Source organism: Streptomyces sp. NPDC024687 (assembly GCF_055559055.1).
In genome coordinates, this window is sequence record NZ_JBVHLJ010000016.1 from 55,203 (window position 1) to 112,602 (window position 57,400).

Annotated in this window: 47 protein-coding genes, 3 tRNA genes and 4 pseudogenes (1 of these 54 running past the window's edge); 25 read left to right on the plus strand and 29 right to left on the minus strand. The window is 67.3% G+C overall.

The window, feature by feature from the left end; all coding sequences use genetic code 11:
- Window positions 1–129 precede the first annotated feature (129 nt).
- The 3 genes from serS to ACZ39I_RS39460 form a co-directional block, all read right to left on the minus strand.
- Window positions 130–1,410, minus strand: a complete 1,281-nt coding sequence (serS, locus tag ACZ39I_RS39450) for a serine--tRNA ligase (RefSeq protein ID WP_467250374.1) — start codon at window positions 1,408–1,410, stop codon at window positions 130–132.
- Between the two features lie 111 nt (window positions 1,411–1,521).
- Window positions 1,522–1,609 (minus strand) — tRNA-Gly (locus ACZ39I_RS39455).
- Window positions 1,610–2,617: 1,008 nt separating this feature from the next.
- Window positions 2,618–2,923, minus strand: a complete 306-nt coding sequence (locus ACZ39I_RS39460) for a hypothetical protein (RefSeq protein ID WP_467250220.1) — start codon at window positions 2,921–2,923, stop codon at window positions 2,618–2,620.
- Window positions 2,924–3,436: 513 nt separating this feature from the next.
- Between ACZ39I_RS39460 and ACZ39I_RS39465 the strand changes: the two genes are divergently transcribed.
- Window positions 3,437–4,087 (plus strand): hypothetical protein, encoded by a 651-nt coding sequence (locus tag ACZ39I_RS39465; protein ID WP_467250222.1) that lies wholly within the window; start codon window positions 3,437–3,439, stop codon window positions 4,085–4,087.
- A gap of 56 nt (window positions 4,088–4,143) precedes the next feature.
- Window positions 4,144–4,413: a hypothetical protein gene (locus ACZ39I_RS39470; RefSeq protein ID WP_467250224.1), complete on the plus strand. Its 270-nt coding sequence runs from the start codon at window positions 4,144–4,146 to the stop codon at window positions 4,411–4,413.
- Window positions 4,414–4,449: 36 nt separating this feature from the next.
- Here the strand turns inward: ACZ39I_RS39470 and ACZ39I_RS39475 are convergent, their stop codons facing one another.
- Genes ACZ39I_RS39475 through ACZ39I_RS39485 form a run of 3 tightly spaced genes read right to left on the minus strand, consistent with a single transcriptional unit; the run spans window position 4,450 to window position 8,037 of the window.
- Window positions 4,450–5,685, minus strand: a complete 1,236-nt coding sequence (locus ACZ39I_RS39475) for a sulfate adenylyltransferase subunit 1 (protein ID WP_467250226.1) — start codon at window positions 5,683–5,685, stop codon at window positions 4,450–4,452.
- Between the two features lie 5 nt (window positions 5,686–5,690).
- Window positions 5,691–6,629, minus strand: a complete 939-nt coding sequence (gene cysD / locus ACZ39I_RS39480) for a sulfate adenylyltransferase subunit CysD (protein WP_467250228.1) — start codon at window positions 6,627–6,629, stop codon at window positions 5,691–5,693.
- Window positions 6,607–8,037, minus strand: coding sequence for a cation:proton antiporter (locus tag ACZ39I_RS39485; RefSeq protein WP_467250230.1), 1,431 nt, complete (start codon window positions 8,035–8,037; stop codon window positions 6,607–6,609). Before ACZ39I_RS39485 ends, cysD begins: the two co-directional genes overlap by 23 nt.
- A 116-nt stretch (window positions 8,038–8,153) precedes the next feature.
- Here ACZ39I_RS39485 and ACZ39I_RS39490 point away from each other — a divergent pair, with 116 nt between their 5' ends.
- Complete coding sequence (locus ACZ39I_RS39490) at window positions 8,154–8,903, plus strand: SDR family NAD(P)-dependent oxidoreductase (RefSeq protein WP_467250232.1); 750 nt, start codon at window positions 8,154–8,156, stop codon at window positions 8,901–8,903.
- A gap of 32 nt (window positions 8,904–8,935) precedes the next feature.
- Here the strand turns inward: ACZ39I_RS39490 and ACZ39I_RS39495 are convergent, their stop codons facing one another.
- The 6 genes from ACZ39I_RS39495 to ACZ39I_RS39520 are packed head-to-tail and all read right to left on the minus strand — an operon-like array spanning window position 8,936 to window position 17,136.
- Complete coding sequence (locus ACZ39I_RS39495; protein WP_467250234.1) at window positions 8,936–10,354, minus strand: class-II fumarase/aspartase family protein; 1,419 nt, start codon at window positions 10,352–10,354, stop codon at window positions 8,936–8,938.
- 41 nt (window positions 10,355–10,395) lie between these two features.
- Entirely contained in the window at window positions 10,396–11,565 is a 1,170-nt protein-coding gene (locus tag ACZ39I_RS39500; RefSeq protein ID WP_467250236.1) for a Glu/Leu/Phe/Val dehydrogenase dimerization domain-containing protein, read from the minus strand.
- A gap of 30 nt (window positions 11,566–11,595) precedes the next feature.
- The gene (locus ACZ39I_RS39505; protein ID WP_467250238.1) at window positions 11,596–12,957 is read right to left on the minus strand and encodes a cystathionine beta-synthase; all 1,362 of its coding nucleotides are present in this window, start codon (window positions 12,955–12,957) and stop codon (window positions 11,596–11,598) included.
- A 4-nt stretch (window positions 12,958–12,961) separates the two neighbouring features.
- Entirely contained in the window at window positions 12,962–14,677 is a 1,716-nt protein-coding gene (locus ACZ39I_RS39510; protein WP_467250240.1) for a thiamine pyrophosphate-dependent enzyme, read from the minus strand.
- A gap of 42 nt (window positions 14,678–14,719) precedes the next feature.
- On the minus strand, window positions 14,720–15,949 hold the full coding sequence (locus ACZ39I_RS39515; protein ID WP_467250242.1) for an ABC transporter substrate-binding protein: 1,230 nt from the start codon (window positions 15,947–15,949) through the stop codon (window positions 14,720–14,722).
- Between the two features lie 29 nt (window positions 15,950–15,978).
- Entirely contained in the window at window positions 15,979–17,136 is a 1,158-nt protein-coding gene (locus ACZ39I_RS39520; protein ID WP_467250244.1) for a sulfotransferase family protein, read from the minus strand.
- Window positions 17,137–17,461: 325 nt separating this feature from the next.
- On the opposite strand from ACZ39I_RS39520, the gene ACZ39I_RS39525 reads away from it, so the two are divergent.
- Both ACZ39I_RS39525 and ACZ39I_RS39530 read left to right on the plus strand, forming a co-directional pair.
- A complete protein-coding gene (locus ACZ39I_RS39525; RefSeq protein ID WP_467250246.1) occupies window positions 17,462–18,460 on the plus strand; it encodes a bifunctional lysylphosphatidylglycerol flippase/synthetase MprF in 999 nt (332 codons plus the stop codon).
- A 52-nt stretch (window positions 18,461–18,512) separates the two neighbouring features.
- Window positions 18,513–18,674, plus strand: coding sequence for a hypothetical protein (locus ACZ39I_RS39530; protein WP_467250248.1), 162 nt, complete (start codon window positions 18,513–18,515; stop codon window positions 18,672–18,674).
- A 46-nt stretch (window positions 18,675–18,720) separates the two neighbouring features.
- Here the strand turns inward: ACZ39I_RS39530 and ACZ39I_RS39535 are convergent, their stop codons facing one another.
- Window positions 18,721–19,911 (minus strand): methylated-DNA--[protein]-cysteine S-methyltransferase, encoded by a 1,191-nt coding sequence (locus ACZ39I_RS39535; protein ID WP_467250250.1) that lies wholly within the window; start codon window positions 19,909–19,911, stop codon window positions 18,721–18,723.
- A gap of 89 nt (window positions 19,912–20,000) precedes the next feature.
- On the opposite strand from ACZ39I_RS39535, the pseudogene ACZ39I_RS39540 reads away from it, so the two are divergent.
- Window positions 20,001–20,625: pseudogene (locus ACZ39I_RS39540) on the plus strand (transposase family protein).
- 143 nt (window positions 20,626–20,768) lie between these two features.
- On the opposite strand, the gene ACZ39I_RS39545 reads toward ACZ39I_RS39540, so the two are convergent.
- The 5 genes from ACZ39I_RS39545 to ACZ39I_RS39565 all read right to left on the minus strand — a co-directional run bounded on the left by ACZ39I_RS39545 (window position 20,769) and on the right by ACZ39I_RS39565 (window position 24,477).
- The gene (locus tag ACZ39I_RS39545) at window positions 20,769–21,104 is read right to left on the minus strand and encodes a VOC family protein (protein WP_467250252.1); all 336 of its coding nucleotides are present in this window, start codon (window positions 21,102–21,104) and stop codon (window positions 20,769–20,771) included.
- Window positions 21,105–21,207: 103 nt separating this feature from the next.
- The gene (locus ACZ39I_RS39550) at window positions 21,208–22,197 is read right to left on the minus strand and encodes a VlmB-like protein (protein WP_467250254.1); all 990 of its coding nucleotides are present in this window, start codon (window positions 22,195–22,197) and stop codon (window positions 21,208–21,210) included.
- A gap of 19 nt (window positions 22,198–22,216) precedes the next feature.
- Window positions 22,217–22,777 carry a flavin reductase family protein gene (locus tag ACZ39I_RS39555; protein WP_467250256.1) on the minus strand — a complete coding sequence of 187 codons (561 nt, stop codon included), beginning with the start codon at window positions 22,775–22,777 and terminating at the stop codon, window positions 22,217–22,219.
- Window positions 22,774–23,295 (minus strand): hypothetical protein, encoded by a 522-nt coding sequence (locus ACZ39I_RS39560; protein WP_467250258.1) that lies wholly within the window; start codon window positions 23,293–23,295, stop codon window positions 22,774–22,776. The genes ACZ39I_RS39555 and ACZ39I_RS39560 overlap by 4 nt, the downstream gene beginning before the upstream one ends.
- Window positions 23,296–23,337: 42 nt before the next feature.
- Window positions 23,338–24,477, minus strand: a complete 1,140-nt coding sequence (locus tag ACZ39I_RS39565; protein ID WP_467250260.1) for an acyl-CoA dehydrogenase — start codon at window positions 24,475–24,477, stop codon at window positions 23,338–23,340.
- Between the two features lie 168 nt (window positions 24,478–24,645).
- On the opposite strand from ACZ39I_RS39565, the gene ACZ39I_RS39570 reads away from it, so the two are divergent.
- On the plus strand, window positions 24,646–26,079 hold the full coding sequence (locus ACZ39I_RS39570) for a pyridoxal phosphate-dependent decarboxylase family protein (RefSeq protein ID WP_467250262.1): 1,434 nt from the start codon (window positions 24,646–24,648) through the stop codon (window positions 26,077–26,079).
- 54 nt (window positions 26,080–26,133) lie between these two features.
- Window positions 26,134–27,969 carry an asparagine synthetase B family protein gene (locus ACZ39I_RS39575; protein ID WP_467250264.1) on the plus strand — a complete coding sequence of 612 codons (1,836 nt, stop codon included), beginning with the start codon at window positions 26,134–26,136 and terminating at the stop codon, window positions 27,967–27,969.
- Between the two features lie 132 nt (window positions 27,970–28,101).
- Here ACZ39I_RS39575 and ACZ39I_RS39580 read toward each other — a convergent pair whose 3' ends face one another.
- Genes ACZ39I_RS39580 through ACZ39I_RS39600 form a run of 5 tightly spaced genes read right to left on the minus strand, consistent with a single transcriptional unit; the run spans window position 28,102 to window position 35,086 of the window.
- Window positions 28,102–28,557, minus strand: a complete 456-nt coding sequence (locus ACZ39I_RS39580) for a nuclear transport factor 2 family protein (protein ID WP_467250266.1) — start codon at window positions 28,555–28,557, stop codon at window positions 28,102–28,104.
- A 32-nt stretch (window positions 28,558–28,589) separates the two neighbouring features.
- Window positions 28,590–29,366, minus strand: coding sequence for a thioesterase II family protein (locus ACZ39I_RS39585; RefSeq protein WP_467250268.1), 777 nt, complete (start codon window positions 29,364–29,366; stop codon window positions 28,590–28,592).
- Complete coding sequence (locus tag ACZ39I_RS39590; protein ID WP_467250270.1) at window positions 29,363–30,934, minus strand: long-chain-fatty-acid--CoA ligase; 1,572 nt, start codon at window positions 30,932–30,934, stop codon at window positions 29,363–29,365. The genes ACZ39I_RS39585 and ACZ39I_RS39590 overlap by 4 nt, the downstream gene beginning before the upstream one ends.
- Window positions 30,931–34,764: a type I polyketide synthase gene (locus tag ACZ39I_RS39595; RefSeq protein ID WP_467250272.1), complete on the minus strand. Its 3,834-nt coding sequence runs from the start codon at window positions 34,762–34,764 to the stop codon at window positions 30,931–30,933. Before ACZ39I_RS39595 ends, ACZ39I_RS39590 begins: the two co-directional genes overlap by 4 nt.
- Window positions 34,757–35,086, minus strand: coding sequence for an acyl carrier protein (locus ACZ39I_RS39600; protein WP_467250274.1), 330 nt, complete (start codon window positions 35,084–35,086; stop codon window positions 34,757–34,759). The genes ACZ39I_RS39595 and ACZ39I_RS39600 overlap by 8 nt, the downstream gene beginning before the upstream one ends.
- Before the next feature lie 214 nt (window positions 35,087–35,300).
- Here ACZ39I_RS39600 and ACZ39I_RS39605 point away from each other — a divergent pair.
- The 7 genes from ACZ39I_RS39605 to istB all read left to right on the plus strand — a co-directional run bounded on the left by ACZ39I_RS39605 (window position 35,301) and on the right by istB (window position 41,595).
- Window positions 35,301–35,386 (plus strand) — tRNA-OTHER (locus ACZ39I_RS39605).
- Between the two features lie 75 nt (window positions 35,387–35,461).
- Complete coding sequence (locus ACZ39I_RS39610; RefSeq protein WP_467250276.1) at window positions 35,462–35,845, plus strand: cupin domain-containing protein; 384 nt, start codon at window positions 35,462–35,464, stop codon at window positions 35,843–35,845.
- 43 nt (window positions 35,846–35,888) lie between these two features.
- Entirely contained in the window at window positions 35,889–37,166 is a 1,278-nt protein-coding gene (locus tag ACZ39I_RS39615) for an LLM class flavin-dependent oxidoreductase (RefSeq protein ID WP_467250278.1), read from the plus strand.
- A complete protein-coding gene (locus ACZ39I_RS39620) occupies window positions 37,163–37,975 on the plus strand; it encodes an alpha/beta fold hydrolase (protein ID WP_467250279.1) in 813 nt (270 codons plus the stop codon). Before ACZ39I_RS39615 ends, ACZ39I_RS39620 begins: the two co-directional genes overlap by 4 nt.
- Window positions 37,972–38,805, plus strand: coding sequence for an SDR family NAD(P)-dependent oxidoreductase (locus ACZ39I_RS39625; protein ID WP_467250280.1), 834 nt, complete (start codon window positions 37,972–37,974; stop codon window positions 38,803–38,805). Before ACZ39I_RS39620 ends, ACZ39I_RS39625 begins: the two co-directional genes overlap by 4 nt.
- Before the next feature lie 679 nt (window positions 38,806–39,484).
- Window positions 39,485–40,837: an IS21 family transposase gene (istA, locus tag ACZ39I_RS39630; RefSeq protein ID WP_467250282.1), complete on the plus strand. Its 1,353-nt coding sequence runs from the start codon at window positions 39,485–39,487 to the stop codon at window positions 40,835–40,837.
- Window positions 40,834–41,595, plus strand: coding sequence for an IS21-like element helper ATPase IstB (gene istB / locus ACZ39I_RS39635; protein ID WP_467250284.1), 762 nt, complete (start codon window positions 40,834–40,836; stop codon window positions 41,593–41,595). The genes istA and istB overlap by 4 nt, the downstream gene beginning before the upstream one ends.
- 10 nt (window positions 41,596–41,605) lie before the next feature.
- Here istB and ACZ39I_RS39640 read toward each other — a convergent pair whose 3' ends face one another.
- Window positions 41,606–42,007, minus strand: a complete 402-nt coding sequence (locus ACZ39I_RS39640; protein WP_467250286.1) for a hypothetical protein — start codon at window positions 42,005–42,007, stop codon at window positions 41,606–41,608.
- A gap of 94 nt (window positions 42,008–42,101) precedes the next feature.
- On the opposite strand from ACZ39I_RS39640, the pseudogene ACZ39I_RS39645 reads away from it, so the two are divergent.
- The 3 genes and pseudogenes from ACZ39I_RS39645 to ACZ39I_RS39655 all read left to right on the plus strand — a co-directional run.
- A pseudogene (locus ACZ39I_RS39645) lies at window positions 42,102–42,468 on the plus strand (transposase family protein); the annotation flags it as partial.
- On the plus strand, window positions 42,420–43,319 hold the full coding sequence (locus ACZ39I_RS39650) for a ScbR family autoregulator-binding transcription factor (protein WP_467250288.1): 900 nt from the start codon (window positions 42,420–42,422) through the stop codon (window positions 43,317–43,319). The pseudogene ACZ39I_RS39645 and the gene ACZ39I_RS39650, both read left to right, overlap by 49 nt.
- A gap of 147 nt (window positions 43,320–43,466) precedes the next feature.
- Window positions 43,467–43,565 (plus strand): annotated as a pseudogene (locus ACZ39I_RS39655) (IS5/IS1182 family transposase); the annotation flags it as partial.
- Here ACZ39I_RS39655 and ACZ39I_RS39660 read toward each other — a convergent pair.
- Window positions 43,565–43,726: pseudogene (locus ACZ39I_RS39660) on the minus strand (helix-turn-helix domain-containing protein); the annotation flags it as partial. The pseudogenes ACZ39I_RS39655 and ACZ39I_RS39660 overlap by 1 nt on opposite strands.
- A 1,391-nt stretch (window positions 43,727–45,117) precedes the next feature.
- On the opposite strand from ACZ39I_RS39660, the gene ACZ39I_RS39665 reads away from it, so the two are divergent.
- Both ACZ39I_RS39665 and ACZ39I_RS39670 read left to right on the plus strand, forming a co-directional pair.
- Entirely contained in the window at window positions 45,118–45,915 is a 798-nt protein-coding gene (locus ACZ39I_RS39665; protein ID WP_467250290.1) for an AfsR/SARP family transcriptional regulator, read from the plus strand.
- Window positions 45,916–46,417: 502 nt separating this feature from the next.
- Window positions 46,418–46,825 (plus strand): SRPBCC family protein, encoded by a 408-nt coding sequence (locus tag ACZ39I_RS39670; RefSeq protein WP_467250291.1) that lies wholly within the window; start codon window positions 46,418–46,420, stop codon window positions 46,823–46,825.
- 116 nt (window positions 46,826–46,941) lie between these two features.
- On the opposite strand, the gene ACZ39I_RS39675 is transcribed toward ACZ39I_RS39670, so the two are convergent.
- Complete coding sequence (locus ACZ39I_RS39675) at window positions 46,942–48,441, minus strand: APC family permease (protein WP_467250293.1); 1,500 nt, start codon at window positions 48,439–48,441, stop codon at window positions 46,942–46,944.
- Between the two features lie 141 nt (window positions 48,442–48,582).
- A tRNA-Tyr gene (locus ACZ39I_RS39680) sits at window positions 48,583–48,672 on the minus strand.
- A 699-nt stretch (window positions 48,673–49,371) separates the two neighbouring features.
- On the opposite strand from ACZ39I_RS39680, the gene ACZ39I_RS39685 reads away from it, so the two are divergent.
- The 3 genes from ACZ39I_RS39685 (at window position 49,372) to ACZ39I_RS39695 (ending at window position 53,161) form a co-directional block, all read left to right on the plus strand.
- On the plus strand, window positions 49,372–50,580 hold the full coding sequence (locus ACZ39I_RS39685) for a cytochrome P450 (protein ID WP_467250295.1): 1,209 nt from the start codon (window positions 49,372–49,374) through the stop codon (window positions 50,578–50,580).
- A 45-nt stretch (window positions 50,581–50,625) separates the two neighbouring features.
- The gene (locus ACZ39I_RS39690; protein WP_467250297.1) at window positions 50,626–51,834 is read left to right on the plus strand and encodes an FAD-dependent oxidoreductase; all 1,209 of its coding nucleotides are present in this window, start codon (window positions 50,626–50,628) and stop codon (window positions 51,832–51,834) included.
- Between the two features lie 175 nt (window positions 51,835–52,009).
- Window positions 52,010–53,161 carry an epoxide hydrolase family protein gene (locus tag ACZ39I_RS39695; RefSeq protein ID WP_467250299.1) on the plus strand — a complete coding sequence of 384 codons (1,152 nt, stop codon included), beginning with the start codon at window positions 52,010–52,012 and terminating at the stop codon, window positions 53,159–53,161.
- 90 nt (window positions 53,162–53,251) lie between these two features.
- Here ACZ39I_RS39695 and ACZ39I_RS39700 read toward each other — a convergent pair whose 3' ends face one another.
- Entirely contained in the window at window positions 53,252–54,745 is a 1,494-nt protein-coding gene (locus tag ACZ39I_RS39700) for an MFS transporter (RefSeq protein WP_467250301.1), read from the minus strand.
- Window positions 54,746–54,909: 164 nt separating this feature from the next.
- On the opposite strand from ACZ39I_RS39700, the gene ACZ39I_RS39705 reads away from it, so the two are divergent.
- Together ACZ39I_RS39705 and ACZ39I_RS39710 are read left to right on the plus strand one after the other, a co-directional pair.
- The gene (locus ACZ39I_RS39705; protein WP_467250303.1) at window positions 54,910–55,878 is read left to right on the plus strand and encodes a helix-turn-helix transcriptional regulator; all 969 of its coding nucleotides are present in this window, start codon (window positions 54,910–54,912) and stop codon (window positions 55,876–55,878) included.
- 87 nt (window positions 55,879–55,965) lie between these two features.
- Window positions 55,966–57,036, plus strand: coding sequence for a winged helix DNA-binding domain-containing protein (locus ACZ39I_RS39710; protein ID WP_467250305.1), 1,071 nt, complete (start codon window positions 55,966–55,968; stop codon window positions 57,034–57,036).
- A 94-nt stretch (window positions 57,037–57,130) separates the two neighbouring features.
- Here ACZ39I_RS39710 and ACZ39I_RS39715 read toward each other — a convergent pair whose 3' ends face one another.
- Window positions 57,131–57,400: the 3' portion of a nuclear transport factor 2 family protein gene (locus ACZ39I_RS39715; RefSeq protein ID WP_467250306.1), read on the minus strand. It continues 165 nt past the right edge of the window; the window shows 270 of its 435 coding nt (coding positions 166–435); its start codon lies beyond the right edge, outside the window; its stop codon occupies window positions 57,131–57,133.

A 57,400-nucleotide genomic window follows, 5' to 3' on the forward strand; every position in this document is an offset into this window, starting at 1 on the left:
CGGCGGCCGTCGAGCCGTTGTCCGACAACCGGTCGATTGATGAGCGCCGCTGACGAGCCCCGACTCGGTCGGCGGACCGTCACGAAAGACCGAGGCTACTGACCTGCGACCACTCAGGATGAAAGAGGCTCAGTGGGTCGTTCCGTCGGGGTTGATCGTGTGGAACCCGGTATAGGGAGTGAGGGCAGGAGGGATCTCGATCGAGCCGTCGGCGCGCTGCTTCTGTTCGAGGATTGCTACCACTGTCCTACCGATGGGAAGTCCCGAGCCGTTGAGCGTGGCCGCGTACTCCTTCGTGTCACCCCGCTTGACCCGTATGCCGGCCCGGCGTCCCTGGAAGTCTCCGCAGTCGGATACGGAGGAGATCTCGCGGAAACACTGTTGGCTCGGCAGCCAGACCTCAAGGTCGTAGGTACGGCGGGCGGAGAAGCCGAGGTCGCCCGCGCGAAGGTCTATGACCCGATAGTGCAGACCGAGGCGTTGGAGGCACTCTTCAGCGTGGGACAGCAGGAGTCGGAGCTGTTCTTCCGCGTCCTGCAAGAGACACAGACGTACAAGTTCCACCTTGGCGAATTGGTGGAGGCGGATCACTCCGCGGGTGTCCCGGCCGTAGGACCCGGCCTCCGAGCGGAAGCACGCCGTGTGGGCCGTGAGGCTCAGCGGGAGGTCGTCCGCACCCAGAGTCTCTTTGCCGTAGAGGTTGACCAGGGGCACTTCTGCAGTGGGGATCAGATACAGGTCACGGTCCGCGACCTTGGTGGCGAACAGGTCGTCAGCGAACTTGGGCAGCTGGCCCGTTCCCGTCATCGTCTTCGGTGTCACGAGGTGCGGGACGCTGTGCTCGATGTATCGGTGTTCTTCGGTGTGCAGATCCAGCAGAAAGGAGGCTAGCGCGCGTTCGAGCCGCGCGCCTGCGCCGCGAAACACCGCGAAGCGGGATCCGGACAGCTTGCTGGCCCGAGGCAGGTCGAGGAGGCCTGCGGACGTGGCCAGATCGACGTGGTCGCGCGGTTCGAAATCGAAGGTCGGCTGGCGTCCCCACCGCCGGATCTCGACTGGCCGGTCATCCGGGCCGCCCTCAGGGGCCTCGCTCGAGGGAACATTGGGCACTGCCAGCAGGAAGGTAGTCAACTCACTGTCGGCGACTCGCTGTTCTTCATCGGCCAGCTGGACCTGGCGCTTCAGCTCTTTCGCGGTGTCGAGGTCGTTTTGATCCCTGGCACCGCGTTGCTCCGCCAGCTTGCGGGTGACTGAGTTGAGTCGTCCACGCAGGGAGTTTTTGTGCACGATGGCCTCTGCGCGCCGCTGAACGAGCTTTTTCAAGGTGTCCGTGTCAAGGACATAACGCCGTCTGCTCAGCCGTTGTTCGGCTTGGGTGTCCGGACGCAGCAGCTCCTGAGGGTCGTGCACGATGTCTCCTTGCGCGACGAGGGCCCTTTCGAGCAATCGGGCCAGCCGGTCGAGGCCTGTGCCGACGAGGACCGGCCGGGCCATGACATACAGGGCAGTCCCCAGAGAGTGCGGAGAGGGCAGGATTCGAACCTGCGTGGGCCGAAGCCCGACCGAGTTGGAAACCCGGACCCCGATAGGCCACTACGGGCACCTCTCCCTATAGCGTTTCCGCGATCCATTCGCCGTCGCGCTGTTGGTGAATAGTCTGCCCCCATGGCTCTGACCGCCTCCTGACTCCCCACTGACAGCACGGCCTTCAGGTCCCAGAGCCCTTCCCGAGCGGGCGCGCCAGCGGCCCCGCGGTCCGCAGGACGAAGTCGGCGAAGCGCCGGGTCGTGGCGATCACCGGGTCCCCAAGGCAAGCGTGACGTCCGCCGTCGCTCCGGGTGCTGCCGCCACCCCTGCGGTCACGGGCGATCCGCGTGTGCAGTTGATGTCGTGTCGCCTGCGGCAGCTGCGCACATAGTGATCAATAACTCGCGGGCCGTAGCGCACCAGCGCGTCCAGGCGGGCTCCGCGGCGAGCCAGGCATCGGGACCCGGACACCTCCCCGTGAGCCCAGGCCACCGAGCTGGGCCGTCTGGGAGCGCCGACCGGAAGTAGCGTCGTGCGAAGACGGCGAACAAATCTGCAGCAGCGGGGAGTTGACTCGTTCTATCCCGCTATATGGCGGAATTCTGCATTCTACCCACGGTAACCAGGGCCTTTATGTCCACTGGTCTTGGTGTAGTTGCTCGCAACGGGGGCATGCCCAGCAGGTCGACCTGGCCGGGTGAAGGGCTGGCAGGACACCTCACGGAGGCCCGCAGCGACGCTGGTGCGGCCGTGCTCACGGAGCTTGTTGATCGCGAGGTTGCGCAGGGGGGGCCATACTCTCCGCGCCGTGACCGATGCGGACTTGGGAGTGGTCCTCGTCGAAGGTGACATCGTGGACGAAGTTCTGACGAGTCGTGCGATCTGTTCACGCCTGTGGTGAGATCCGTGATCGTGTAGACGGTCTCACGGGTCCGTTTCCCGGTCTTCAGGCTGGTGCGGTGCCGGGTGATCCTCGCGATCTGAGCGGCGCGCGGGAAGTCCAGGTCCGCGATGATCAAGATCTGGACGACCGGGCTTCTTTGCGGCCGTGGCCCTCGCTGCGGTCGCAGAACTTTGCGGTGGCCTGCTCTCAGGGCAGGGTGCGCAGGCGCTCGTGCAACGTGGGCCGGTTCCTTACGGTGAACGCGTAGCGCGCCTTCTTCGCCTCGCCCAGGAACGTAGCGTGGTCACGCCGGGTGTGAAGAGCGTCGGCCGTCACCACGATCCCGGCCAGGTCGAAAAGGGCCGACAAGGCGGCGAAGCGGGTCCGCGGCCACCGGCTCCGCCTGGCTCGGGTCGGCGCCGGCCAGTCGGCGGGGCCGCCCGGGTAGGCACCGGCGATGATGCCGCGGATCGTCGCCGCGGAGGGCGCGATGCGCGCGTTCAACGAGGTCATCAGGCGTGCTACCGCACCGGGTCAGAGCCTGTTGCGGAGCGCTGCGGGCCCACTGCCCGATCGCCGCGTACGAACGCGCGCCCGCCGGCACCGCCGAGGCGGCGATCAACAGGCACTGCCCCGAACGGGTGACGCACGTCGCGACGACGGCGCGAGTCCGGCAGTTGACCGGCCGCTCGGCCAGCGACAGCCCCGAACGCCGGCTCAGCACAGGCGATTTGACGAGATGGACAGCGGCCGATGACGGTACATCACATCGAGGCTCCGGGTTCTGAACGGCAAGGTCATCCGTCCGGAACGGGAATCTCGATCTGTTCGTATCGGGCCGCAGGGACGTCATCACCACGCCGTGACCAGCACTTCACCTGCCAAAGAGACTTTGCAACAGCCCTGCCCCGGTAACGCAGCTGTGGGGGCGTCGTGTTCAGGGGCAGGGTGATGTTGTCGCAATCCTGCCGGTGCGGAGGCGGGGCAGCTGCCATAATCAAGACGTGCTCGAAGAGGTGGTCAAACGTGCAGAAGCGATTATTGCTAGGTGTCGTCGGGCGCATCGTTGACTGCCAAAAGCACCTGATTCTGCCCCTGATGGTCGATTTCGTCCCCCGTATCGACCATCAGGGGCGCACTACGTGGTGCGAGCCTCGACGCTGTGGTGGCTCCGCGATCGAGCGAAATCCGCTTGGTCAACCGATACGGAGGCTTCCCATGCCAGAATATGAAAGAGCACTTAAGGAAGACACCCGTGTGATGCTGGACGCTGTTGCCGCTTATCGCATGGCGGTGGGAAGCCACTGTGAGGAATTAGCGGACCTGCAACTCGACAAGGCCGCCGCCATGCTCAAACCTGATGGAACGGTTACCCGGCTCCTGCGGGAACTGACGAGCCATGAACTGGATTTCCTTGCGTATACCGAGGAGCCTTCTTCGCCGGGCGGTGTTCGCCAGCACGAGTTGCCCTCGCACGACACCAAGGGTGGTGCGGAGGTGTTTGCTATCTGGCAGGTGGTGTGCGAGCGATCCCGGAGTGCCGCCCGGTATCTGAGCGCCTTGTGCACCCGAGGGCTGCTGGAGGAGGCAGAACTGCGAAAGGCATTGTTGCCCCTCTTCGGTGAATATGCGCGCTGCGAAGCCAAGCTGCAAGTTCTCCGTAGTCACTGTGAGTGACTCGCCGTGGTCCTGGGGGGCGCGGGAAGAGCTGTATTTCAGTAGCGGAGGATGCGATGACTGAGCATTTGGACGACTCGGCGCGGAAAGCGGTTCAGAAGCAGGCCACGGGTATGAGTCATGGGGACGCGACGATCACGGAAGCCGGTTTACGGGATGCACGGCAGCGGTTGCCGAAGGCGTACTGTCTTGAATCTCTTTGGCGTCAGACGTATCTGGACTGTGAGCTCGCGGAATGGCAACGTCTAATTCGCCTGTTGAGCGAGGGCGGCTTCGGCGCTTATTCGCCGGACAAGGACCCTTTGGTAAGGGAACTGCACACGTGAACAGTAAGGACGAGTGAATCCCTGGAGGCGCCTGAGTCAGGTGACGATTCCGGCCCCCACGGTACGGTTTGTGGACTCATCGATCAGAATGAATCCGCCCATCGTTCTGTTCCGTCGGTAGGAATCGAACGCCAGCGGGACGGTGGTGCGAAGACTGACACTGCCGATCTCGTTGACGGCAAGGCTCGTGGCCGGCTCTTCGCGCAAAGTGTTGATGTCGAGCCGGTACCCCAGCTGCCGCACCATGGCGCGCGCCGTGCGCGTGGTGTGTTTGACCGCGTACTTCTGGGTCGGGTCAAGGGCCTGGCTCTCGTCCATCCAGCACACCAGGGCCTGCAAATCCTGGGAGACCGCTGGAGCGTCGTGCGGGTGACATAGCAGGTCCCCGCGGGAGATGTCGAGTTCGTCGGCGAGCTCGATCGTCACGGACATGGGCGGGCGGGCTTCCGGAACGGAGCCGCTGGGCGAGTTGATCCTGGTGATTCGAGTGGTGGCACGGGAGGGCAGGACCAGCACCTCGTCGCCGGTACGCAGCACACCGGCAGCCATCTGGCCGGCATAGCTGCGGTGGTCGGTGACGCGAGTGGACTGCGGCCGGATCACGTACTGGACCGGTAGCCGGGCACCCAGGGAGTCCGTGACAGATGTGGCGGGCACGTTCTCCAGGTGCGTGAGCAGAGCAGGGCCGTCATACCATGGCATGTCCGGCGAGGGGTGTACGACGTTGTCGCCCCGCAGCGCCGACACAGGGATGACAGTGACATCTCGCGCGCCGATCTCGGCGGTGTAGTCAGTGAACTCCGCACGCAGCTCCTCGAACTGCGCCTGGCTGAAGTCGACGAGGTCCATCTTGTTCACGCACAGGACCAGGTGCCGGACGCCCAGCAGGGTGCACAGCAACGCGTGCCGGCGGCTCTGTTCCACCAGTCCCTTCCGCGCGTCAGCCAGGATGAGCGCCAGGTCGGCCGTGGAGGCTCCGGTGATCATGTTGCGGGTGTACTGGGTATGCCCTGGAGTGTCGGCGACGATGAATTTGCGTCTCGGCGTCGAGAAATATCGGTAGGCGACGTCGATGGTGATCCCTTGTTCGCGTTCCGCGCGAAGTCCGTCGGTGAGCAAGGACAGATCGGTGTAGTCGTCGCCGCGTGCGCTGGAGACGGCCTCGATCGCGGACAGCTGATCGTCGAAGAGCGACTTCGAGTCATACAGCAACCTGCCGATCAGGGTCGACTTCCCGTCGTCCACCGAACCGGCGGTGGCGAATCGCAGCATGTTCATCAGAAATACCCCTCGCGCTTGCGGTCTTCCATGGCCGATTCGCTGACCTTGTCGTCACCGCGTGTGGCTCCGCGCTCGGTCAGCCGGGTGGTGAGGATCTCCTGGATGACGTCCGCCGCCGTCGTGGCGCCGGAGCCGACGGCGGCGGTGCATGAGGCGTCTCCGATGGTGCGGTAGCGCACCTGCGCGATGTACGGCTCTTCGCCGGGCCGGACGGGCAGGTGTTCGTGGATCGCGTACAGCATCCCGTCTCGGTTCACGACGGACCGCTCGTGGGCGTAGTACAGCGCTGGGAGCTCGATGTCCTCCCGTTGGATGTAGTGCCAGATGTCCAGTTCGGTCCAGTTGGACAGGGGGAACACCCGGATCGACTCGCCCGGACGGATGCGGGAGTTGTACAAGGACCACAGTTCGGGCCGTTGGCTCTTGGGATTCCACTGACCGAAGTCGTCACGGAAACTGACGACACGTTCCTTCGCCCTGGCCTTTTCCTCGTCCCGGCGGGCGCCGCCGAACAGGGCGGTGAGACGGTGCCTTTCAATCGTCTGGAGCAGGACGGGTGTCTGGATCGCGTTGCGCATGCCGGAATCAGGCTCGACGACCAGGCCGGAGTTGATCGCCTCCTGCACGCTGCCTACGATGAGCTGCGCCTCCAGTTCAGCGGTGAGTTTGTCCCTGAGCTCCAGCACCTCGGTGAAGTTGTGCCCGGTGTCCACATGCACCAGCGGGAACGGTATCCGTGCGGGCGCGAAGGCCTTCTGCGCCAAATGGAGCATCACGATCGAGTCCTTGCCCCCGGAGAACAGCAGGGCCGGCCGTTCCGATTCCGCGACGACCTCGCGGAGTATGAAAATCGCCTCCGCCTCAAGGGTGGCGAGGTGTTCGACGTCCACAGCCGGTATGGCACGGGGTGTGTCACGGTCGATGGAGGTGGGCATCACGGTTCACTTCCTTCGCGGGGGGAAGCTGGTCACTGTGGTCGGCGGGCGCTGGTGCAGCCGACGCCGGGAGGAGCCGGCGCAGGAGCGGCCCGGTCATGGCGGTTGTCACCAGTGCCATGCACACGAACATCGCGAACAACTGCTCATCCAGAACGCCCAGCTCGAGGCCCAGGCTGAGGACGACGAGTTCGGTCAGCCCACGGCAGTTCATCATCGCCCCGAGCGCCAGCGCCTCGCGTCGGGTGTGGCCGCCTATCGCGAGTGCGGTGGCGGAGGCGCTGGTCATCTTGGCCACGACAGCCACCACAGTGATCAGCAGACAGGTCAGCCAGGGACCGGTGCCGTTCAGCGTGCTCAACGTGGTCTGCAGACCGACGGTCACGAAGAACAGCGGCAGCAGCAGCCACACCGTGACGCCCTGGATCTTGCGGCTCAGTTCACTGATCAGGGGAGAGCTGCGCGGCATGATGACGCCCGCCATGAAGGGGCCGAAGATCGCGTGCACCCCCATGCGGTCGGTGGCCAGCGCGGAAAGCAGGATCAGGCACACCAGCGCGGCGCACAGGCCGTCAGGCGAAAGTCGATTGCGCTCGGCTCGTGCCACCGCCCTGGTCACCAGCGGTTTGACGACCATCCACATCACCAGCGCGAAAGCAGTCACGAACACCACCGCGAGACAGGCGGCGGTCAGCGACGTGCCCCGCACGATGGCGATCACCACCGCGAGCAGGCCCCAGGCGGTGGCGTCGCCGACCCCCGCCGCGGTCAGCCCGGTCACACCGATCGGGGTGCGCAGCAGCCGACGCTCCGACAGCACTCGCGCCAGTACGGGGAACGCGGTGATGGAGAAGGACAGCGCGACGAACAGCAGGAAGGCCGTCTCGCTCGCATGCGCCGGGGGATATCGCCCGTGCAGCCACCAGGCCATGAGCAGGCCCGCGAGGAAGGGCACGGCGATCGAGGCGTGGCCGATGAGGAATCCCACGGGCCCGCTCTTGCGTAGCGTGCCCGAGGGGACCTCCGCTCCGACCAGGAACATGAAGAACACCACGCCGAACTGGGCCAGTGTGTTCAGGTGTGGCAGGACCGAGGTGGGAAACAGCCACTCCTGCGCCCGGGGCGCGATCCCGCCGAGCACGGAGGGGCCCAGGACCAGACCGGTCACCAACTCACCGACGACCGCGGGCTGGCCGCACCGCCGCGCGACCGCTCCGCCCAGCGCCGCGGCGCCGACCACGACCGAGGTGGCCACGAGCAGTCGGTACAGCTGCAGGTCACCGCCGGAACCGGAGCCGACGCCAGCGGCGCCGCTGGCGGAACCGTGCGCCAGCCTGCTGAGTATGCACATCGCCGTGACAACCGGTACCAGTACGATGAACGAGTAGACACCGAGATAGCGCCTCATGACCGAGCATCCTCAGGAAGCGGTACAGGCCGGTACAGCGAACGGTGCGACACGGCCGGGGGACCAGGCAGGGGCGCACGGCGCCGGCAGAGGGTCGGCGGGGGGAGGAACCCAGGTTGAGCAGACTCGCAGTTGTCTCGGGCGCGGCCACCGGCATCGGCAGGGCGGTGGCCGAGGCTCTGGCGGCCGAGGGGGCCGACGTTGTGATGATCGGGCGCCGGGCGGACCGCCTGGCGGCGGCCGCCGCCGAGCTGAACGAGAAGCTGGGGGCCGAGCGGGCCCGGGCCGTGCAGGCGGATCTGACCGTGCCGCAGGACGTGGAGCGAGCGGCGGGTGACATCACGTCCACGGGCCGCACCGTGGACGTCCTGGTCAACAACGCCGGCGGGAACTTCGCCCCTACTGCGTCGAAAGACCTCGCCGACGTCCGCCGTGACTGGCTCGTCAACGTCACCGGCAACGTGCTTCCCGCCGTGCTGCTGACACACGCCCTCATGCCGGCGCTGAGCCGCCCCGGCGGCCGCGTCCTCACCATCGGCTCCATCGCGGCCCTGCGCGGCTCGGGCTCCTACGGCGCCGCCAAGGCCGCACTGCACCCCTGGTCGACGGAACTTGCCGTGCGGCTGGCGCCCGAGGGGATCACCGTCAACGTCATCGCCCCCGGTTACATCCAGGACACCGAGTTCTACGGTGAGCGCATGTCCCAGCAGTTCCACGCCGACCGATCCCGGCAGGCGCCGGCCGGCCGCGGCGGCACCGTCGAGGAGGTGGCCGCGACGGTGGCACACCTGGCCGGCCCTGCCGCCGGATTCATCACCGGCCAGATCCTCCAGATCAACGGGGGCGCAGTGACCGGACGAGGCTGAGCAGGAGCCCGTGGCCGAAGTGGCGAGAGCGTTCACAGAGGGTCCACGGCAAGCGACTTGCGGGCTTCGGCCACGGCGCGGCCGGTCAGCACGGAGGAGGAGCCCAGGTAGCTGGCCGCGTCGAAGATCTCATCCAGTTCGTCCGGCCCCAGCTTTCCGCTGATCTGGGGGTACGCCTCCACAAGGGTGCGCACGAGCCGGCCTTCCTGTTGTGCGCGCTGGGTGAGTTCGTAGACGAGTTCGTGGGCGCGCTGCTTGCCGATGTGCTTACCCAGCGTCAGCATGAGCCGCTCGGACATGATTTTGTCGGCGGCGGCCTCGGTGTTGTGACGCATCCGGTCGGTGTGGACCAGCAGCCCGGTGACACTCTCCGTCAGCATGCCGCATGCGGCCAGGCAGTAGTGTGCGATGTCGGGTATGCAGGCCCACTCGATGCGCAGGGCGCGCGCGTCGCGCTCGTGGTCGCCGATCATCGCCGACAGGGCGGCGCCGGCCTGTGCGTTCGCCAGCCGGGCCATCACCACGACCTGCTCCAGGCGCTCGGGATTGCGCTTGTGCGGCATAGTGCTGCTGCCGACCTTGCCCGGCCGCCAGGCCTCGGCGACCTCGGCGAATTCCGGCCTGGACAGCGTACGCAGCTCGTCCGCGATCCGGGCGAGGGTGCCGGTGACCATCGCCAGGGCGAGGACGAACTCCGTCGGCCTGTCACGCGCGGCGTGCCAGCCGGTCGTCGGCACCCCGAGTCCCAGGCGGTGGGCGAACCGCTCCAGAACGGCGGGCCCGAGGTCGCCGAATCCCGCCATGGTGCCCGCCCCGCCGAACAGTTGCGCCACCACGACGCGCTCACGCAGCTGCGCAAGGCGGTCGTGGTGGCGCAGGAGCTCGTCGGTCCAGCCGGCCACCTTCAGCCCGAAGCTCATGGGCAGAGCGGGCTGGGCATGCGTGCGGCCCAGTGCCACCGTGTCCGCGTGCTGCCCGGCCAGATCCGCCAATTGAGCTATGAGCGCGGCCAGTTGAGGCTGCAGAACGTCGAGCACGTCACGGATCTCCAGGCTCTGCCCGGTGTCCTGGATGTCCTGGGTCGTGGCGCCGTAGTGGATGAACTGTCCCGCCTCGGGGCCGCAGGCCGCCTCGAGGACGCGCAGCAGACCGACGAGCGAGTGCCCGGAGGCGTCGATCTCGCGCTGTACGGCATCGAGGTCGATGAGTTCCATGCGCGCGCTGCTGGCGATGATGTCCGCCATGTCCTGCGGGATCAGGCCGAGTTCACCCTGCGCCTGGGCCAGTGCCGCTTCGATGTCAAGCCAGCGCTGATTGCGGCAGACGTCGCAGAAGATCCGGCGGCTGTCGGGGGAGGCGTAGCGGTTCCCGTAGAACCGGGAGTCGGTGATGTGGCCGCGTTCGTGGCGACAGGATTCGTGTGCGGTGTGCAGTTGCGGATGAGGGCTCATGTCTTCCCCTTGTGAACTGGTACCCGGCGAATGGGCGCGGATCAGGCGCGGGCGCCGCTGGTCGTGAGGTACGGGCAGTGGCCGTACGCAGGCGCGTCCGCGTCGATCTCGGTGCGCGCCGCCAGACGCAGCGCGGCGTGACGAGGGGTGTCGGCGTACTGGCAGGCCGTGGTGAACAGGTCGTCGACGAGCCGGCGGGCAAGACGCGCGGAACCGGCCAGTACCTGCTCGGCGGTGGGGGGCCGGTCGGGGCCGAAGAGCAGCTCCATCGAGGCGGAGCCGCCGATGCCGCCGATGAAGTCCGGCACCACCAGCACTCCGCGCAGATGCAGGGCTTGCTCCGTTGTCTCGCTCAGGCCGTGGTTGGCGCCGACAGCCACCGCCGGACAGGGCAGGCCGGCAGCCGATTCCGCGTCGACAGCGTCGGCGCCGGCCGCCAGGACCAATACGTCGGCGGGAACGGCGAGCAGCGACTCGCGTGCCGGCTGCACGTGCTCGGGAGCGAGCTGCGGGACGGGTGTTCCCGGCCTGCTGTGCAGCATCCGGGCCAGGTCCAGCCCCCGTGCATCCGCGACACAGCCGTGCTCGTCGGCGATCGCCACCACCCGGACTCCCTCGTCCAGGAAGGCGTGCGCGGCGGCACGGCCGAGCGTCCCGAACCCCTGCAACGCGACGCAGACGGGTCCGGTCGCGCCTGCGGCACGGGCGCCGCCGATCGCCGCGTGCGCGAGGACGTGACCCGCCCGCCGCTGGCTGAGCGTCAGCATGCCCACCCGGTCGTCCAGGCGGGCCATGCGCGCGAAGAACTCCTCATCGGTCAGGCGCTGGGCCTTCTTCACGGCGTACTTGATGGAGGGGATGCCGCGGGCGGCGGCGAGCTGCTGGAGGTTGTCCCACCGGGTGCCCATGTCGGAGCCCATGCTGAAGCGATGGTGCAGCTCGTCATGGAGGAACGACAGGAAGCCACCCAACGCCTGCTGCGCACCCGGTGAGCGGGGGTCGTAGTCGATCCCGCACTTGGCGCCGGTGACATTGAGCCCGAGGACCTGTTGTTTGAGAGTCATGGCGGAGGCGAGCGCACTCAGTTCGTCGGGGTTCAGGCCTGGCTGCATCCGACAGCCTCCGGCTGCCAGCGAGCCGGAAGTGCTGTCGTACGCCAGCCAGCCACGCACCCCGCCGGCGGAATCCTCGTAGCTGAGGATCTGTGTCATGGTGTTCCTCTCACCGTTGGTCGGTGTCGCTCATGCAAGGAGGGCCAGGACGTCGCTGGTAGTGATCAGCGCTTCGGGCAGGCCGCCGGCGACGGCGACGGCGGCGCCATCGCGGTCGAGGGCGTCCATCACGTCTGCCAGCAACTGGCCGACGCCGACGACCGGCAGGGGCGGGGACATATGGGCGCCGACCTCGTCATCAGGGCTCAGACGGCCCTGGGCCAGACCGCGGGCGAGGCCGGAATCGGTGAGGACGCCGCGGATCTCGGGCAGCCGTACCGGGGGCTTCGCGCCGGCCACGAGGAGATGGGCCAGTCCCCGCTCGCGCATCAGCTTCACGGCGCCCGCCACGCTCTCGGCGGGGTCCACGAACATCAAGGGGCGGCTGTGCCCGCGGCGCTCCAGCAGATCGCCGACCCGAACCCCTGACCCGGGCTGGTCGGTGAAGCCGAAGCGCTGAGTCCATTCGTCATTGAAGATCTTCGACAGGTATCCGCGGCCGGAATCGGGGATGAGCACCACGACGACGTCCTTGGGTCCCAGGCCGCGGGCCACGGCCAGCGCCGCAGCCACGGCCATGCCCCCCGACCCGCCGGTGAGGATGCCCTCCTCGCGGGCGAGCCGCTGGGTCATGCCGATGGAGTCCTGGTCGGACACCGCGATGATGTCGTCCGCCACCTCCGGGTCGTAGGACCGCGGCAGCGAGGGCTGGCCCACTCCCTCGACGACGTAGGGACGCCCGGCGCCGCCGGAGTAGACCGAACCCTCCGGGTCGGCGCCGACGATCCGCACGCGTCCCCGGGAGACCTCCTTCAGATAGCGGCCGGTGCCGGAGACGGTGCCCCCGGTTCCTACGCCCGCGACGAAATGGGTGACGCGTCCTTCGGTCTGCGTCCAGATCTCCGGACCTGTGGTGTGGTAGTGCGAGTCGGGGTTGGCCGAATTTGCGTACTGGTTCGGCGAGTATGCCCCGTCGATCTCGACGGCCAGCCGCGCGGCCGTGCTCCGGTAGGAATCGGGATGGTCGACGGGGACCGCGGCCGGACAGACCCGCACGTCGGCGCCGTACGCCCGCAACACCGCGATCTTGTCGGGGGAGACCTTGTCGGGGCAGGTGAACACGCACCGGTAGCCGCGCTGCTGGGCAACGAGGGCCAGGCCGACCCCGGTGTTCCCCGACGTCGGCTCCACGATGGTGCCGCCCGGGCGCAGCAGGCCCGCCTCCTCGGCGGCCAGGATCATGCGCAGCGCAATACGGTCCTTGGCCGAACCGCCGGGGTTGAAGGATTCCAGCTTGGCCACGATCGTCGGTGTCAGACCCTTGCTGACGTGCCGCAGCCGCACCAGGGGAGTGTTGCCGATCAGGTCGATGATGGATTCGTGGGCGTGCACAGCGCTACCTTCCCTTCCTGCCGCCATGGCCTTGCCCGGCCGGCGAACCCTTGCCTGTGCGCCGGTAGGCATTGGCGAACTCCAGGCTGGTGCGCACCTCGATCACGGCCGGACCTGCGCAGGCGAGCGCCTTGGCCAGTGCCGGCTGGACGTCCGCCGGGGTGCTCACCGTCAGTCCCAGGGCGCCGAAGGATTTGGCCAGCGCCGCGAAGTCGGGGTTGGCCAGATCGGTGGCGATCGTCCGGCCGGGGAAGTCCTTGTCCTGGTGCAGCCGGATCGTGCCGTAGCTGCTGTTGTTGGAGATGAGGTACACCACCGGCAGGCGGCGGGCGCAGGCGGTGATCAGTTCGCCTCCGTTCATGAGGAACCCACCGTCGCCGACCACGGCCACGGTCGGTGTCGTGGGGTTGCGCAGCGCAGCGCTCACCGAGGCGCCGACGGCGAACCCCATGGAGCTGGAGGAGATGCCCAGCAGCCGGCCTCTCTCGCCGAACCGCAGATGGCGGTAGGTCCAGCTGGTGAAGGTGCCCGAGTCGACGACCACGGTGACCTCCCCGTCGGTCAGCTCGTCCAAAGCCGAGATCACGCCTCCGAAGACCACACCGTCGTCAGCCTGCACGGGATGCCAGACGGCCTTTTCCACCTCGAGTTCGTGCAGCTCGGCCATCCACTGCGACCGGCCCCCGTCCGGGTCGTCGGCTGGCCAGTCGGCCAGTTGGCGCATGAACGCCAGCGAATCGGCCGCGACGCCTACCGTCGGCTGGTGGAAAAGACCGATGCGCCCGGCGTCGGGATGGATGTGCACCAACGGCTGAGCCGCGGTCGGGAACCGGCGGCGCTTGGTAGTGCTGTTGTCCAGCCGTGTGCCCACCGCCAGCACCAGGTCGGCCCGGTCGAAAGCGGCGAACTGGCTCGCCTGGGTGTTGTTGTGCAGATGTCCGGCGTAGGCACCATGCCGGTTGGACAGCAGATGCTGGTTCTTGTTGCTCGTCACTACCGGCAGTTGGTGACGTTCGGCCGCCTCCCGGATCACCGCACGGCTCTGGGCGCCCTCCAGCCGAGAGCCGACCAGCAGCAGCGGGCGGCGGGCCGCGGCGAGCAGGTTCCGTATCCGGTCGGTGGTGTGCGGATCGGGGACGGACGGCCCGCAGACCGTGCGTCGGCAAGGGACCTCCGTCCCGCCGGGCAGGTTCCAGACGTCCTCAGCCACGGCCAGCACGACGGGACCTGGCGTTCCGGACTCGGCCACACGGAATGCGCGGGTCACGAACTCCGCGGCGGCCGCGGGCTCCTGAAGCCGCCAGACCGCCTTGGCCATGCCGCCGAAGTGCCGTCCCAGATCGATCCCCTGGAACGGCTCACGATCCGCTTCCGGCACCGGCACATCACCGACCAGCAGGACCAGGGGCGAGGCGTCCTCGGCGGCGGCGTGCACCGCCACCGCCGCATTGGCGGCCCCCGGCCCGCGGCTGACCAGACAGACGCCGGCCCGCCCGGTCAGCTTCGCGTCGGCCAGGGCCATGAACGCCGCCGACCCCTCGTGCCGGCAGGTCACCACATCGACCTGCGGCACGTCGTACAGCGCATCGAGAAGGGGCAGATAGCTCTCTCCCGCCACGCAGAACACACGGTCGACGCCGTGTCCGCTCAGGCCGGCCGCCACGGTGTGCGCCACAGTGGACAGTTGTTCGCCCCGGCCGGTGGTCACTGCTGTCGACACGCTCGGTCTCCTCGACACATGGGGGATGGTGACCCGGCTGGCTCAGGCAGCCGACGGAGGCAGGTATGCGGCAGTCGCGGTCTGCGGCGGATAGATGATGGCCGAGTCGTCGAAGCTCTGCTGGTACTTCTGGTATTGCAGCAGCGCCAACTCCGGGGCGTTGTGGTGCCAGTGCGCGGGGCCGCGCTCGAAGCGCAGCGGCCCGCGCCAGGTGGGGAACTCCATCGTCTCCAGCGCGTCGAGGAGATCCTCACGGCTGTCGGAGCGGGCCGCGTCCAGTGCGGCGGCGATGATGGTGACGTCCGTGAAGTGTGTCAGCGCGGTGTCCGGCGGGAAGGCGCCGTAGCGCTCGACGTAGCGGTCGATGAACCACCGCCCGATGTCGGTGAGCCCCTCCCAGGACGGCCGGTAGCGCATGGCCGGCCACATCGTGCCGACGCCGTTCTCGCCGCTCAGCCGCCAGAAGTCGTCCGAGCGCAGCGGGAACCCGAAGGTGACCATCATCGGGATGCCGGGCCGCAGACCCACTTCGGCCGCCTGCTCGACGATCATGTAGTTGGTCTTGATGACGGCGCCGTTGATGAACAGGTCGGGCTCGAAGTCCTTGATGGCTCGCAGCTCGTGACGGAAGTCAGTGGTGTCGTCCTGGGGGAAGTCCAACCGCAGGAACTCCATGCCATGGCGCTGGGTGCCGTACTCGACCAAGGTGTCGGCCATCTGCGCCCCGAAGACGGTGTCCGCCGCGAGCAGCCCGATCCGTCGCATCCCCTGAGAGGCCGCGAAGTCGAGCATCACCGGCACACGGTCGGCTATCGAGAAGTACGAACGGAAGACGTTGCGCCGCTTCTGGGCTGTGATCAGGCTGTGCCCGTTCTCGACGAAGATCGGCAGGTCGTAGCGGCTCGCCACATCGACGACCCACGGAGTGGTGCGCAGATGCCACTGCCCCATGGCGGCCACGACACCGTCCACCAGGGCGAGCTTGGTCATCTGGGCCGCCGACGACCTCGCCATGCCCTCCTGCGCGGCCGTGGCCTGGTCGTCGTAGAGGACGAACTCGATCTGCCGCCCGCCGCGAGTGCCGCCGTGCTCACGCACGTACTCCGCGCCCAGGCAGGCGCCACGGGTGACCAGCTCGCCCGCCGTGGGATCACCCGGCTCGTTCAGCGGGGTGACGATGCCGATGCGGACCGGATTCGCGCCCGCATGCTTGTTGACCTGCTCGATGTTGCTTCGAGCACGTTCCTCGTGCGTGGTTTGGGCACTGCCCACGGGATTCCTCCTGCTGTCGGTGCGAATGTTCAGATGCCGAACTCGGACCGGTACGGGGCGAACCTCTCCTCGAAGTCCTTCTCGGTGAGACCGAAGTCCTCCAGGGCATAGGTGTGACGGCCGGTCGTCGCATCGTTCTCCGCCGCCATGAAGGCGGTCATGCGGCGACCGGCCTCAGCAGTCAGCGGTACTCCGATGTAGTCGCACACGCGCTCGGCGGCACCGAGTGGATCGCTCACGACATCGCGAAAGTTCAGGTCGAGCGGGGCCGTGGCGGTCGGCCCGGTGCCCCGCCGCAGGCGGTTGAGGGCCTCGGCGGCATAGTCGAGCCAGTAGCGGCCGATCTCCTCGCGGTCCACGGCGTCGGAGCGTGCGGCACGCACAGTCGAGGTCAGGCTGCACACACTGGGCACTGCCACGGCGGGCGAGCGGTGCAGACGGATCACCTTGGCGTTCGGATAGACCCGAGCCAGATCCTCGGCGTGCCACAGATGAGAGGGGCACTTCAGCAGCACCGGCGCGCCAGGCCTGCGCCACAGCACGCAGCGCAACTGGTCCTTGTGGAAACGGTACGCCGGCAGCATGGACTGCCGGCGCAGCCAACGGGAGTAGCCCGGTACGCGGTAGCGCAGCGCATAGATCGAGTGGCGGAAAGAGTTGGCGGTCAGCCGATGGCACTCCTCGGGCAGCCGCGCCTGCAACAGATGGATGGACCTGAAGCCCGGAGCCGCCTGGTAGTACTCCTCGATGTACGCCTCACACGCGGCGATGAGGTCATCGGGCTCCTCGGCGGCGGCAGGCGTCATCGTTTCCCACAGCGCCGGAGAGCGCAGGTCCGGGTGCTGGGCGAGCAGGTGCTGCAGGAACGTGGTCCCCGTGCGCAGCAGACCTGTGATGAACACCGGACGGACGGGAACGCTGCTGATCTCGGGCACGGCCGCCGTCATGCGCCGGACACGGATCTGCGTCACCAGAGCGGACACCAGAGCGGCCCGCGCGCGCGCACGACCCTGGTCGTGCAGCCGCGCCTCGCTGTCCAGGGCCCTGGTCAGTTCCATGAGATCCGGCAGGAAGCGCAGCGGCGTTTCCCCGTCGTCTCCCGCGACGCAACGCGCTTCGGCCACCAGCGACGCCGGATCGAGATCCGTACGGCTCACCGGCGAACGATCAGACGTGTCCAAAGCCATGCGCTCCTGCCCTCCGACGGATATTCCGGTTCAGCGAATGGGTGCCCGGGCACACGGATCTGGCCGGCGCCGCCGAGCCGGAGCCGGCCAGGCCGCCGATGACTTTCAGAGGAAATTCCCCACAGAGAATCCCCTACGATTTTCGCAGTCTCATTGCCCCGTCGCTTCAGCATCGACAGGCTCATGTTAGATGGCTGTGCCTGACATGCCGCTGACGCACAACTGACCTTGTTGGAGCGCAAGAAAGCCTTGTGGAGCGCTCGACAGCTGTGCGATAACTGACGTAATGCTGAGGCGCCATGGTCCGACAAGAACGGAGGTGGGCATGGCTACCGTCACAACAGAATCCGACAGGGCACTCGAAGCCATTCAGCGATATACGGTCGCAGATAATCCGAGTGCCTTCCTCGCGGTCAACAGCGGGAACAGCTATTTCGAATCGGGTGACTCGCCGGGAGTCATCGTGTACCGCACCGCGGGAAGGTATCTGGTCCAGTTCGGTGGACCGTTCGCACCGGTTGACACCCGCGCGCGCCTGCTTCAGGAATTTGTCGCCTTCGCGAACGAACAGAGCCGCCAGATCGTGACCGTGCAGCTCCAGGGCGCCGACGCGGAGCCGTATCTTGCCCAAGGTTTCACGGTCAATCAGATGGGCGCCTCGTACGCCATCGACCTCGATGGCTTTTCCTTGCGTGGCACGGCGTTCATGCAACTGCGCAACAAGATCTCCCGTTCGCTGCGCAGCGGTCTGAAGATCAGCGAGGTCCCGCTCGACCCGTGGCACGACCAGATGCGGGAGCTGGACAAGAGCTGGCTCGGAACCAAGGGCGAGGGGGCGAAGCCGCTTGAGTTCCTGATAGGACAGTACGGCGGCGAGTACCAGCCGCTGCGTCGGCTGTTCGTCGGCGTACTGGACGGCAAACTCGTCGGCTACATCACTTATTCACCCGTCTACGGTGCACAGGCCGGCTGGCTCCACGACCTGACACGGCGCCACCCCGACGCGCCCCCCGGGGTGATGGAGGCGATAAACAAGACGGCCATCGACACCTTCAAGGCCGAGGGCACGCGCTACCTCCACTTCGGATTCACGCCCTTCACGTCGCTGCAGGTGCGACCGCAGCTGCCGGGGTACAGCCAGGCCTTCCACTGGTTCATGGGACACCTGTGGCAGCACGGCGAAGGGGTGTACCCGGCGCAGACACAGCTCGCCTACAAGGAGAAGTGGGCCCCCGACATCATCCTCCCGGAATACGTCGCCTTCCAGAACGGAGCGAGCATTCCGGCACTCGTGCACATCTTCCGCGCCTGTAACGCGGTGTGACGAGCGTACGCGCGCTTTTCGCCAAGCTCGAGACGACGAGGGGTATTCAGAGATGTCCGACCGGATCGACTCCGCTGGGCAGCACGTCTTCGAACTGTTCGGAGCGGTAGCCGCGGCTCCTGACGATGAAGCGGCGGGAGCCGCCGCCGACGAGGCACTCGCCGAACTCGACGCGCTGCTGCGCGCGGCGGCGATCGAGTCCGTGCCCGAGTGAACGCATCAGCTGAGGGCTCCGGCACGGGCTCTCGGGGCTGTCGAACTCAGATCGGTGGCCCCTGCTTGGCGCGTTCCACGGCTTCCCACAGGTACCAGCAGGCCACCGTGCGGAACGGACGCCACAGCGCACCGCGTTCCTCGATCTCTTCACGATCGGCCAGAGCCTCCTTGCCGAAGGCGATCGAGAAGCCGTTGCGAATGCCGTAGTCGTCCACAGGCAGCACGTCCGGCCGGCCCAGACGGAACATGAGGAACATCTGAGCGGTCCACCGGCCGATGCCGCGCACCGACGACAGGCGCTGGACGACGGCCTCGTCGTCCATCTCCCGGAGCGCCTTCAGCTCCGGCAGCACCCCGGCATCGACCTTGTACGCGAGGTCGCGCAGCGACGCCAGCTTCGGCCGTGACAGGCCCGCGGAGCGCAGCTGTTCGTCGGAGGCGCCGAGGATCTGCTCGGGCAGCAGGCCCTCGCCCGAATCAGGGAACAGCGCCCGAACGCGGCCGTGGATCGTCGCCGCCGCCTTGTTCGACAGCTGCTGGTAGACGATGGCCTCGGCGAGTGCGCCGAAGACGCTTGCCGCCTCATTGAGCGGCATCGCGAACGGACCGACACTGTCGATGAGGTCGGCGAGTGCGGGGTCCGAGGCACGGAGATAGGCGACCGCAGTGACCGGATCGAAGGGGTAGGCGCCGGCAGGGCCGCCGGCCGCCGCCGGGTGGCGCGCGCCGGCACGTTCGATCGCCAGCAGGCCCAGTTTCGTGGTGACGCCGCCGTTGGCGGAGAAGCCGCCAGGTTTGCCGCCCGCAGCCACCACGCGATGGCAGGGAACGATCAGCGCGAAAGGATTGCGGGCGAGCGCCTGACCCACGGCGCGGGCCGCACCCGGTCGCCCCATCCGCTTGGCCACCGCCGCATACGTGATGGTCTCACCGGCGGGAATGGCCCGGGCCGTTTCGTAGACATGCCGGCGAAACGGTGGCACCTGCGACATGTCCAGATTGATGGAGGCCAGGTCGCCCGGCTCGCCGCGCAGATGCCGCACCACACTGGCGACGGCGCCACGCGCGTGGGGCGGCGGCGTGCTCTCCGGCACCCCGGGGACCATGCTCAGCAGCCGCTCGCGGGTACGGGCGCGGTCCGCTTCCGGCAGTTGCAGGCAGGTGACGCCGTGCTCGCTCCAGGCGATCCCGCAGGTGCCGATGGCGGTGTCGAACAGAGTGAAACCATGGTTCATCCCAACGCGTTCCTTTCGCTCTTCTGCCGGCCGGAGAGCGGGCTAAAGGCTGTCCCGTAACTGCTGGTCACGGGTGATGTGATCTTGCCGTGTCCGGTGCGCTCACAGCCTCGGAATCCTCCTGGTCGACCCCGTTCATCGGGCTGAGCCCACGCCAGTTCAGCAAGCTGATCACCGCACTCCGGCGTGAGGATGCGGACCCTGTGCGCACGGGCCGGTCCTCGAGCCTGCCGTTGAAGGACCGCGTGTTCCTGATCGCCGCGTACGGGCGCGCGAACCTGACCCTGCGCCAACCGGCCCCGCTGTTCAGGGTGTCCAGGAACTACCGGTACTCCGCCAACCATCAGGTCGTCACGACGCCGACCCCCGGCTCGTCGTCGCCGTCGGCCGACCGGTCCCAGGCAACGCAAGGACTGCGGGGTGTGGGAGCTGTCCGGCGCGAAAGGCGCCGCCGGCAAGACCACAGTCATCGCAGTCGGCGGCTACCGGGGTACCGGCCTGGTCGTCCCTCACCGCCGAGAAAAAGGCCAGACCGAATTCAAGGACTGGAAGGAGGAGCACAATGCCTCCTACCACAAGGAACCGTGCGTGGAGCCCGTCTTCGCCCGGATGAAGGGCTGGAAGATCCTTCGCGACTGCCGGCCGAAGGGCGACGGCGTCCACCGCGTCATGCTCGGCATCGCCCGCCTGCGCAACCTCGTCCTTGCCGGATGACGCAGGAACCGGCAAGCCACCAGCAAATCAGAGATCATTTACGGTACAGCATTTAAGGCCGCGCGGCCACGAGAATGCGACAGCATGACGGCGGCCCAGTAAAACCCATGCTGGACCGCCGCCACAGCGTTCACTGCCGGTCGTCAGGCCGCACAGATGCAGAACTCGTTGCCGTCCAGGTCCTTCAGTACCACCCAGCCGTCATAGGAAGCGACTTCGGTGGCACCGAGGCCCTTGACGCGCTTGACCTCGTCATCCAGGTCACTGGTGAAGAAGTCCAGGTGCAACCGGTTTTTGCCCTGCCGCTTCTCGGGAACCAACTGGAGCGACAGGCCGGCCGCTTTCTGCTCCGGGTCCTCGAAGTACACCGTGGAATCGTCGGATGACGAAACCTTGTACCCGGTCACCGCCTGCCAGAACTCAGAGGCGCGCTTCAGGTCGTTGGTGTCGACGCAGACGTTGCCGATCTGGATGGCCATCTCTCGTGTCTCCTATTGCGGGTTATCTCGGTGCTGGACAGCAGCCGGTTGTCTGGCATACCAGACAACCGGCTGCTGCGGGCATGTGTGACACCGGAAATTTCTACAGGATGCGGGGAGCGCGTGCACGCAGAAGATCGATCGCCTCCGGGATCCCCATGTATTTCAGCCGAGATTCGGCCAGTTCGTCATTCCAACGGGCCGCGAGGTCCCATCGCGACTGCGGAGTGGTGTCGAGCATCCGGCACCCCGGGAACAGCTCGAAGTCTGTCAGCAGCTCCCGGTGCTGGAGCATGCCCTCCTGGAAGAGCTCCTCGCGGTGCATGACGAAGTCACGGTCGTTGATCTCGCCCCACAGCTCGCGGCCGCGGTGCAGGACCCCCATGATGTGGTCGCGGTCCTCCGGGTGCTTGAGCAGGTGTTCGCGCACGATGGAGCTGCCGACCGCAAGATGGCGGATCTCGTCAATCGCGGCGCCACGGGCGATCTCCCCGGCGACCGGATCGAGTACCCCCCACTTGCGCTCGCTGAGTTCGGTGGAGGCGGCCAGCACCCCTTCGATGATGACGGCGAACGCCACGACCCCGCCGATGAAGTCCTTCTCCTCCCGCGTGACGGTCTGGGCGAACTCCTTGATCGGCCGCAGGACCTGCCGCTCGTAGTCCACGCCGACCTTGCGGATCCACGGCATCAGTTCATCCGCGGGCACGCCCAGGTCGACCAGGTGGTTGCGGAAGATCATGTGGTGGCGCGCCTCGTCGAGCAGCTGGGTGGAGAAGAACTCCAACTCGGCGATGCCCGGCGCGGTGGCCACGTAGTCGGCCAACACCTTGGTCGCGGCCTCCTCGTCCAGCGCCCGGTAGGCCAGCTCCAGCCGGAGTGCCTCGCGCAGCGGACCGGGTTCACGCATGTGGTCGGGCGTGACCGCCGACGGCGCGTACCCCAGGGGGCGGTTGCGCAGGGTGCCTTGGGCCACGGCGGAGAACCAGTACGCCAGGTCGCACTGCTCGACGGTCAGCGCCAGCGAGCCTGCGCCCTCCAGCAGGCCAGGTGCTTCGTCCCAGTCCGCCTCGACAGGTATGTCAGCGGTCATCGCAGTTCACTCCTTGTCCTCAGGTGTCGTTGGTGTCCAGAGCCGAGAGCCCCTCGTGCCACAACTGTCCGGCGAACGCCAGCAGCGGAGCCCCCTGGCCCGGATCGCCGGCCAGCACCTCCGCCGTCAGCAGATGGTGATCACCGATCTCCTGGTCTCCGATGAGGGCACACGCCATGTGGGCCAGACAGCCGTCGATCAGTGGGGCGCCGGTCAGGTCGTCCGTGGTCCACTCGACGTCGGCGAACTGCGCGTCGCCTTGATGCCGGCCAGACGCAGCGAACTGCCGTGCCACAGACGCCTGTTCACTGGACAGAACATTGACTGAAAACACACCTGCCTCGCAGGCCAGCGCAGTAAAGGCGGAAGAAGATCGCAGGCAGACGCCCAGCACCAGCGGATCGCGGGAGATGGCCGCCACGGCGCTGACAGTGGTGCCGTGCCGCAGTCCGGCGTGGTTGACGGTCAGTACGGTGACGCCCGAGGCGAAACGGCGCAGTGCCCGGCGCGCGGCCTCGGGGCTGACGCCCCGCGAGCCGCGGGCTGTGGCGACCGCGGCGGCGGACGGTGTGGAATTCACAGTCCGGCTTCCTGAGCGATGCCGGATGTGCGTTCGGGAACGCTCGGCCCGGGTACCCGGTTGCCGGCGCCTGCGGTGCGCGCGCGCATCTGCGCCGCGATCCTGGCATACAGGGGGTCGGCGACCGGCTCGAAGGGGAGCCCGAAGGGCTTGAGGAAGTTGCCGAACAACCCGCGGTCCCCGAGGACGTGGAACGGGATCGCTAGGAGCGCCCACTCCGGTCCCACCAGCCACAACCACAACCCCACCACGGCGCTCTGCGTGACCAGACTGTGCATGCTGTTGTACAGCACGTAGTACGTCTTGGAGATGCGCCCGTCGGCACTGCGGCGGAAGGCGATGGCGCCAGGGATGTAGCCGATGAGATCGATGTAGGCGAACAGCGCGATGAAGGGGATCCAGCGGATCTCTCCGAAATGCACGATGATGAGTACGATCGACAGCACGAAACCCACGAGATACTCTGCCCGGTGCAACCGGAATGTGTTCGGTGTCTCGAACGGGTTTTTTTGATCCACAGTTCCCTCCGTAAATCGGCACGTGGCCGGTGGACTCAAGGATCAGGAAAGGTGCAGCGGGTTTCCCTCGAAGTAAGCGACCAATTGCGTCGCAAGACTTCCGCGGGAGGGCGGATGGAATGCCAGCGCCCGCACCGCAGAGGCGAGGTAGGCGACGTCGGGAGAGCCGACGAAGGCCATGCCGCCGAGCAGCTCCGTCGCGGCGTCGACCGTGGCGGCCAGCAGATCCTGGGTCGCGTAGCGGGCCACCAGGACCGAGCCAACCGCCTCGTCGCCCTCGACCCCGTCAGCGATGGCGCGGGCAGCGCCTTCCTGTAGGTCCACCGCCGCCTGCAGACGCACCGCGAGGGCGGCCCGGTCGCTCTCGCTTCCCCTGCGGGCCTGGAGTACCCGGGTCACCAGCGTCGCCGCCACGCCCGTGTACGCGGAGGTGACCAGCAACTCGAACCACGTGAAACCGGCTGTCTGGAGATCATCGAGCCGGCGCTGGTCCTCCGGAGTGCTGCTGATGACCAATTCCTGCGGCACCATCACATCCCTCAGCCGCACCAGATCGCTCTGCGCGGCGGCGAGAACGGGCGTCGACCAGAACGGCTCGACGCTGATACCGGGCGAGTCCGCCGGAATGAGCAGCAGAGCCAGACTCTGCCGGCCCTGCGCATCCGTGATCGCGACGCTGGCGGTCAGCAGGTCCATCGCCCGGGAAAGGCTGCACGGCTTCTTCTCACCGTTGACCCGGTAACCGTTGCCGACCGGCTCCGCGACCACCGAGGGCAACAGGATGTTCTGGTCCGTACGCCCCTCCGCCCACGCGGAGGACAGCAGCAACCCGTCCGAGGCGATGGAGGCCAGCAGCTTGGTCTGGGCCAGGGTCAGACGGTCAGCTGTCTCCGCCAGGCTGAAGAGCATGGCCACGGTGAAGTGGTGCATGACCGTCGCCACCCCGAGCGACGGTGACAGCGCCCCGATGGCCCGCTGCGTGCGTACCGCACTCAGGGGATCGGCCTCCTGCCCGTCGAACGCCTTCGGCACCAGCAGCCCCGCACCGCCGTGGGCACGGAATATCTCCAGCACCTGGCTGTCCGCGGCTTCACGTTCCGTCAGCGGTATGGCCTCAAGAGCCGCAGCCAGACCCGGATGGAATTTCTCGCATGCCTCGTGCGCGGAGGCAAGGAATCGCATCGCCGCGTCCTCCTTGAGCGATGTATGCATGGACGGGACGGCCGTCGTCGAGCGAGTATGTCAGTAGTCGACTGACATCGAGCTGACGCTCAACTGACTTTGAGATCAGCCGTATTGGCTTTGTGGCTGTCAGCGCCAGGTCAGCGGGTATGTCTTATCTTCGGTGAAATGAACCGTGGTGAAAGGGAAATTCTGGCGCACGCGTCCGGGCAGGCCATGGACTACCTGGCGGGGCTGTCCGAGCGGCATGTGGGCGCCACCGCCGGAGCCGACGACCTCATGAAGCTGCTGGGCGGGCCACTGCCGGAGCGGCCAGCTTCGCCCACCGAGACCATCGACCTGCTGGGACGGGCCGCAGCCGAGGGCGGTGTGGTCGCCAGTTCCGGCCCCCGCTACTTCGGTTACGTCGTCGGCGGCACCCTGCCCGTCGCGATCGCCGCCGACTGGATCGCCACTGCCTGGGACCAGAACAGCGGGATCTTCGACCTCGGCCCCGCCGTGGCCACCGCCGAGCACATCACCGCCGGCTGGCTCATAGACCTGCTCGGGCTGCCCGCCGACACCTCCGTCGGCTTTCCCACCGGCTGCGCGATGGCACACGTGACCGCACTGGCCGCGGCACGCCACCATGTCCTGGCCGCGGCCGGCTGCGACGTGGAACGCCGCGGCCTGCACAGCGCCCCGCCCATCCATATAGTCGTCGGCGAACAGCGCCACCTGACGATCGACCTCGCCCTGCGCTACCTCGGCTTCGGCACCGACCAAGTGCACGTCGTGTCGTCTGACGGTGAAGGCCGGCTGCGCGTCGAGGAGCTGGAACGCGTACTGGCCGACTGCGACGGGCCCACCATCGTCTGCGCACAGATAGGCGATGTGAACTCGGGGGCCATCGACCCCGTCGGCGACATCTGCGACGTCGCCCACCGCCACTCCGCCTGGGTACACGTGGACGGCGCGTTCGGCCTGTGGGCCGCGGCCAGCCCCACGCTGCGCCATCTAGTGGCCGGGACCGAGCGCGCCGACTCATGGGCGACCGACGCGCACAAGTGGCTGAACGTGCCGTACGACTGCGGACTGGTGTTCGTGGCCCACCCGCAGGCACATCAGGCCGCCATGCTGCACACACGCGCCGACTACCTTCCCGCCGGAGTCCCGGGGGAGCGTGACGCCATCGAATGGGTCCCCGAGCTTTCCCGCAGGGCCCGCAGCCTGCCGGTCTGGGCGGCCCTGCGCACCTTGGGCCGCACCGGGGTGGCCGACATCATCGACCGCTGCTGCGCCAACGCACGCCGCTTCGTGACGGAGTTGGAGGCCGTGCCGCAGGCCCAGATCCTCAACGACGTCACGCTCAACCAGGTTCTGGTGCGTTTCGGCAACGACGACACCCTCACCCGAAAAGTGATCAAGCAGCTGCAGACCGGCGGCGTCTGCTGGTTCGGGGAGACGACCTGGGGCGGCGCGCTGGCGATGCGTATCTCCGTCACCTCCTGGCGCACCACGGAAACGGACGTCGACCGAACCGTCGAGGAGATCCGCAAGACACTGGCCCAGGTGACGGGCACGGTCTCCGCGTCGCCGTCCTCACGCAAGAGCTCTTCGTGAGCGACAGCCCCGCCGCTTCGTCCGACCCCACTCAACGATCTCCATCGAGAACCGATGGAACTGGAAGGGCTCGCCGTGTCCAGGATCTTCGCTTCGTTCGCCGCCAGGGTCACAGATCCGGAACTGGCCGCCGCCTCCAGCCGCCAGGCCCACGGAGGACGGGACGGCAGAGGCATCGCGAAGGGCCGCGGCTGGGCACTGGGCTGCAACAGGCTCGCGGTCACCGACCCTGAAACAGGCCGTCAGCCGTACAGGCTGCGCCATCTGCCGGGGATCATCGCCGTTCTCGACGGGGAGATCTACAACCACCACAGCCTACGGCGCCGACTGAGAACCCGTGGCCACCGCTTAGCCGACCCCTGTGACGGCGCCATACTGCCAGCACTCTACGCCGAGTACGGCACAGGCTTCGCGCAGTACCTGGAAGGGATGTTCGCGGTCGCCCTTGTCGATGTGCGCACCGAGCCCAAACTGGTCCTGGCCACCGACGACCAGGGCATGAAGACCCTGTACTACCACACCAGCCCCGATGGCCAGGTGCACATCTCGTCCGAGCTGTCCGGACTGCTGGCCTTCTCCCAGGTCCCCGCACACGAGCGGGGACCAGGCCTGGACGAATACCTGACGACCGGAACCTGTCTGGGCAGCCAAACCATCCTCAAGGGCATCAGGACCCTGCCGCCCGCAGCCCTCGCAGTGGCTGCGGGCGGCACTGGTTTGCGCGTGTGGCGGCGAAGCGTTCCCTCGCGGCCCGCCGACGGGGCACAGGTCGACACCGCCTTGCAGGAGGAAGTGGCCCGACTCACCCCTACCGATATGCCGGTCTGCTCGGTGATGACCGACGATCCCGGCTCCCGCCTGCTCACCGCGGTGGCGGCCCGACACCGAAAGGAGGTCGAGGACGCGCCGCTGCACAGTTTCCACGTCTCCTACAACGGTCGGCGGTCCGTCACCGAACACGCCACGGCAGGCCGCGTGGCCCGGCGCAACGGCACCGTACACCACGAACTCGTCATCGGCCCCGCGGACCTTCCTGAACTGCTGCCCCGCACGATCTGGCACCTGGGCCAGCCCAACGCCGATCCCGCCGCGCTCAGTACGTACGTCGCCTTCCGTGCCGTCAGAGCAGCGGGATTCACCGTCGCCCTGACGGCAGAGGGCGCCGCCCCGGTGTTCGCCGCCACACCGGCAGCACCCCTCCAAGAGGCCGATGCCAGCCATGACGGCGGCAACTGGATATCGTCGTACGTCGAGTCGCTGGCGGCCGTGCCCCGTTCCTTGCGCGAATCCCTCTACTCGGCGGAATACCGGGAGTACTTGTCGTCCCTCGGAGCGACCGCCGACCGCCTGGCCGCCTCCCTGGCCTCGGGTCCGCCCGCCCGTTCCACGGCCGTCACCGCCTTCGAGACCGGCCAGCTGTCCGCCTACCACCTGCGCCGACTCGACCACCTGAGCGCCGCGTGGGCCGTTCAGGCACGGCTGCCGTACCTTCAGTCCGCCACGGTGACGTCCCTGCGTCCCGAGGCGGCCGGCGACGGGCGCCGAGCGACGATGCTCTACGAGGCGGGGCGGCTGCTGCTGCCCGATGCCCTGCTTCGGCAGCCCCGCACCGCCCGCACCTGCCTTTCCGAGGCGATGCTCGTACCAGGCACCCCGCTGATGGAACTGGCCCACGACACGCTGACTTCGGGCCACCTGCGCAGCGACGGCCGGCTGGACCCGGTCGCCGTGAAGTCTCTGCTCGCCGACCAGTTCCAGGAGCCCTCCTCGAGCCAGGCCAAGGCCCTGTGGGCCTTGCTCGTCTACGAGCTGTGGAACCAGGAACTGCGTGCGCTGCGCCCGGTCCAGCCCTTCGACGACGCGCCGCTGGAATCGGCGCTCGCCGCCTGAACCCGCCTGCTACGCGGCCCCGGCACCCCGCACCGGGCCGGGCCGCGACAGGACACCGGGGGGCGCCCGGCACTTGGTGCCGGGCGCCCCCCGGGTGTTTCGGACCCGGCGCCGATGCCCAGGTCCTGCGGGTCAGCCGCGCACCAGAATGGGCTTGGCCGGCCGGGTCACCACGCCCGTCTCCTCGTAGCCGTCGTTGTAGACGAACGCAGTCGGGATCTTCTCGTGGAACTGGTAGTCGGCCTGGATCCGGCCGTCCTCAGCGAGGAGGACGGTGTTCTGACCCGCCATCTCCACCTCGGCTGTCTCGTCCGACACCATCACCCAGCTGAACCGGACGAGGTTGTGGTGTCCGATGGCGTTGTAGCACGACTGGAAGTGATAGCCGAGCGGGAAGTAGATGTCGTAGGTGTACTTGATCTGCTCGGTGATGACGTCGTGCCCGTGGAACGGGTCGCGCCGGTACATGATGTAGGTGGCGTCCGGGGTGTACAGCTTCTTGACGCCCTCCCGCCTCAGGTCCGGGTCGGGCTCGTTCCACAGCTTGACGTACGCCTCCGCCAGCCGGTTCGGAGTGGGTAGCGTCATGGTGTCCTCCTGGTTGTTGGGTGGAGCGGGTGTCAGCACGCGATGTGCCGGTGCAGCAACTGCGCCAGGTCCATCGCGATCCCGGGGCCGTGGTCATGGATGAAGAAGTGGCCGCCGGGAAACTCACGGACGCCGAGGAAAGCGGGGCCGCGTGTCGCCCAGGACCGCAGGGCGTCGGGCGCCAGGTACGGATCGTCGCGCCCGCCGTAGGCCACCAGCGGACAGCGCACCGAGGCCTGGTCGTCCCGGTAGTCGGCACACACGGCGAGGTCGGCCCGCATGGGCGCGATCACCATCGCAGACAGCTCACGGCTGTCCAGGGCCTCGTCGGGAACGGTGCCCAGCTCACGCAAAAGTGCGACGATCTCTTCGTCAGGCCCCTCGGCGAGGCCCTGGCTGGGCATGGAAAAGCCCTCTGGCGCCCAGCCTGACACGCCCACGAGCGCAGGTCGCGTGTGCCCGGCGCGATCCATCGCGACGGCCACGCGATAGGCGAGCAGCGCCCCCATGGAGTGGCCGAACAACGCGTAGGGCCGGTCGTCGAGCTCCTGGGCGATCATTTCGCACAGTGCTGCGACGAGCGGGGCAAGCTCGGTGAATGGAGGGTCGTCGACGCGGTCCTGGCGGCCCGGCAGCTGGACCCGGCGGCACTCGACGCTCGGTGGCAGGAAGCCGGGCCACTGGCTGTACATCGACATGCCGCCGCCGCTGTAGTGGAAGAGGAACAGCGACGCCTGCGCCTCGGGGTCGGACTCGGCCGGGTGAAGCCACTTGGCCGATGTCCCGCTCGCCCTTGGACTCGTCGTCACTTCTGCCCGGCCGGAGCACCGGCATACCGGTCGCGCAGCACCCGGCGCAGCACCTTGCCGGTCGGATTGCGCGGCAGGCTCTCCAGGAACACGTAACCGCCCGGAATCTTGTAGTCGGCGATGCGACCACGCAGAAAGACCATCAGCTCGCGTTCGGTCGGCTGCGCCACACCGGCACGGCACACCACGGCGGCACGGACGACCTCGCCCCAACGGGGGTCGTTGACGCCGAACACCGCGACATCGGCGACAGCGTCATGTCCGCGCAAGGCGTTCTCGACCTCCACCGGGTAGATGTTCTGCCCGGCGACGATGATCGTGTCGTTGATCCGGTCCCGCAGGAACAGATAGCCGTTGTCATCGAGGTAGCCGGCATCTCCCATGTACAGCCAGTCACCCACGATCATCTTCCGGGTCGCTTCCGGCTGCTGCCAGTACTCCGTGAAACGTGCGGGGCTGCGCAGACAGATACGCCCTGTCTGCCCGGCCGGCAATTCGGTGCCGTCGTCGTCGACGATCTTGACGTCGTTACCCGGGCACACCCGGCCGGCCGAGGCCATCAGCGGGCTGCCGGGAATGTGCTCGGCAGGCGTCAGGCACGTCACGAAGCTTCCGGTCTCCGCCGAGGCGTAGGCCTGGGCGAGTTCGCATCCGAACTCCTTGATGCAGCGGACCATCAGCTCGTAGTCGATCGGAGAGCCGCCGTAGACGATCTTGCGCAGGGATGCGAACGCCTCCGGGCTCGCCGCTGGCTCGTCCAGCATGATCTGCAGCATCGCAGGCGCCGCCCAGACCGTCGTCACGCGCTCGTCCCGGATGAGCCGTACCGCCTCTTCGGCGACGAACATCCGCATGACCACACTGGTGGCGCCGACGTTGAAGCAGTGCAGGAACCAGGCGTAGCCCCCCGCGTGCAGACCCGGGAAGCAGGTGAGGCTGCGGTCCTCGGGGCGCCAGTCGATCCAATCCACCCCGTGCCGCTGCATGTTCTCGATGAAGGTGAAGAACGACCGGTGGGGCAGCACCACGCCCTTGGGCAGGCCGGTGGTGCCACTGGTGTACATCTGGGCGATCGGATCCTCGGGGTCCACGTCCAGGCCCGGATCGGTATCCGGCGTGCCGGCCTTCCAGGCCAGGAAGCCGGCCGCTCGCTGCTCCGCGCCGTCCATCTCCACGACCGTCCGCAGGAACGGCAGGTCGCCCCGCATGCGTTTCACCACCTGCAGGAACTCACGCTCCACGAAGAGGATTTCCGCACGCGAGTCACGCAGGATGTGATCCACTTCGTCCTTGATCAACCGCCAGTTGACGGGAACCAGCACCGTCTGGGCCTTCGCGCAGGCGATGACGAGTTCGTAATAGTGCTCGGACTCCTTGCCGAGGTAGGCCACTCGGGTGCCGCGGCTGAGCCCGGCGCGCAGGAGTGCGTGCGCAGTGCGGTTGCTCTCCTTGTGCAACTGGCCGTACGTCACCTCACGCCCCTCGACGACCAAGGCGGCGACGTCGGGACGTTGCAGTGCGTGCAGGGCGGACCTGGCGGTGATCGTCTTCTTCTCGTAATCGCTCATATCCGCTCCTTCACGTCCCGCTTTTCCAGAAACTCCACGAGCTGCTCGATGGAGGGGTGGTCGAAGACGACCTGTGGCGGAAGCGATGTGTGCAGTTCGGCCTCCAGCACGCCCCGCAGTTCCGCCGCGGTCAGGGAATCCATGCCGAGGTCCAGGAACGAGGTGTCCGCGTCGATGTCCTGCGCACTGCCGAGCCGCAACAGCCGTGCGACGGCCTCGCGCAGGAGCACCTCGGGCGATCCGGTCTGCTCCGCCGGCGCGGCGGCCCGGTCGACGAGCTGCTTCTCGGCCACGGGCGCAGGAACCGCGGCCACTTCCCGGAACGCCATTCCCAGAATCTCCAGGACCGGCCTGTTGCCCTCCATCAGCAGCGCGTCCGCGGCGAAGGCCGTCTCGCCGTCGTCCGCCGGCCTGATCCGCAGCGCGGCCCGCAGGCGTGCCGCACGGGGCTTCTTGAACACTCGCACCGAGGAGATACCCACCGACATGTAGGACCGGTCACGGTCCACCAGGGCGGCGAGACCCTGCGTGGCCGCGTCGAACAGCGGCGGTGGCAGGTGCTCCGACTCCAGGATGTCCAGGCCGTGCAGCTGACTGAGCGCGAAGCCCGCCCCGTACCAGAGCACTTCGCCGACCCGGGAGAACTGCGGACCGTACTCCAGCCCCGCGGCGGTGTACGCCGCGTGCACCTCCTCCGCCTCCAACCGGCCCTCCGGCTGCCCGGATGCGGCTGCCCGCGCCTGGAGGTCTCGGCCGGTGCCGGACAGGACCGCATCACGTGCCGGGGAGAGCACCGCGGTGGCGTGCCGCCGCTCAGTGGCGCTGGTCTCCCCGAAGACCCGGCTCACGATCTCCACGTCAGCGAAGCCGTCGGCCCGCTCGGTGCAGCGGGTGCGCACCTCGACCGGCCGGCTGCTGAGAAACAGTGCTTCGTGGAAGCGGATCTCCTGCACCGGCCGCACGGTGGTGCCATACACCGCGTCCATGAGCGCCAGGACCGCTTCGACGTAGGCGCCCGCGGGCATGAACGGCCGGCCGCGCAGGGTGTGATCGGCGAGATAGGCCGGGTTCTGCGCACTGATCCGCGTCACGAACTCACGGCCGCTCCCGCCGTCACCGGACCCGCGGCGCGTTTCGGCGCCCAACAGGGGATGCACGCTCGAAGCCGCACCGAGGCCGTGCCGGCCGATCTGGTCGGGCAGCCAGTATCGCTTGCGGTCGAAGGCGTACGGGGGCAGGGCGATACGGCGCCCGCCCCCTGCCTCATGGACGGCTGCCCAGGCCACCTGAAGCCCCGCGGTGTACGCGTCGGCCAGCGCCTGGTGGATTGACCGGCCCTCCTCGTCGCGCGGACGCAGGCTGGTGAGCCAGCGGTGTTTGCCGTCCGGCAGGCACCGTTTGGCCAGCGTTCCGAGGGCGGAGGAGGGACCCACCTCGACGAAGACGTGATTCCCGCGGCCGGCGACCGCGCGGATGCCGGCCTCGAAGTCGACGGTCTCGCGCACGTGGCGAACCCAGTATTCGGCAGTGGACAGTTCTCGGGGGGTGGCCACTTTGCCTGTGAGGCAGGAAACCAGCGTCAGGGACGGATCCTTGAAGGTGACGCGCGCCAGTGCCTCGCGCAGCGGATCGAGGATCTCGTCCATCAGCGGCGAGTGGAAGGCTGAGGAGACACGCATCTCAGTGACCCTGACCCCCTGCTCGCGAAGCGTCCCGGTGATCCGCTGCACGGACGCGGCGCCGCCGGAAACGACGCACTGCTGAGGGGAGTTGACGGCGCAGATGTCCACATCGGGCAGTGCGGCCAGCAGTGATCGGACATCGGAGACTGGCGCTGCCACGGCGACCATGGCCCCGGGTACCGAGACCGACTCGATCAACCGGGCGCGATCCACCAGGAAGTTGATCCCGTCGGCCAGCGTGAACAGGCCGGCCACCGTCGCCGCGGCCACTTCGCCGACACTGTGCCCGAGCAGCACATTGGGCCGGACCCCCCAGGACTGCCACAGTCTGGCGACGGCGTACTCCAGCGCGAAGAGCGCCGAGTGGGTGTACAGCGTCTCGGCAAGCCGCTCCTCGGCGTCGGGAGCCGTGCCGAACATGATCTCGCTGATGGATCTGCCCAGGTGCCCAGCGAACAACCGGTCACATTCGTCGAGGTGCCGGCGGAACACCGGATAGCGGCGGTACAGCGTCTCGCCCATGCCGATGTATTGCGACCCGGAACCGGTGAACAAGAACGTGACCTTGCGCAGATCGCCCGAGGCGCGTTCGCCGTCGGCCAGCCTCTGCGCCTGCCGTTCCAGCAGGTCGACCACATCGGCAGTACCCCGGACGACACCGGCGATGCGGTGGTTGAAATGCGCGCGCCCCACGTTGCGGGTCAGGCACAGATCCGCCACGCCCGTCTGCGGCCGCTCCGCCAGAAAGCTCCGGTGACGTTCGATCTGGCCAAGGAGCGCCGCACCGGTCCTGGCCGACAGGGTGAACACGTGTGGCCCGTGTACCGGCGTGCCGGTATCCGGTCGGGCAGGGGCCTGTTCGAGGACGGCGATGCCGATGGCGCCGGCCACGCCGAAGCTGTTGACCATGGCGCGGCGCACCGGCGCTTGCCAGGGCGTGCAGCTGGTGGGGATGCGCACGGGGTACTTCTCCCAAGGGATGCGCCCCGACGGCGTGGAATACAGATGCGGGTAGTACACCCCGTCCCGCATCTGGAGGATCACCTTGATGATCCCGCCGATCCCGGCGACCGGCTCCATGTGCCCGATGTTCGACTTCACCGAGCCGACGGTGAGCGTCTCTCCGTCCCGGTGAGCGGCTCCGAACACACCGTTGATCGAGCCCATTTCGATGGGGTCTCCCAGCGACGTGCCCGTACCGTGTGCCTCCACGTACTGGATGTCCCCAGGCTCCAGGCCCGCTCGGGCCAGGGCCCGACGCATGACCACTTCCTGGGACGTGCCGTTGGGAGCGGTCAGCCCCGCGCTCTCGCCGTTGTGCCCGATGGCGGTCGAGCGGACGATCGCCAGTACCTGGTCCCCGTCGCGCTCGGCGTCGGCTAGACGTTTGAGCACCAGGACCCCGCAACCCTCGGCCCGTGCGTATCCGTCCGCGGCGTCGTCGAAGGTCTTGCAGCGTCCGTCGGGCGCCAGCATCCCGCCTTGCGAGAGGATCGCGAAGATCTTGGGGTGGTGCAGCGCGTTGACCCCGCCGCACAATGCGATGTCGCACTCACCCTCCCGCAGACCCGCCATCGCCATGTGCAGGGCCGTCAGCGACGAGGCGCAGGCGGTGTCCGTCGTCAGGCTCGGGCCGTGCCAGCGCAGGAAGTACGACAGCCGCCCGGACAGCGGGTAGGCGCCCATGCCTGTCGCGAGTGCCGCATCGAGCTTGTCGTACGGCACCGAGTCCAGCTCCATGGCCTGGTCGAACGGTGTGGCACCGATGTACACACCGCCGTCGCGCACCCTCGTCGGATCGACACCGGCGTTCTCCAACGCCTCCCATGCCGTCTCCAGCAGCAGACGCTGCTGGGGATCGATGTACTGCGCCTGCTTGGGGGAGATGCTGAAGAACTGAGGGTCGAACTCGTCGATACGGTCCAGGAAGCCGCCTCCGGCGGTACGGATCACTCCCGACGCAGGCTCATCGTCGGAGGTGAACGCGTCGACGTCCCAGCGGTCCCGCGGCAGCGGGCCGATGCCGCTGCCACCGCTCAGCAGAAAGTCGGCGAAGCCGTCGAGGGTGTCGTTGCCACCGGGGAAGCGGAGCCCGACACCGATGACGGCGACAGCATCACCCCGGCCGCCCCCAGCCGGCTCAGCCATCTGCATCAGAACCTTCAGGGAAGAGGTCGACGAGCACCTCGGTCATCAGGTATCTCATCAACTGCTCCGCAGTCGGGTTGTTGAACAGGACATTGGAACTGATGGAACAGTCCAGACGTTTCTCAAGACGCTGCTTGGCCTCGGTGACCCGCAGCGAAGTGAATCCCATGTCAAAAAAGCTTTCGGACATGGGAAACTCTTCATCCGGTGTCATCAGAAGCGTGTCCTTGAACTCTTTGACAACGATTTCTTCAAGGGCTTCCGACCGTTCAGACCTTGGTAGTTCCCGGAGCTCGTGCAGAGCTGTACCAGAATCTGTCATATGCCTCGCCCCTTATTCCGCTCCCGGCCACTTATGAGGTGCGGGTATGACATCGATTGAATCAAAGTGGATTGACATATGACTGATAGCACGCTGACGTGCGACCCCGCGCCGATTCCACAGAGTGCATCAGTAGCGCATCAGCACGGTGTCAGCGCGGTCTGGCATAGTTTTCGAGCAGACAGCGGAACACGGCGAAACGTCGGCTCCGCAGGGAGAGGTAGCCGTAGCGGCCTAACGGATCCTTGTCTCGGCAAGGAAGGGCTGAGGCCCTCGCAGGTTCGAATCCTGCCCTCTCCGCAGCGCTGGTGGGTCGGCTTTCCGGCCCACCACTGCTATGTGGAATCAGATCCGCCCTCCCAGAAGGAGAGATTGATGTCGGGTACCGAGACCCGCACGATCGGCGTCACGCGTATGTACACCGATGCGGCAGGGGAGACGCACTTCGCCGAGGAAAAGATGGATCTCGCCGAGGTCAATTTCGCACCGCCGGCCCCCTCCATGTTCCTCTCGACTGCCACGGAGGCCAAGGCGAGTGTGTACCTGCTCCTTCCCGACGGCTACTTCGGAGACTTCCATCCCGCACCTCGGAAGCAGGTGATGACCCTGCTGAAGGGCGAGCTGGAGGTCCAGGTCAGCGACGGTGAGTCCCGGCGTTTCCTTCCGGGTGGAAGCGTTCTCGTGGAGGACGTGACTGGCAAGGGGCACTCGACGAGGAGCGTGGGCGGCGAATCGCTCCTCATCGTCACGCAGCTGTGAAGCCCGGCTCGCGGCGCCCGCAAATCCGGTCCCTGGAGGGTAGATGAAGGTCACTCTGTTTGAGCAGGCTCCCTACCGGTTTCTGCCTTCGGACTTCGAAGAGCATCACGATTCGGTGTGCACCACCCCGTACAGTCTGACGACAGAAGCGGGCGTGTACTCCTCGGTGGTCGATTACATCGACGAGCTGATGACGGGGGCACGGGCAGGGTTCGACGGCATCTCGCTCACCGAGCACGGCCAGAGCGCGTACGACCTGTCGCCGAACCCGAACCTCGTGGCCAGCGCCATCGCGTACGCCACGGAAACCGAGAAGCTCGACACCGCGATCTTCCCCATGGGGCGTTCTCTCGGCAAGACGCGGGAACCCGTCCGAGTGGCCGAAGAGTACGCGATGGTCGACGTCATCAGCGGGGGCCGGCTCATCGCAGGCTTTCCGGTGGGGCTCAGCTACGACGCCAGCATCAACAACGGAATCCCACCGATGGAGGTACGTGGGCGCTTCGAGGAAAATCTCGAACTCATCCTGCGCGCCTGGCGCGACCGCGACCCCTTCGCCTGGAACGGCCGCTTCGGTCAGTTCCCGAAGGTGAACATCTGGCCCAGGCCGTTACAGGGGCAGCCGCCGGTATGGATCACCGGAATCGGCAACCCCCGCACGATGCAGCTCACTCTGGAGCGCGGATTCGGGTTCAACTACTTCGGCTTCACCGGCGCGAAGCTCACCGGCAAGCGGATATTCGACCGGTTCTGGGAAATGGCGGACCAGCTCGGCCTCGACCGCAACCCGTATCGGATGGGCTTCCTCCAGACGATCGCGGTCAGCGAGACCGACGCACGAGCGGCACAGGAATACGGCACGCACGCCGAATACGCATTCCGGAAGGGCCTCGGCGCCATTCCGCCGGAGATGCTGGGGCTGCCCGGCGGTGTCAACATCCACGGCGTCAAGGCCATGCTGAAGGACCCCGGGGACTTCGGCATGTATGGCACGATGCGCACCGCCAGCTTCCAGGAACTCGCCGACGCCGGAGCCGTCATCGCGGGCAGCCCCGCCACCGTGCGCGATCAACTCCTGGAGTACTGCACCACGTACGGCATCGGGAACCTGCACGCCATGCTTGGTTTCGGGTCCATGCCGAAGGACCTGGTGCAGAAGAACATCCATCTGTTTGCCACCGAGGTCCTGCCCCATCTGCGCACGCTGTGGCAGGACAAGGGCTTCGCCCACCATTGGTGGCCCAAGCGGCTGGGCGGAGTGCCGCTTCCCGCGGCCCAGGAGCACGCACCGTCCGCGGCAGAGAGGGCGCAGGCCTCATGACCACCGAACGCACACAGCCCTCAGTACGCGAGGAGACCGTGGACGTCTGGAACGGACGGCTGCAACTGCGGGTGAGGGTGGCGGGCCACGGCGCCCCACTGCTGTATCTGCACGGTTCCACTGGGCTGGCCTGGGACCCCTTCCTCGCCCGCCTGGCCGAGCAGTACACGGTCTACGCCCCCGAGTTCCCCGGCACGAGCGCGGGTGAGCCCGACGCCGCGCACGTTGTCGATGACCTGTCCGACATGGTGCTCGTCTTCGAAGAGGTGGTCCGGTCTCTGGGCCTGCGTGAACCGGTTGTCGTGGGCCACGACTTCGGTGGCATGCTCGCTGCGGAACTCGCGGCGCACTTCCCGGCGCTCCCCGGAAAGCTGGTGCTGATATCGCCCCTCGGGCTGTGGAACGACGAATTGCCCGTCGTCACCCTCGCCGCCGCCTCCCAGGCGGAGCTGCCCGGTCTGCTCTTCCACGACCCGTCCGGCGATGTCGCTCAGGCGGCTCTGACGTTCCCCGAGGACCCCGAGGCGGCTGTGGAGGCAGCCGCCGGCATGGTCTGGTCGCTCGGCAGCACCGGTAAGTACCTGTGGCCGATTCCCGATCGCGGACTGCGGGCACGGCTGCATCGCGTGGCCGCGCGCACGCTGATCGTGTGGGGACGCGAGGACCGTCTCGCCCCTGCTGCCTACGCCGACGAGTTCGCGAACGCCATCCACGACAGTTCCATTGCCCTCATCGACGACAGCGGGCACCTGCCACAGCTCGAGCAGTTCAAGCAGGCAGTGACGCGAATCGAGGAGTTCTTGAAGTGAGTGAGGGCGAGCATTCTCTCTTCAGCCTCTCCGGGAGAACGGCTCTGGTGACAGGCGCCTCACGCGGCATCGGGCGGGCTATCGCACTCGGTTACGCCGCAGCAGGTGCCGATGTCGCCCTCCTTGCCCGGGGGGCCGAGAGGTTGGAAGATGCTCGGGCCGAGATCGAAAAGCTGGGCCGACGCGCAGTGAGTTTGGTGTGCGATGTCGAGGACCCCGATCAGATCCAGACCTGCGTGCAGCAGGCGACGGCAGAACTGGGCCCCCTGGACATCGTCGTGAACAACGCGGGCGGGTTTACCTGCGTCGGTTCCTTCCACGAGCTTGAATTCGCACAATGGCGGCGGGAGATGCGACTCAACTTCGAGTCCGCTCTCCACATCTCCCGCATCGTCGGCCGTGACATGATCAAACGCAAGCGCGGATCCATAATCAACATCGCCTCGATCGTCGGGCAGACCGGCGTTCCCTACTACACGCCCTATGCGGTGTCAAAAGCCGCACTGCTCGCTCTCACGCGTTCACTCGCCGCGGAGTGGGCTGTGTCCGGGGTCCGGGTGAACGCGATATCGCCCGGCTGGGTGCACACCGACCTCACCGACGGGGTCGCCATGGACCCGCGGGCCGCTGAAAGCCTGCTCCAAGTCGTGCCGGCTGGGCGGTTCGGCACCCCCGACGAACTCGTCGGCCTCGCCGTCTTTCTGGCGAGTGACGCCTCTCGGTATATGACAGGCTCGTCCGTCGTCATCGACGGCGGGGTGACCGCCTTCTACGGCGGTGCCGCCCTGCTGGGGACGTCCGGGAGCCGGTCTCAGGGCGTGCAGGGCTGAGGCACCGTCACCCGACATGTTCCACAGCACCACAGTGCACCTCCGTGGCGCGCTCGGGCATGTGACATATCCCCGAGCGCGTGCCGGAGGTGCTCCTGTCTGCCCTGACACAGGCCGATCCAGGCCCGGGTCCCGAGGGTCCAATCCCGGCCGGAATCGAGGCCCCTGGCCACTGTGAGCAGTCCTTGCACACGTCACCGCGCTCCCGCGTGAACTACGAGTAGGTGCCACGAGATTGCGCAGAGTGCAGAATCCGGCCTGGCGCCAGGGGCTCTGCAGCTCGCCTGTCTCGAACAGGGGACTGCTGCCAGGGCCGTGTCCAATGTGGTGATGGCTCGTAGGGCTGGGCAGGGGCGGGCTACACGGAGTTGTACTTCAGCAGCGGTTCGTGCCCTGAGCGCCTGGGTGTCGGGGTCACGGTCGGCTCGGGGGCGGGGCAGGAGAGTCCAGGAGCCGTCGGACCTCTGCCACGGCTGTCGGCGTACACGTGAACGTGCAGGGCCGCGTACGGATGAACGTGCAGGGTTCCTGATGTGCTGATGTGCTGATGTGCTGAGGTTCAGGGTTCGGCACTCTGCTGCCTGTTGGTCGAGGTCGCAGAGATGGGGTGGCCGTGGTCCTGGATCCGCAGCGTTGGCTGGAACTACGGCGTTTTCGTGGCCTGGTCGAGTCCGGAGCGATGAGCCTGACCGAGGTTGCCAAGGAGACGGGCCTGAACTGGCGGACGGTCAGCAAGTACCTGGCAGCCGACGGACCCGCATCGCCTCCGCGCCGGTCACCGAACGGCAGGTCACGGGCGAGGGTGATCGACGAGTTCGCGCCGCTGGTCGACTCGATGCTGCGGGCGGAGATCCTGATGAAGGCCGCCGTGATCCACGAGCGGCTCGCCCAGGAGTACGGGTTCACCGGCAACTACCAGCGGACCAAGCTCTACGTCCAGGAAGCCCGGCCCCGGATCGCCGAGGAACTCGGCATCACGCCGAATGAGCTGGCAGGCATGCACCGCCGCTTCGAGGTGATCCCCGGCGCCCAGGCCCAGGTGGACTGGGGCGACGAGGGCAAGATCCTCGCCCACATGGGCACCCCGAAGGTCTACTCCTTCCACATGACGCTGTCGTACTCGCGCGACCCGTTCTGCTGCTTCACCACCAGCCAGGACCTGCAGACGTTCTTCGACTGCCACCGCCGCGCGTTCGCGCACTTCGGCGGCGTCCCGATGACGATCGTCTACGACCAGACCAAGACCGTCGTCCGCCGCCACGTCGCCCCCGGCGAGGCGGTCCCACTGCACCCGGAAGCGGTCGGCTTCGCCGGACACTACGACTTCGATATCGACGTTCTGGCCGCCTACCGGCCCACCGGCAAGGGCCGCGTCGAGCGCCAGGTTCTGATCGTCCGCGACCACGTCCTGTCCGGCCGGTCCTTCTCCTCCGTCGAGGAGATGGACGCCGCCTTCATCACCTGGGTCCCGCAGCGACGGGCTCAGGCCCACCGGACCCACCAGCAGATCATCGGAGAGCGGGCGGCCCGTGATCACTTGGCCCTCAAGCCTCTGCCGGCGACCCCGTATCTGGTGGCCGAGCGGCACCTGCGGCCGGTCGGCAAGGACTGCCTGGTCGCCTTCGGCGGCAACCTCTACTCGGTGCCCGCCCGCAGGGTCCGCCCCCGGCAGCTGGTGGAGATCCGGGCCACGAAGTCGCAGATCATGCTGCATTCCACCATTGCCGACTCCAGCGGCGAGACACTGCTGGCCACCCACCCGCGGGCGATCGGCCGCGGCGTCCGGGTCGTCGAAGAGACTCACTGGGACGGCCTGCCCACGGGCAAGGGACGCCGGACCACCACCGGCGATGCCTTGCCGCCGCCCCGTCGTGAGCGTCCTCGGGGTGAGGAGGCAGGGCCTTTGCGGGCTCTGCTGAACCGGGCCGCGGCCACCCATATCGAGGTCGGCCGTCGTCCGCTGTCGGTCTATGACGAGCTGACCGGCACCCGTCCCTTCACCACCCACCCGAGCACGAGGGAAACGTCTTGAGCGAGCTGGTCTCCACCCGCATCCGCAACACGGCCGACAAGCTCGGCCTGCCCCACCTGGCCGAAACGATCAACGAGTACACCCGGCGGGCCGACGAGGGGAAGATGGGCTATCTCGACTTCCTCGACCTGGTGTTGTCCGAGGAACTGGCTGTCCGTGACGACCGCCAGGGCCTGCGGCTCTCGAAGCTGCCGCACCACAAGACGCTCGACGAGTACGACTTCTCCTTCCAGCCCGAGCTCGACCAGCGCAAGGTCAAGGACCTCACCACCCTCTCGTTCGTCGAGGGCAAGGCGAACGCCGCCCTGCTCGGGCCGCCCGGGGTCGGTAAGACGCACATCGCCATCGCCCTGGCGGTCGCAGCCTGCCGGGCCGGCTACTCGATCTACTTCACCAGCCTCGACGACATGGTCCGCAACCTCAAAGCCGCCGAGAGCGCCGGACGGCTGACGAACAAACTCGGCACCTACCTGCGGCCCGGCGTCCTCGTGGTCGACGAGGTCGGCTACCAACCCCTCGAACGCGCGGAGGCGAACTTGGTCTTCCAGGTCATCTCCAAGCGCTACGAGAAGGGCTCGATCATCCTGACCTCGAACAAGACCTTCAGCGAGTGGGGCCAGGTCTTCGGCGACGAGGTCCTCGCCACCGCGATCCTCGACCGCCTCCTCCACCACTGCGAAGTGATCTCCATCAACGGCCCCAGCTACCGGCTCAAGAACCGACTCCAGGCCATTGAGCGAGAGAACGACGTGGCCTGACCAGCTGCGATCAGGACACCGGGTCCTCGCCCGGCGGGATGAAGGCGTCGGCGCCCTCGGCATCCTCGACATGTCCCTGGGCATCGACCGTGATGGCCGTCGCCCGCCCCTGCGACGTGATGAGCCAGGCCAGGACCTGCTCCGTCAGCGGCCTTCCCCCTGGGCCCTCGTCCTTCCAGTGCACCCGCCACCCTCCGCCAGGCACCGCGGCCACGACCTGGTCGGCCCGCTCCAGGTGGGAGAAGTCCTCGTAGTCCGTCATCGGACGAAGGGCTCCACGCTTGGGATCGACGACAAGGGCCGCCCCAGTCGTCTGGTCCCAGCCCTCCACACGCACCATGCGGCCGACCTCGGTGTCGGTGCCATTGAAGATCGCAGTCCAGCCGGTCTGATTGAAATAGCGAAGAGACACCGCCCCATCATCTCGAACCACGACCCTCGCGCTTCACAGGTCTCCGTGCTCTGCACGTTCATCCGTACGCGGCTCTGCACATAGGCGAGTACGCCGACAGCATGGAGTGAACGTGCAGATGGTCACCGATCCGGACGGCCGACTGCTGTGGCTTTCACTCAAACTGCCGGGCCGGTCTCACGACCTGACCGCCGCCCGCACCGAGCGGATCATCCGTATCTGCGAGCGCCAGGGCGTTCCCATCCTGGCCGATCTCGCTTACCAGGGCAGCGTCCCCTGGCTGACCACGGGCATCAAACGCAAGCCGCTGCAGGAACTCACGCCCACCGAGAAATCCGTCAACCGGGCTCTGGCCGCAGCACGGACACCAGTCGAACGCGGTGCCGCCCGCCTGAAGTCCCGGCAGATCCCGGTGCAGTCCGAACCGCATGACGTCAATCGCCAAGGCCGTCCTCACCCTGGCGGCAACGCTGAAGAAGCTCAGTCATTCCCTCGATACCAGCACAACGACAAACACCAGCTCAGGACACAAACCGCGGCTGGAGTACTAAAAAATGCCTTGACGAGTTTTGATGGATCTGATATATGCGATAGCTGTGGCCGTAACTTGCAGCTAAATTACGCTCGTCGACCAGCAGACCATCACCCCTGGAGCGTGCCGATGACCCAGCAAGAACGTGCTGTACGGACGAGGCAGGATCTGATCCGTTCTGCTGCTGATGTATTCAACCTCAAGGGGTTCGCCCTTTCGTCGCTCATGGAAATCAGCTCTAGAGCCGGGGTCAGCTATGGGGCGTTACATTTTCACTTCAAGAACAAGAGAATGTTGGGGGAGGAGGTTGAGCAGGCCGCATTTCAGCTGTTGCGCGATATTGTCGAACTTAGTCAATTGCGCGATCATCCCTCCCCTTTGCAACTTCTCATCGATACCTCGCACCGATTGGCGCAACGAGTCGGCGAAAATTCCGTACTGCGTGCCGGATTCCGCCTCGGCAGCGACGCTACATGGGATGGAAGAATCGACCTGCGACAGGAATGGTGCAACTGGGTCGAGTCCGTCCTGCTCTGCTCCAGAGAGCGAGGTGGCCTGGCGTCGGACCTGGTGCTGGAGGATGCGGCTTCGGCGATCACGGCTGCGATTGTCGGTTTCGAGGTGCTTGGGCGCGCTGAAGGGAACACTGACGGAGCCTGGTGCTCACGGCACGCCACGACTCGTTTTTGGGACCTGATGCTCCCTCGTCTCGCCTCGGGAGCAGCGGTCGCATTCGACACTACGGGCGGACAGGTGCAGACCGCGGCGTTGCAGAGCTGACGCACGGACGGTTTCCCCGACACCATTGAGCCTTTTCAACGTGGCCACGGAACGGGTGACGAAACCCGTGCCCGCAATGCACGAGGCTCCCTTGTCGTTGAGAAGAGATGTTCGACGTCTCAACTCATCAGCGTGGGAGCCTCGTTCGTCGGCGACGGACGGGCGGACTACTCCTCCGTGCCCGAGCGGCACGGTGTGAACGTGCAGTTCGCCACCGATCCTGCCGATGAGGTCCTCTGGCTGTCGCGCTGCTGCGGTGCGAGCGCCGGGCGGAGGTGGTCGGCAATGCGGTCCGCGGCCGACTCCGACACCCCGTAGGGAAGCGCCAGTTGGCGCTGGGTGAGGTGGGTGCGCCAGTACGCGGTGACCAGCACGACCCGGTTCTCCAGCGGCGGGCTCCACGGCCGGCGCTCGGCTCGGCGGTCACGCGGCGAGGGCGAAGCTGTGCATGAGGGCCTTCGCTGAGGATCTTGTAGCTCTTCATCCGGGAGAAGACGTGTTCCACGCGAACACATACCTTGCGGTGGGCGGCGTTGTCCTCTCCCTCGCCCTTCAACAGTGCTCGTCCGGGGTTCGCGATGCGGGGGTGATCCGGCCGGTCCTATGCAGGCGCCGGCATCGACGGTGTCGCTAGGCACAGGACGAGCGGCCGCCACCACGGCGGCGACCTGCACCTTTGCCGAGAATCGGTAGTTCCGGGCGGAGGCGCCACGCCTCGGTCGCGTATCCGGGATAAGGATGCCGACCGCGATTCACACCCGTTCGACCAGCGGCAACGCCCATGGCCGGCCCCGCAGTGTGCCGTTGCTGCCCCGCTCCCTCAGCATCTTGTACTCACGACCTTGTGCAGCGCCCTCCCGTCCACCCACAAGCGGGAATCCGGCCGATTTGAAAAGCCCGGCTCGATACCCGGAACGGCCGGTCCGATCAGGGCCTGCAGGCCCTGACCCTCGCATGAGCCGACCCGCACCTCACCACCCGCCCGTGGCGGTGGGCGGACACGAAGGCGGTGGGCTCCGACGCCGTGCCCTCCCGGGCCGCCCTCCGGCAGCCCGCCGACCAGCACGCGTCACGTTCCTCGGCTCTCTCGCGCCCGGTGCGGGTTGCACTCCTCGCGCTGCGGATGCCGGCCGCGGCCCGGCCATTCGTCTGAGCCTGCCGCGCTACCTGCTTCATCTTCTGGGCGATGCGGCTGCGGCGCATGGGTACCGGTGATAAAGCCCTCGCTCAGAGGTTCGGTTCCCTCTGTACAGGAAACCGATAGAGTGGTTTTCTTTGTACAGGGGCAAACAGTGAAGCATGCGGCTCGATGGACCACCTGCACACCGCAGGGTCGGCCGTTGGCTTATTAGGGGGACGGGGGAAGCGTGCGCGGAGTGCCTGACGCGATGGTCGGTAGTGAATCTCTCCATTCCGCAGGAAGAGCGTGCCCCGTACCCTCCTTGCTCCGCCGCCACAGATCTGTGGCTGATTCCAGCCTTGACGGATTCCCATCTGCTGGCAAACAGTCACCGGGACTTGATCACCCCAGCGCCGACCTTCCCTCTCGAGCGGTGACGAAAACCTACCGGATCTCTCCATCGAGCCTCCGTGGCCCGAACGCGGCGATAGCCCCGAGACACCGGGAAAGACATCCTCGGATTCGCATGCTCGGTCGCATCCAGTCAAGAATGACCGAATAGACATAGTGCACCGCGACGGACAGCTGACCAACTTTTTGCCTGGTGTGTGAAAGGTGCCGTGCCGCCTGCGCAAAATGCGTTGGATCTGCTGGCCGCAGACGATCTACGGAGGAAACATGTATTTTTTCACGCTCGGCCCGTCGGAGATCAGGAGGAATAACCGCGTAATGCGCCCCAAGGGAGCTATACAGCAATTGCTGTTCGCCTCGTTCATGGCTGCTGCCGGTCAAGTAGTCACGGTGGAGTCCCTGGCTGAGGAACTGTGGGGGACCACGCCTCCGGAAAAGATGAACAACGCGCTCCAGGCCCAGATCAGTCGGCTTCGGCGCATGCTGGCTCGCCTGGAGCCGGATGCGGCGCCACGTATCACGGCCACCGTCTCTGGCTATCACTTCAAGCTGAAATCGGGCGAACTTGACGCTCAAGTCTTCCTCAACAGCATCGAGGCCATCCGTACCAGCGTCGGAGACGATCCACGTCGTTGTGCCCACGACCTGCGCCGCGCCATCACCCTGTGGCGGGGCCCGGCCTTCGGCGGAGTCGTCGGAGGACCCTTGTGTCAAACCGCAGCGTCCAAATACGAGGAGGCCCGGTTATGCGCGTTAGAGCTGCTCTACGGCATCGAACTCAAGTGTGGTAGGCATGCTCGTATCATCCCGGAGCTGACCGAGACGCTTGCCTTGCATCCCGTCCAGGAGCAGTTCTGCCGGCTCCTGATGCTGGCTCTGTACCGTTCGGGCCGTCACATCGATGCATTGAGCACATACCGTCAGTTCCGGCATCGCCTCAATGAAGAACTCGGCGTCGACCCGTCACCCATGCTTCGGTGGTATGAAAGCGCGATCCTGGAGCACCACCCGGCTCTGCTGGGAGAACCCGTCCTCGTCGGGCATGGCACTCTGTCAACTGACTGACGGTGATTCCGTCCAATGGAGGGTCATGTGAACGGAGACACGAGGTCTCCCTGTCGCCGGACCCGGGGCCCGCGAACGTCCGGGCCACTCTCTATCAGCTGACGCCGAAGCCGGACGCGCGATCCTCGAGGTCCGTCCGGAGCGGGCTTTCCCCTCTTCCGCGGCGCGCCGGTCACGAGCAGCGCGCGGACACCCCGATCCGGTAGGCCGTACACCGCCCGCACGTCCTGGCACCGGGTGTGCCGCGCTGGAGTTACTCCGAAAGGTGGTAGTGATCGGCTCTCGAGTGTCATCGCGCGCGTCAGTGCGTTGAGCAGCCGGTGCGAGAGCCGGACGGTCCAGCTCTCAGTGCCCTTTTAGGGGCACGAACCGGCGCCGGTGGACGGTAAGAGAGGCGGCTGCTCATGGTGGTTCCAGGTGCTGTGTGTTCCAGTGCGCAAGACAGGGGCTCCGGGCGGCCCGCCCGCCGGCCGTCCGCCTTCCGCACCGGAGCTGTGTAGTCATGGCCTCGATCATCAAAGAGACCGTTATCGAGGCCAGTGCCGATGACGTCTGGGCGGTGATCAGTGACTTCGCCGAGGGGCCGCCGCGCATAGCGCCGGGCTATGTGGTCCAGACGCAGCTCGCCGCTGCCGACGTCCGGGTGGTGACCTTCGCCGACGGTGTCGTGGCCCGCGAGCGGCTCATCGCTCTCGACCACGCAGCGCGCCGGATCGTCTGGGCGGTCATCGGCGACACGATGCGACCGGTACATAACAATGCGTCGTTCCAGGTCGTCGCCGAGGGCGATACACGGACACGGCTGGTATGGATCCACGACGTGCTGCCCGACGAACTGGCAAAGCCGTTCGCCCAGGTTATGGACGGCGGACTGGCCGTCATTCGCGAGACGTTGTCCACCTACGGCTGAGACGGCGGTGCCGGACGGACCGCCGTCTCCGACACCGCCGTCAGGGCAGGTGCTCGACAGCGGCGCTCTTTCTGTGCGTCGAGCCCGTCGCCGCTGCGACCGCCCCGGCAGGCGACTCAGTCGGCTGGCGGGTGCGGGTGGGTGCCGACCTGCGCCGGCTGAGCCGCCGTGGGTACGGCCTCGGCCTCGAAGTTCTCGACATGCGCCAGGTCGGCATAGCGCCGCGGATGAGCGGCGCGGATCCAGTACGCGTAGGCCACGCCACCGATGGCCGCGACCAGGAGGAGCCACGGGAGCGAAACCACCGCCGGGTCGGATGTGCCGGTCAGAACCGAGAAGTTGCGCACCACGAGGAAGGTCGCGGTGGTCAGTCCCAGGACACCCAGGACCGGAGCCAGCCGGGTACGCCACCAATGGCCTGGGCGCTTGCGGAAGTAGCCGAGGACGGCCAGGGACGCCAATGCCTGGAGCACGATGACACCGAGCGTGCCGATCCCGAGCATGCTGGTGGCCATGTTCAGATACGGGTCCAGGCCCGCGATGGCGAAGGCCGCCACGACTATGGCGCTGAACCCGGTCTGCACGACACTGGCACGGTGGATCGCCTTGTGTCGAGGGTGCACCGCGTCCAGCCAGCCCGGCAGCACACGGTCCCGGCCCAGCACGAACATGTACCGGTTGGCTGCGTTGTGAAGGGCCAGCCATGCTGCGAGCACGCTGGTGCACAGCAGGACCTGCATGAGGGTGGTTGTGGCGGAGTTGAGATAGGTGTCGCTGAGCATGAAGAACATGTCGTCCAGATGCGCCGTGGCCACGCCGCGCACGTGCGATGGGCCGACCGCGCCCACGGCGATCCAACTGGTGAATCCGTAGAACGAGGCGACGAGGATCACCGCGATGACCGTGGCCAGCGGTACGCTCCGCTTGGGGTTGCGTGCCTCCTCGCTGTACAGCGCGGCAGATTCGAAGCCGATGAACGAGGCGAAGGCGAACATCACCGACACGCCGAGGCCGGGGCTGAAGATGCTGTGAGGTGAGAAGGATGCCGCGGGCAGGGCGGAGCCTTGGTGGTGGACCAGCACCGCCACGTCGAGCGCGACGAGGACAGCGATTTCGCAGATCATGAAGACCGACAGCACGCGGGCACTGAGTTCCACGTGGTGGTAGCCGAAGACACCCACCAGGACCAGACCGATCCCGGCCCACACCTGCCAGGGCCAGTCCAGGCCGTGTGCCGCGGCCACGGACTGGGCAAAATAGGCAAAGGCCCCCAGTACGCCGACAGTGACGGTGTTGTAGGCGATGACGGCGATCAGGCCGCCACCGACGGCGACGGGCCGGCCCAGGCCGCGGGCTATGTAGGTGTAGAAACCGCCCGTGTGGCTGATCTGGCTGCTGATGGCCGCGTAGCCGGAGGTGAAGCACAAGAGCGTCACGCCCGCGAAGACGAACAGCGCCGGCACACTGGCCGCGGTCCCGATCGAGAAGGACAGCGGCACGGTGGAGACCATGGCGGCCAGTGGCGCGGCCGCGGCGATGATCATAAAGGCGATCTTCGGAGTGGTGAGCGTGCGTTCCAGTTGCCGCTGCCGTGGGGGAGAGGACGTGGCGACCATGGATTCTCCTGGGCGAGTCGAGGGCGGCAAGTCGTGCGCGAAGGGACTCTTTTGGGTCACATCGGTTGCACGGAGGAACAGTCGTCTCCAGCGGGGGATCTCTGGCTCCGACCTCGCAGACAGAGGGCGTGCGATATGGAGCGGAGAGGGCAGGATTCGAACCTGCGCGGGCCGGAGCCCGACCTGAGGTAGTACCTCAGGTCCCCGTTGGGCCGCTTCGGGTACCTCTCCAGCAACGTGCGGCTTCGACTGCCGCTGCGGTGCTGTGTACATCATGCTCAGGAGGGGCTGACCGGTCTCTGACGATGTGCTGATGTCATCGGGGCCGCAACGAACCAAGCCCACCGACGCGGTTGTGGCGCGAAGGGCAGGGTGAGGTGGGGACCGGCCACCTGGCCGGGCGGCCCGCGAAGCTCCTCGCGCAACGGATCGGCCCAACTTCGTGTCCGGCGCGAACGCCAGGGTCAGCCCGTCGAGCCCGGCGTACGGACCGTGAGCGCCTCGCCCCGCACAACCGGTCCCCTTCCAGGCGAAGGCCGATCGCTCACGCCGTCGCGGATATCCGGACCGCTGTGAAACCCCTGGTCACCGGTCGACCTCGGTACGCCCGGCCCGAGGCACGTGGCCTCCCGGTCCGCGTGCCACCGCGACCGGACCAGCCAGCAGTGGCGCACCAGCGCCCTCGAACAGCCACCGGGAGTCGCTCTTGCGTGATGCAGTGCCTCCGGTCGGTCCGGCGGTCCGAGCGCTCGGTCCTCGAATGATCCTCGAAGGGACTGGGACAGGCTGAGGCGGTCGGGAAACCGGCTCATTCACCGATTCACCCAGAGGAGCGCGACTGGCATGGTCGCGCAATGCGTGACCTCCCCCGGCCTACGACGACCGTACGCAGGTGCGGTTGTCGCGCGCCGATGACGTCAGGAGTGCATCGTGACCATCGACGGTGTCGACGGCAGTGTCGACAACTCCACCTTTCCGTTCAAACGGCGTTGCCCGTTCGACCTGCCGAAGGAGTACGCGAGGCTGCGGGACGACAAGGCCGTGCCACTGCTGCCGATGGCCGCCGGTGGTCAGGCCTGGATCGTCACGCGCTACGAAGAGGTACGGTTCGCGCTGAGCGACACCGGTCTGAGCAATGACCGCCGACACGTCAACTACCCGTCGCCCATAGCGATTCCAGCCGCCATGCGCACCAACGGCTCGATGCTCAGTATGGACCCGCCCGAGCACACCGCCTTCCGCAAGCTGGTGAAGGCGGAGTTCACTCTCCAGCGCGTGCAGAAGATGCGACCGCAGGTGCAGAGGCTCGTGGACGAGTACCTGGATCGCTTCTCCGAGGGAGGCGGACCCAAGGACTTGGTGTCCCAGTTCGCGATGCCGCTCACCCTGGCGGTCATCGGTGAGCTCCTGGCGATCCCGGCGGCAGACCTGGGACGGCTCTACGAAGCGACCCGGGGCATGTTCGACTATGCGCGCACCCCGGCGCAGCGCCTGGAGGCCATCGACTTCCTCGACACGTACTTCGAGGAGTTCGTCGCCGCCAAGTACGAGACGCCGGGCGACGACATGGTCAGCCGGATCATTGCCAGGAACCCGGGGCTCACGCTCACCGAGATGGTGTACCTGACCCGACTCCTGCTCAACGGCGGGCACGACAGCACGGCCAGCATGATCTCGCTGGGTGTGCTGACGCTGCTCCAACACCCTCAGCACTTGTCAGCGCTGCGCGACGACCCGGATTCGGCCGAGGCCGTCGTCGAGGAGCTGCTGCGCTACGTGAACGTCACGGATCTGGCGACGGCACGTGTCGCCGCGACCGATCTGGTCATCGGCGGCAGCAAGATCCCCGCCGGTGACGGCGTCTATCCCTCCACAGCCGCGGCCAACCGCGACCCGGGGGTCTTCGAGGCGCCCGAGGAGTTCCGTCCGCAGCGTCCCAACAACCACAAGCACCTGGCGTTCGGGTTCGGCCGCCACCTGTGCCTCGGGGCGGACCTGGCCCGGCTGGAGCTGCGGCTGGTCTACACCGCCCTCGCCCGTCGACTCCCGGAGCTGCGGCTGGCTGTTCCGCTGGAGGATGTCCAGGTACTGGACGGCGGTTTCGTCTACCGGCTGGCTGCTCTTCCGGTGACCTGGTAGCCGCGCTTCCTCCATCCGTCTCCCGACCGAAGAGAGGTAACCAGATTGCCACGCGCCCTAGTCATCGGCGGTGGCATCGCGGGCCCCGTCACCGCGATGGCACTGCAGAAAGCCGGCTTCGAGCCCATCGTCTACGAAGCCTACGAGCGGAACGCCGACGGAGTCGGCGCTTTCATGAACATCGCCCCCAACGGGCTCAACGCGCTCGAATGCCTGGACCTCGCCCAGGTGGTGCGCGAAGCCGGGTTCGACACCCCTGCGATGGCGTTCTACCGTCACGACGGCCGGCGGCTCACCGGTGACATCGCCTTCGACCGGGTCCGCGGGACCGGCAACACGACGGTCCAGCGTTCCGACCTCTATGTCGCCCTGCGCAAGGAGACCGAGCGGCGCGGCATACCCATCAAGTACAACTCGCGCATCGTGGACGCAGAGAGCGTGGGCGGGACAGTACGGGCGACCTTCGCCGATGGCCGGCAGGCGGAGGGTGACTTCCTGGTCGGTGCCGACGGTCTGAACTCACGGGTCCGGAAAATCATCGACCCGGGGGCCCCGGAGCCACGCTACGTGGGCGTTCTCAACGCCTGGGGTCTGCTGCCGGAGTACCCGACCGACGAGGCGCCCGGCGTCATCCGGATGTTCTTCGGCCGCAAGTGCTTCTTCATGTATACCCAGTCGCCCAGCGGTGAACTGCGCTGGTACGCCAACCCGCCGCGTCCGGCCCGCCCGGACCCCGCCTCGCTCCGTGGCGGCCCGGCCTGGCGGGACGAGCTGGCCGGTCTCTTCGCCCGGGACAGGATGCCGGTCGCCGACATCATCAGGGCCACACCGGATGTCCCCGCGCCCTTCTTGAACTGCGACCTCCCAAGGCTGAACCGCTGGCACCGCGACCGGATGATCGTCATCGGCGACGCGGCCCACGCGGCTTCGCCGACCTCCGGGTCGGGTGCGTCGATCGCGATGGAGGACGCGGTCACACTCGCCAAGTGCCTGCGTGACAACGCCACCCCCGACGACGCGTTCCGCCGGTTCGAAGGGGCCCGCCGCACTCGCGTGGAGGCGGTCGTGGCGCAGGGCAAACGCAACATCGAGGGCAATCTGAGCGGCCCGCTGCGGAGCATGATGCGCAACTATTTCATCGCCCGCACCTACAAGAAGCCCGCCAGCGACGGCCGCAGGACGTTGTGGATGCACGAACACCACATCGACTGGGATGAGCCGGTTGAGGCCGTCAGGTCCGGGGCCCACGCCTGACCGGTCGGCCCGTGAGGCCCGATCCACAGGGACGTGGCGGAGGTCGTGCGCCACGTCCCCGCCTCCGTGTGCCCGCGGTGGTGATCGCAGCCGGCCGTCAACCCGAACGGGTCAATCTTCCGGTTCCATCCGAGCCGCGGACAGAGGATGTCCGCCATAGGACCATCCTGAGAGGATGAACGCAGTCACCCCCTTCCGCATCGACATCCCGCAATCTCAGTTGGACGGACTGAACGACCGGTTGGCGCGCACCCGTTGGCCGGACCAGCTGCCCGACGTCGGCTGGTCGTACGGGGTCGACAAGGACTATCTGGTCGAGCTGGTGGACTACTGGCGCTCAGGGTACGACTGGCGCCGACACGAGGCCCGGCTCAACTGCTTCCCTCAGTTCACGACCGACATCGACGGGCAGAACGTGCACTTCCTGCACATCCGTTCCCCCGAGCCTGACGCCGTGCCACTGATCATGACGCACGGCTGGCCGAGTACCGTCTATGACTTCGTGGAGATCATCGGTCCGCTGACCGATCCCCGCGCTCACGGGGCCGACCCGGCGGACGCGTTCCACGTGGTTGCTCCCTCCGTACCGGGATTCGCGTTCTCCGGACCCACCCGGTGCGCAGGCTGGGGAATAAAGCGGACGGCGCGTGCCTGGGTCGAGCTGATGCGTCGGCTGGACTACCCGCAGTACGGCGCCCACGGGGGGGACTTCGGCAGTTTGGTCTCCCCGGAAGTGGGCCGGGTGAACCCCGAGCACGTACTGGGTGTCCATGTGCATGCGCTGGTCAATGCCTCCACCCCGAACAAGCCGGAGATACTGGACGTCCTGTCCGAGTCCGAGCAGGAGCAGGTGCGCCGTAACGAGGAGTGGTGGCAGCGGCATTCCGGTTACGCGACGCAGATGAGCACCCGGCCGCAGACCCTGGCGTACGCGCTCAATGACTCCCCGGTCGGGCAGCTCGCGTGGAACCTGGAGTGGTTCGTGGACTGGGATCCATCCCGGACCGACCAGGCGCCGGTGGATCGCGACGCCGTACTGACCGATGTCTCCATTTTGTGGCTGACCGAGACGGCCGGATCCGCGGCGCGGATCTATCTGGAGAGCGGCCAAGAGGCGTGGGGAGCGCGGCCCGAGCCCTCTCCGGTCCCGACCGGGGTGGCGAACTTCATCGGCGACCGGGCGGTCCGCGGACTGGCGGAGCAGACGAACAAGATCACCCACTGGTCGCACCACTCCAGCGGCGGGCACTTCGCCTCGCTCCAGGCGCCGGACGACCTCGTCGCGGATCTCCGTACGTTTTTCAAGGGACTACGGACGGGCAGGTAGCCCGGCGCCCGACAGTTCGGGCCACCTTGCGCCTGGTATGACGACGGTCCGCCGGTATCGGCGGACCGTCGTCGCGTGTGTCGTGGTGCGTCAGCCCTTCGCCGCTTCGCCCTGGCCGGAGTTGGCGGGCGTCTTCGCCCCCCAGTTCTTCTTCGCGGCGGCCAACTCCGCCGGGGAGACACCGGGGACGGCAAGGCCCGCGATGATGCCGACCAGCGGGAACACCGTGGCGATCAGGAATGCCTGCCGGTATCCGTCAGCGCTGGCGCCGGCGGAGAGGCTTCCCGCGTGTCCGGCCACGATCGCCGCCAGGACACTCAGCCACAGCGCGCCGCCGACCTGCCGGCTTGCGTTGAGGAGTCCGGAGACCAGACCGGCCTGCGTGTAGGGGACGTTGGCAGTGCCCGCCATGGTGACGGTGGCCGAGACGAAGCCCTGTCCGGCGCCGAACAGGATCGAGGGGCCGAGCAGGTCCCGGGAGAAGCCACCGTCGGTGGAGACGAAGGACAACCAGATCAGCGCGGCGAGCGAGAGGGCGCTGCCGGCCACCAGGACAGGCTTGGGGCCGAGCTTGGTGATGAGCTGCGGTGCCAGGCCGCGGGCGGTGAGGACGATCGCGAGGGACAGCGGCAGGTAGGCGAGTCCCGTCTCCAGTGCGTCGAATCCGTACACGAACTGCATCAGCAGGGTGAACAGGAACAGCACGCCGACCAGAGCGGCGCTGGTCGTGAAGTTGACGACGTTGGCCGCGGAGACGGACCGGTTGCGGAAGATGCTCAGCGGCACCAGCGGCTGTTTGGCGAACTTCGCCTCATTGAGAAGGAAGAACACGACCAGGAGGACACCGACGACCAGCGACACGATGGTCACGGGCGAGTCCCATCCCTTGTCCTGGCTTTCCACGATGCCGAGCACGACGGCCATCAGTCCGGCGGTGACGGCAATCGCGCCGGTCACATCGATCCGCCGGTCGGCCCGCTCGTCACGCGACTCCGGGACCACGGCCAGGACCAGAGCGATCAGCGCCACGCCGATCGGCACGTTGACGAGGAAGATCCAGCGCCAGGACAGCCACTCGGTGACGACACCACCGACCAGCGCGCCGATGGCGCCGCCAGCGGCCGCCACGGCGCTCCATGTGCCGAACGCCTTGGCTTTGCCGCCCGGGTTGGTGAAGGAGGTGAACAGGACGGTCAGGGTTGCCGGGGCGAGTACCGCTCCACCCAGTCCCTGGATGCCGCGGGCGATCAGCAGTGACGACGAGTTCCACGCCAGACCGGCGACCAGGCTGGCCAGGGTGAACAAGGCGAGACCGAGGGCGAAGACTCGCCGTCGGCCGAACAGGTCGGCCAGTCGACCACCGAGCAGCAGAAAGCCCGCGAACACGATCGTGTAAGCGTTGATCACCCATTGCAGCGTGCTGGCGGAGAAGTGCAGCGAGTTTTGAATGGGACGCAGGGCCACATTCACGATCGATGCGTCGAGCACCACCATGAACTGCCCGACGCAGCAGGCGACCAGGATCAGTCCCAGCCGTGACCGGGCGGAGTCGGTCGTCAAAGTGGAATCGTCGGTCGCGGTCATCTGATGAGATCACTCCTAGGTAAGCGTTCGGGGCATGGGCAGCCTAGGAGCAATGAAGGACAGGCACAGACCTACATTTGGCTGCGGCGGACGACTGACGCGATGAAGCCCGTCTGCTCGAATCTAGGACGCGATCTGTCCTATATTACCGATAGGGTTTCAACATGCTGGAGACCTCGGCCCGCCTGCTCCGCCTGCTCTCGCTGCTGCAAACCCGGCGCGAATGGACGGGAGCCGAGCTGGCGGGACAACTCGACGTCACCACGCGTACTCTGCGCCGCGACATCGACCGGCTCCGTGAACTGGGGTACCCGGTCAACGCGACGATGGGTGTCGGTGGCGGCTACCAGCTGGGGGCAGGCGCCGAGATGCCACCGCTGCTCCTGGACGACGAGGAGACACTGGCGGTGGCATTCGGTCTGCAGTCGAGCGCGACGGGGCCGGTGAGCGGTATCGCCGAGCCGGCGCTGCGGGCACTGACCAAGCTGCGCCAGGTGATGCCCTCACGGCTTCGAAACCGTCTGGACGCCCTGGAGGTCGACGTCGTCCACCGCCCGCCGGTCGCCTCCGCGGTCGACGCACGAACGCTGGCCACCGTCGCCTCGGTGTGCCACGCCAGGGAGCGGCTGCGCTTCGACTACGTCACGCGGGACGGTACGCACAGCCGGCGGGAGGTCGAGCCCTACCGGGTGGTCCAGGCCGAAGCCCGTTGGTACCTGGTGGCCTGGGACCTGCGACGGGACGACTGGCGCTCTTTCCGGGTGGATCGGATGACGCCGAAGATCCCCACCGGACCACGCTTCGCACCGCGGGACCCGCCGCAGGGGGGCGCGGCGGCCTTCGTGTCGCAGGGGTTCGAGCAAGCCTTCAGCCAGGCGCAGGCCCGAGTGCGGCTGCACGCCCCGATCGACCGGATGGTCGGCCGGGTGCCCGAGAGCTGGGGCATCCTGGAGACCGACGATGAGCACACCTGCGTGGTGTCGCTGCGCGGCGGGTCACTGCGGGACATCGCCCAGTGGCTGGCCGTTTTCGAGGTGCCGTTCACCATCCTCGACCCGCCCGAACTGCTCGATGCCTGCCGCGCTTTCGCTCGCCGCCATGCGCAATTGGCGTCCTGGTACGGCGATGCATGAGAGCGAGGACAGACCTTGTGCAGACCGGCCCGGGTGGAGCGACGCCGGCCGGCCTCCGACTGCCGACCCACTATCCCGAGGATCCGCGTGACCCTGTTCAGCGACCGTGCGCTCAACCGAGCAACCCTGGCCCGCCAGCATCTGCTGGAGCGGACCGACATGCCGGCCCTGCGCATGATCGAGCACCTGGTCGGCATGCAGGCCCAGTCACCCTATCCGCCGTACACCGGGCTGTGGACCCGGTTGCGGGGCTTCCGCCACCAAGAGCTGGCCGACCTGCTCACGGACCGTTCGGTAGTCCGCCTCCTGCTGCACCGCGGCACCGTGCACCTGGTCAGCGCCCGTGACTGCCTGGCGCTTCGGCCGGCGGCGCAGCCCGTCATCGATCGGATGTACGTGACAGCCCGGGCTACCCGCGAGGCCGGGGATCCGTCGATGATCGCCGAACACGCCCTGGAACTGCTCGAGAAAGGGCCGATGACGCCTAAGGAGCTGGGCGAGGCGCTCGCCGAACGGATGCCGGGCGCGCCGCCGCGGCTGCTCGGCGACATCGCCCGGGCCCGGCTCGCGCTGGTGCAGGTGCCACCGCGCGCGGTGTGGGGGGCGGGCGGTGCGACCCGGTACGTCACCGCGCAGTCCTGGCTGGGCGGGCAGCTGGAGCCGGCTGAGCTGCCGACGGTGGTCCGCCGCTACCTCGCCGCGTTCGGCCCGGCCACGGTCGCCGACGTGCAGGCATGGTGCGGGCTGACCAGGCTGCGGGAGGTCATCGACTCGATGACCGGCCTGGTGCGGCTGCGCGGGGAGCACGGCGCCGAACTGCTGGACCTGCCCGACGCCCCCCGGCCCGATCCCGGCGTCCCGGCACCGGTCCGCTTCCTCCCCGACTTCGACAACGTGGTCCTCTCGTACGCGGACCGCAGCCGGATCGTCCCCGAGTCGCACCGCAAGAGCCTCTTCTTGCGCAACGGCATCGTGCCCGGATCCTTCCTCGTCGACGGAATGGTGGCCGGGACTTGGCGGGTCGACGACAGAGTGGTCACCATCAGCCCATGGGGACGCCTGACGGCGGCGCAGGTCGCCGAGGTGGAGGAAGAGGGGGCGCTGCTGGCCGACTTCCTGGCCCACCCCGGGGGAGGCGCCGGTGTCCGGATCGCCTGAGGCGGGCGCCGACGGTGTGTCGGCCTGCTGCCGCGCCGCGTTCCGGCAGGAGGCTCCGCCCGCCGGAACGGGGAACGCAGGCCTGATCGCACGGTCAGGCGGACGCGTCCGTGACAACCAGGCGGCTCTTGATGAGCCAGGACTCACCGTCGGGCACCAGGACGTCCTCACAAGTCGTGCTGGCACGCAGAGCCGGCCCGTCCGCCGCGGTTATCTGGAAGACCAGCGCGTAGCTGCGCACCCGCAGACCGTCTCCCTCGGCGGAGATGTCGGCCATGCCCAGCCAGTGGCGTCGCGCGATGCCTTGTGCCCGCAGTTGTGCGACGGTGTGAGTGGCCCCCGCGATAATCTCCTGGCGCCCGCG

Excerpts from the sequence above, each read along its gene's own strand:
- ACZ39I_RS39460 (WP_467250220.1), bottom strand. The coding sequence starts at position 2,923 with ATGACCTCGTTGAACGCGCGCATCGCGCCCTCCGCGGCGACGATCCGC.
- ACZ39I_RS39470 (WP_467250224.1), top strand. The coding sequence starts at position 4,144 with ATGACTGAGCATTTGGACGACTCGGCGCGGAAAGCGGTTCAGAAGCAG.
- ACZ39I_RS39475 (WP_467250226.1), bottom strand. The coding sequence starts at position 5,685 with ATGCTGCGATTCGCCACCGCCGGTTCGGTGGACGACGGGAAGTCGACC.
- cysD (WP_467250228.1), bottom strand. The coding sequence starts at position 6,629 with ATGCCCACCTCCATCGACCGTGACACACCCCGTGCCATACCGGCTGTG.
- ACZ39I_RS39485 (WP_467250230.1), bottom strand. The coding sequence starts at position 8,037 with ATGAGGCGCTATCTCGGTGTCTACTCGTTCATCGTACTGGTACCGGTT.
- ACZ39I_RS39495 (WP_467250234.1), bottom strand. The coding sequence starts at position 10,354 with ATGAGCCCTCATCCGCAACTGCACACCGCACACGAATCCTGTCGCCAC.
- ACZ39I_RS39500 (WP_467250236.1), bottom strand. The coding sequence starts at position 11,565 with ATGACACAGATCCTCAGCTACGAGGATTCCGCCGGCGGGGTGCGTGGC.
- ACZ39I_RS39520 (WP_467250244.1), bottom strand. The coding sequence starts at position 17,136 with ATGGCTTTGGACACGTCTGATCGTTCGCCGGTGAGCCGTACGGATCTC.
- ACZ39I_RS39525 (WP_467250246.1), top strand. The coding sequence starts at position 17,462 with ATGGCTACCGTCACAACAGAATCCGACAGGGCACTCGAAGCCATTCAG.
- ACZ39I_RS39530 (WP_467250248.1), top strand. The coding sequence starts at position 18,513 with ATGTCCGACCGGATCGACTCCGCTGGGCAGCACGTCTTCGAACTGTTC.
- ACZ39I_RS39535 (WP_467250250.1), bottom strand. The coding sequence starts at position 19,911 with ATGAACCATGGTTTCACTCTGTTCGACACCGCCATCGGCACCTGCGGG.
- ACZ39I_RS39545 (WP_467250252.1), bottom strand. The coding sequence starts at position 21,104 with ATGGCCATCCAGATCGGCAACGTCTGCGTCGACACCAACGACCTGAAG.
- ACZ39I_RS39550 (WP_467250254.1), bottom strand. The coding sequence starts at position 22,197 with ATGACCGCTGACATACCTGTCGAGGCGGACTGGGACGAAGCACCTGGC.
- ACZ39I_RS39565 (WP_467250260.1), bottom strand. The coding sequence starts at position 24,477 with ATGCGATTCCTTGCCTCCGCGCACGAGGCATGCGAGAAATTCCATCCG.
- ACZ39I_RS39570 (WP_467250262.1), top strand. The coding sequence starts at position 24,646 with ATGAACCGTGGTGAAAGGGAAATTCTGGCGCACGCGTCCGGGCAGGCC.
- ACZ39I_RS39575 (WP_467250264.1), top strand. The coding sequence starts at position 26,134 with ATGGAACTGGAAGGGCTCGCCGTGTCCAGGATCTTCGCTTCGTTCGCC.
- ACZ39I_RS39580 (WP_467250266.1), bottom strand. The coding sequence starts at position 28,557 with ATGACGCTACCCACTCCGAACCGGCTGGCGGAGGCGTACGTCAAGCTG.
- ACZ39I_RS39590 (WP_467250270.1), bottom strand. The coding sequence starts at position 30,934 with ATGAGCGATTACGAGAAGAAGACGATCACCGCCAGGTCCGCCCTGCAC.
- ACZ39I_RS39595 (WP_467250272.1), bottom strand. The coding sequence starts at position 34,764 with ATGGCTGAGCCGGCTGGGGGCGGCCGGGGTGATGCTGTCGCCGTCATC.
- ACZ39I_RS39600 (WP_467250274.1), bottom strand. The coding sequence starts at position 35,086 with ATGACAGATTCTGGTACAGCTCTGCACGAGCTCCGGGAACTACCAAGG.
- ACZ39I_RS39610 (WP_467250276.1), top strand. The coding sequence starts at position 35,462 with ATGTCGGGTACCGAGACCCGCACGATCGGCGTCACGCGTATGTACACC.
- ACZ39I_RS39615 (WP_467250278.1), top strand. The coding sequence starts at position 35,889 with ATGAAGGTCACTCTGTTTGAGCAGGCTCCCTACCGGTTTCTGCCTTCG.
- ACZ39I_RS39620 (WP_467250279.1), top strand. The coding sequence starts at position 37,163 with ATGACCACCGAACGCACACAGCCCTCAGTACGCGAGGAGACCGTGGAC.
- istA (WP_467250282.1), top strand. The coding sequence starts at position 39,485 with ATGAGCCTGACCGAGGTTGCCAAGGAGACGGGCCTGAACTGGCGGACG.
- ACZ39I_RS39665 (WP_467250290.1), top strand. The coding sequence starts at position 45,118 with ATGTATTTTTTCACGCTCGGCCCGTCGGAGATCAGGAGGAATAACCGC.
- ACZ39I_RS39670 (WP_467250291.1), top strand. The coding sequence starts at position 46,418 with ATGGCCTCGATCATCAAAGAGACCGTTATCGAGGCCAGTGCCGATGAC.
- ACZ39I_RS39675 (WP_467250293.1), bottom strand. The coding sequence starts at position 48,441 with ATGGTCGCCACGTCCTCTCCCCCACGGCAGCGGCAACTGGAACGCACG.
- ACZ39I_RS39695 (WP_467250299.1), top strand. The coding sequence starts at position 52,010 with ATGAACGCAGTCACCCCCTTCCGCATCGACATCCCGCAATCTCAGTTG.
- ACZ39I_RS39700 (WP_467250301.1), bottom strand. The coding sequence starts at position 54,745 with ATGACCGCGACCGACGATTCCACTTTGACGACCGACTCCGCCCGGTCA.
- ACZ39I_RS39705 (WP_467250303.1), top strand. The coding sequence starts at position 54,910 with ATGCTGGAGACCTCGGCCCGCCTGCTCCGCCTGCTCTCGCTGCTGCAA.